The 57523-nt window shown below is 45.0% G+C and carries 61 protein-coding genes (1 of these 61 cut by a window edge); 41 read left to right on the top strand and 20 right to left on the bottom strand.

All coding sequences use genetic code 11. From position 1 onward, the window contains the following. Positions 1 to 55 precede the first annotated feature (55 nt). The 9 genes from A3762_RS11620 (at position 56) to A3762_RS11660 (ending at position 11113) form a co-directional block, all read left to right on the top strand. Complete coding sequence (locus tag A3762_RS11620) at positions 56 to 2029, top strand: flagellar hook protein FlgE (RefSeq protein WP_068476537.1); 1974 nt, start codon at positions 56 to 58, stop codon at positions 2027 to 2029. Positions 2030 to 2177: 148 nt separating this feature from the next. Next, the gene (gene flgF / locus A3762_RS11625) at positions 2178 to 2915 is read left to right on the top strand and encodes a flagellar basal-body rod protein FlgF (RefSeq protein WP_068755656.1); all 738 of its coding nucleotides are present in this window, start codon (positions 2178 to 2180) and stop codon (positions 2913 to 2915) included. Between the two features lie 90 nt (positions 2916 to 3005). Next, complete coding sequence (gene flgG, locus A3762_RS11630) at positions 3006 to 3791, top strand: flagellar basal-body rod protein FlgG (protein ID WP_068755658.1); 786 nt, start codon at positions 3006 to 3008, stop codon at positions 3789 to 3791. A gap of 22 nt (positions 3792 to 3813) precedes the next feature. After that, positions 3814 to 4512 (top strand): flagellar basal body L-ring protein FlgH, encoded by a 699-nt coding sequence (flgH, locus tag A3762_RS11635; RefSeq protein WP_068755659.1) that lies wholly within the window; start codon positions 3814 to 3816, stop codon positions 4510 to 4512. Between the two features lie 15 nt (positions 4513 to 4527). Then, positions 4528 to 5640 (top strand): flagellar basal body P-ring protein FlgI, encoded by a 1113-nt coding sequence (locus A3762_RS11640; RefSeq protein WP_068476649.1) that lies wholly within the window; start codon positions 4528 to 4530, stop codon positions 5638 to 5640. After that, a complete protein-coding gene (gene flgJ / locus A3762_RS11645) occupies positions 5640 to 6662 on the top strand; it encodes a flagellar assembly peptidoglycan hydrolase FlgJ (protein ID WP_068755661.1) in 1023 nt (340 codons plus the stop codon). The genes A3762_RS11640 and flgJ overlap by 1 nt, the downstream gene beginning before the upstream one ends. A 2-nt stretch (positions 6663 to 6664) precedes the next feature. Then, positions 6665 to 9337: a flagellar hook-associated protein FlgK gene (gene flgK / locus A3762_RS11650; protein WP_068755662.1), complete on the top strand. Its 2673-nt coding sequence runs from the start codon at positions 6665 to 6667 to the stop codon at positions 9335 to 9337. Positions 9338 to 9355: 18 nt separating this feature from the next. Beyond that, a complete protein-coding gene (gene flgL / locus A3762_RS11655; RefSeq protein WP_068755664.1) occupies positions 9356 to 10576 on the top strand; it encodes a flagellar hook-associated protein FlgL in 1221 nt (406 codons plus the stop codon). Positions 10577 to 10630: 54 nt separating this feature from the next. After that, entirely contained in the window at positions 10631 to 11113 is a 483-nt protein-coding gene (locus A3762_RS11660; RefSeq protein ID WP_068475668.1) for a glutathione peroxidase, read from the top strand. A 59-nt stretch (positions 11114 to 11172) separates the two neighbouring features. Here the strand turns inward: A3762_RS11660 and A3762_RS11665 are convergent, their stop codons facing one another. Beyond that, entirely contained in the window at positions 11173 to 11958 is a 786-nt protein-coding gene (locus A3762_RS11665) for a hypothetical protein (protein WP_068755666.1), read from the bottom strand. Between the two features lie 268 nt (positions 11959 to 12226). Here A3762_RS11665 and A3762_RS11670 point away from each other — a divergent pair, with 268 nt between their 5' ends. From A3762_RS11670 to A3762_RS11705, 8 genes are all read left to right on the top strand, one after another. Continuing rightward, positions 12227 to 14407 carry a malate synthase G gene (locus tag A3762_RS11670; protein WP_068755668.1) on the top strand — a complete coding sequence of 727 codons (2181 nt, stop codon included), beginning with the start codon at positions 12227 to 12229 and terminating at the stop codon, positions 14405 to 14407. A gap of 707 nt (positions 14408 to 15114) precedes the next feature. Then, positions 15115 to 15468 (top strand): hypothetical protein, encoded by a 354-nt coding sequence (locus A3762_RS11675; protein ID WP_068755670.1) that lies wholly within the window; start codon positions 15115 to 15117, stop codon positions 15466 to 15468. Between the two features lie 123 nt (positions 15469 to 15591). After that, positions 15592 to 15948: an ATP-binding protein gene (locus A3762_RS11680; RefSeq protein WP_231878795.1), complete on the top strand. Its 357-nt coding sequence runs from the start codon at positions 15592 to 15594 to the stop codon at positions 15946 to 15948. A 130-nt stretch (positions 15949 to 16078) separates the two neighbouring features. Next, positions 16079 to 16597 (top strand): hypothetical protein, encoded by a 519-nt coding sequence (locus tag A3762_RS11685; RefSeq protein ID WP_068755672.1) that lies wholly within the window; start codon positions 16079 to 16081, stop codon positions 16595 to 16597. A 79-nt stretch (positions 16598 to 16676) separates the two neighbouring features. Continuing rightward, positions 16677 to 17171 carry a DUF1772 domain-containing protein gene (locus tag A3762_RS11690; RefSeq protein WP_082869096.1) on the top strand — a complete coding sequence of 165 codons (495 nt, stop codon included), beginning with the start codon at positions 16677 to 16679 and terminating at the stop codon, positions 17169 to 17171. 91 nt (positions 17172 to 17262) lie between these two features. Beyond that, positions 17263 to 17571, top strand: coding sequence for a hypothetical protein (locus A3762_RS11695; RefSeq protein ID WP_068755675.1), 309 nt, complete (start codon positions 17263 to 17265; stop codon positions 17569 to 17571). A gap of 64 nt (positions 17572 to 17635) precedes the next feature. Continuing rightward, on the top strand, positions 17636 to 17965 hold the full coding sequence (locus A3762_RS11700) for a multidrug efflux SMR transporter (RefSeq protein WP_068755677.1): 330 nt from the start codon (positions 17636 to 17638) through the stop codon (positions 17963 to 17965). A gap of 53 nt (positions 17966 to 18018) precedes the next feature. Then, a complete protein-coding gene (locus A3762_RS11705) occupies positions 18019 to 18480 on the top strand; it encodes a carboxymuconolactone decarboxylase family protein (protein WP_231878796.1) in 462 nt (153 codons plus the stop codon). Positions 18481 to 18565: 85 nt separating this feature from the next. Here A3762_RS11705 and A3762_RS11710 read toward each other — a convergent pair whose 3' ends face one another. Both A3762_RS11710 and A3762_RS11715 read right to left on the bottom strand, forming a co-directional pair. Next, positions 18566 to 19372: a crotonase/enoyl-CoA hydratase family protein gene (locus tag A3762_RS11710; protein ID WP_068755679.1), complete on the bottom strand. Its 807-nt coding sequence runs from the start codon at positions 19370 to 19372 to the stop codon at positions 18566 to 18568. A gap of 83 nt (positions 19373 to 19455) precedes the next feature. Beyond that, positions 19456 to 21492 (bottom strand): NADPH-dependent 2,4-dienoyl-CoA reductase, encoded by a 2037-nt coding sequence (locus tag A3762_RS11715; protein WP_068755681.1) that lies wholly within the window; start codon positions 21490 to 21492, stop codon positions 19456 to 19458. Between the two features lie 104 nt (positions 21493 to 21596). On the opposite strand from A3762_RS11715, the gene A3762_RS11720 reads away from it, so the two are divergent. Then, positions 21597 to 22238 (top strand): TetR/AcrR family transcriptional regulator, encoded by a 642-nt coding sequence (locus A3762_RS11720; RefSeq protein ID WP_068476508.1) that lies wholly within the window; start codon positions 21597 to 21599, stop codon positions 22236 to 22238. Between the two features lie 5 nt (positions 22239 to 22243). Here A3762_RS11720 and A3762_RS11725 read toward each other — a convergent pair whose 3' ends face one another. The 8 genes from A3762_RS11725 to A3762_RS28690 all read right to left on the bottom strand — a co-directional run bounded on the left by A3762_RS11725 (position 22244) and on the right by A3762_RS28690 (position 29174). Next, entirely contained in the window at positions 22244 to 23209 is a 966-nt protein-coding gene (locus A3762_RS11725) for a hypothetical protein (RefSeq protein ID WP_068755683.1), read from the bottom strand. A 30-nt stretch (positions 23210 to 23239) separates the two neighbouring features. Next, complete coding sequence (locus tag A3762_RS11730; protein ID WP_068755685.1) at positions 23240 to 24415, bottom strand: cupin domain-containing protein; 1176 nt, start codon at positions 24413 to 24415, stop codon at positions 23240 to 23242. Further along, the gene (purB, locus tag A3762_RS11735) at positions 24405 to 25790 is read right to left on the bottom strand and encodes an adenylosuccinate lyase (protein ID WP_068755686.1); all 1386 of its coding nucleotides are present in this window, start codon (positions 25788 to 25790) and stop codon (positions 24405 to 24407) included. Before purB ends, A3762_RS11730 begins: the two co-directional genes overlap by 11 nt. 86 nt (positions 25791 to 25876) lie before the next feature. Continuing rightward, entirely contained in the window at positions 25877 to 26506 is a 630-nt protein-coding gene (gene hflD, locus A3762_RS11740; protein ID WP_068755688.1) for a high frequency lysogenization protein HflD, read from the bottom strand. Then, positions 26493 to 27608 (bottom strand): tRNA 2-thiouridine(34) synthase MnmA, encoded by a 1116-nt coding sequence (gene mnmA / locus A3762_RS11745; protein ID WP_068755689.1) that lies wholly within the window; start codon positions 27606 to 27608, stop codon positions 26493 to 26495. The genes hflD and mnmA overlap by 14 nt, the downstream gene beginning before the upstream one ends. 92 nt (positions 27609 to 27700) lie before the next feature. Next, positions 27701 to 28147 carry an NUDIX hydrolase gene (locus tag A3762_RS11750; RefSeq protein ID WP_068755690.1) on the bottom strand — a complete coding sequence of 149 codons (447 nt, stop codon included), beginning with the start codon at positions 28145 to 28147 and terminating at the stop codon, positions 27701 to 27703. Positions 28148 to 28149: 2 nt separating this feature from the next. Continuing rightward, a complete protein-coding gene (locus tag A3762_RS11755; RefSeq protein ID WP_068755691.1) occupies positions 28150 to 28740 on the bottom strand; it encodes a pseudouridine synthase in 591 nt (196 codons plus the stop codon). 101 nt (positions 28741 to 28841) lie between these two features. Then, a complete protein-coding gene (locus A3762_RS28690; RefSeq protein ID WP_068755692.1) occupies positions 28842 to 29174 on the bottom strand; it encodes a cold shock domain-containing protein in 333 nt (110 codons plus the stop codon). Positions 29175 to 29521: 347 nt separating this feature from the next. On the opposite strand from A3762_RS28690, the gene clpS reads away from it, so the two are divergent. Together clpS and clpA are read left to right on the top strand one after the other, a co-directional pair. Next, positions 29522 to 29890: an ATP-dependent Clp protease adapter ClpS gene (gene clpS, locus A3762_RS11765; RefSeq protein ID WP_068476489.1), complete on the top strand. Its 369-nt coding sequence runs from the start codon at positions 29522 to 29524 to the stop codon at positions 29888 to 29890. Between the two features lie 23 nt (positions 29891 to 29913). After that, complete coding sequence (clpA, locus tag A3762_RS11770; protein ID WP_068755693.1) at positions 29914 to 32187, top strand: ATP-dependent Clp protease ATP-binding subunit ClpA; 2274 nt, start codon at positions 29914 to 29916, stop codon at positions 32185 to 32187. 55 nt (positions 32188 to 32242) lie between these two features. Here the strand turns inward: clpA and infA are convergent, their stop codons facing one another. The 5 genes from infA to A3762_RS11795 form a co-directional block, all read right to left on the bottom strand. Then, the gene (gene infA, locus A3762_RS11775; protein ID WP_068476485.1) at positions 32243 to 32461 is read right to left on the bottom strand and encodes a translation initiation factor IF-1; all 219 of its coding nucleotides are present in this window, start codon (positions 32459 to 32461) and stop codon (positions 32243 to 32245) included. A 138-nt stretch (positions 32462 to 32599) separates the two neighbouring features. Next, positions 32600 to 33337, bottom strand: a complete 738-nt coding sequence (locus A3762_RS11780; protein ID WP_068755695.1) for an arginyltransferase — start codon at positions 33335 to 33337, stop codon at positions 32600 to 32602. Positions 33338 to 33345: 8 nt separating this feature from the next. Continuing rightward, positions 33346 to 34059: a leucyl/phenylalanyl-tRNA--protein transferase gene (gene aat / locus A3762_RS11785; RefSeq protein WP_068755697.1), complete on the bottom strand. Its 714-nt coding sequence runs from the start codon at positions 34057 to 34059 to the stop codon at positions 33346 to 33348. A 78-nt stretch (positions 34060 to 34137) separates the two neighbouring features. Then, entirely contained in the window at positions 34138 to 35091 is a 954-nt protein-coding gene (gene trxB, locus A3762_RS11790) for a thioredoxin-disulfide reductase (RefSeq protein ID WP_068476479.1), read from the bottom strand. Between the two features lie 92 nt (positions 35092 to 35183). Continuing rightward, positions 35184 to 36110, bottom strand: coding sequence for a MoxR family ATPase (locus A3762_RS11795; protein ID WP_068755698.1), 927 nt, complete (start codon positions 36108 to 36110; stop codon positions 35184 to 35186). A 135-nt stretch (positions 36111 to 36245) separates the two neighbouring features. Here A3762_RS11795 and A3762_RS11800 point away from each other — a divergent pair, with 135 nt between their 5' ends. After that, entirely contained in the window at positions 36246 to 37487 is a 1242-nt protein-coding gene (locus A3762_RS11800) for a lipoprotein-releasing ABC transporter permease subunit (RefSeq protein ID WP_068755699.1), read from the top strand. Beyond that, the gene (locus tag A3762_RS11805) at positions 37480 to 38163 is read left to right on the top strand and encodes an ABC transporter ATP-binding protein (protein ID WP_068476473.1); all 684 of its coding nucleotides are present in this window, start codon (positions 37480 to 37482) and stop codon (positions 38161 to 38163) included. Before A3762_RS11800 ends, A3762_RS11805 begins: the two co-directional genes overlap by 8 nt. Here the strand turns inward: A3762_RS11805 and A3762_RS11810 are convergent. Further along, positions 38160 to 38681, bottom strand: coding sequence for a DUF2062 domain-containing protein (locus A3762_RS11810; protein ID WP_068476471.1), 522 nt, complete (start codon positions 38679 to 38681; stop codon positions 38160 to 38162). The genes A3762_RS11805 and A3762_RS11810 overlap by 4 nt on opposite strands. A 97-nt stretch (positions 38682 to 38778) precedes the next feature. On the opposite strand from A3762_RS11810, the gene A3762_RS11815 reads away from it, so the two are divergent. From A3762_RS11815 to A3762_RS28610, 13 genes are all read left to right on the top strand, one after another. Beyond that, complete coding sequence (locus A3762_RS11815; RefSeq protein WP_068755701.1) at positions 38779 to 41085, top strand: DNA internalization-related competence protein ComEC/Rec2; 2307 nt, start codon at positions 38779 to 38781, stop codon at positions 41083 to 41085. A 138-nt stretch (positions 41086 to 41223) separates the two neighbouring features. After that, entirely contained in the window at positions 41224 to 41859 is a 636-nt protein-coding gene (locus tag A3762_RS11820) for a MotA/TolQ/ExbB proton channel family protein (protein WP_068476468.1), read from the top strand. Further along, a complete protein-coding gene (locus A3762_RS11825) occupies positions 41856 to 42278 on the top strand; it encodes a biopolymer transporter ExbD (protein ID WP_068476202.1) in 423 nt (140 codons plus the stop codon). Before A3762_RS11820 ends, A3762_RS11825 begins: the two co-directional genes overlap by 4 nt. A 47-nt stretch (positions 42279 to 42325) precedes the next feature. After that, complete coding sequence (gene msbA, locus A3762_RS11830) at positions 42326 to 44095, top strand: lipid A export permease/ATP-binding protein MsbA (RefSeq protein ID WP_068755703.1); 1770 nt, start codon at positions 42326 to 42328, stop codon at positions 44093 to 44095. A 23-nt stretch (positions 44096 to 44118) separates the two neighbouring features. Continuing rightward, positions 44119 to 45153, top strand: coding sequence for a tetraacyldisaccharide 4'-kinase (gene lpxK / locus A3762_RS11835; protein WP_197469219.1), 1035 nt, complete (start codon positions 44119 to 44121; stop codon positions 45151 to 45153). A 27-nt stretch (positions 45154 to 45180) separates the two neighbouring features. Beyond that, positions 45181 to 45369 (top strand): Trm112 family protein, encoded by a 189-nt coding sequence (locus tag A3762_RS11840; protein ID WP_068476464.1) that lies wholly within the window; start codon positions 45181 to 45183, stop codon positions 45367 to 45369. Positions 45370 to 45381: 12 nt separating this feature from the next. Continuing rightward, entirely contained in the window at positions 45382 to 46146 is a 765-nt protein-coding gene (gene kdsB / locus A3762_RS11845) for a 3-deoxy-manno-octulosonate cytidylyltransferase (protein WP_068755705.1), read from the top strand. A 2-nt stretch (positions 46147 to 46148) separates the two neighbouring features. Next, positions 46149 to 46613 (top strand): low molecular weight protein-tyrosine-phosphatase, encoded by a 465-nt coding sequence (locus A3762_RS11850; RefSeq protein WP_068755707.1) that lies wholly within the window; start codon positions 46149 to 46151, stop codon positions 46611 to 46613. Positions 46614 to 46628: 15 nt separating this feature from the next. Further along, positions 46629 to 47633, top strand: a complete 1005-nt coding sequence (gene murB, locus A3762_RS11855) for a UDP-N-acetylmuramate dehydrogenase (protein WP_068755709.1) — start codon at positions 46629 to 46631, stop codon at positions 47631 to 47633. 281 nt (positions 47634 to 47914) lie between these two features. Then, entirely contained in the window at positions 47915 to 48787 is an 873-nt protein-coding gene (locus A3762_RS11860; protein ID WP_068755710.1) for a hypothetical protein, read from the top strand. Between the two features lie 34 nt (positions 48788 to 48821). After that, entirely contained in the window at positions 48822 to 49001 is a 180-nt protein-coding gene (locus A3762_RS11865; RefSeq protein WP_068755711.1) for a hypothetical protein, read from the top strand. A gap of 35 nt (positions 49002 to 49036) precedes the next feature. Further along, entirely contained in the window at positions 49037 to 50263 is a 1227-nt protein-coding gene (locus A3762_RS28605) for an autotransporter outer membrane beta-barrel domain-containing protein (protein ID WP_068755712.1), read from the top strand. Next, positions 50241 to 50678 carry an autotransporter outer membrane beta-barrel domain-containing protein gene (locus tag A3762_RS28610; RefSeq protein ID WP_068755713.1) on the top strand — a complete coding sequence of 146 codons (438 nt, stop codon included), beginning with the start codon at positions 50241 to 50243 and terminating at the stop codon, positions 50676 to 50678. The genes A3762_RS28605 and A3762_RS28610 overlap by 23 nt, the downstream gene beginning before the upstream one ends. A 130-nt stretch (positions 50679 to 50808) precedes the next feature. Here the strand turns inward: A3762_RS28610 and A3762_RS11880 are convergent, their stop codons facing one another. Together A3762_RS11880 and A3762_RS11885 are read right to left on the bottom strand one after the other, a co-directional pair. After that, positions 50809 to 51423, bottom strand: coding sequence for a TetR/AcrR family transcriptional regulator (locus A3762_RS11880; protein ID WP_068476453.1), 615 nt, complete (start codon positions 51421 to 51423; stop codon positions 50809 to 50811). A 35-nt stretch (positions 51424 to 51458) separates the two neighbouring features. Then, positions 51459 to 52904 carry an HD domain-containing protein gene (locus tag A3762_RS11885; RefSeq protein ID WP_068755714.1) on the bottom strand — a complete coding sequence of 482 codons (1446 nt, stop codon included), beginning with the start codon at positions 52902 to 52904 and terminating at the stop codon, positions 51459 to 51461. Positions 52905 to 53050: 146 nt separating this feature from the next. Between A3762_RS11885 and A3762_RS11890 the strand changes: the two genes are divergently transcribed. Genes A3762_RS11890 through A3762_RS11915 form a run of 6 tightly spaced genes read left to right on the top strand, consistent with a single transcriptional unit; the run spans position 53051 to position 57455 of the window. Then, the gene (locus A3762_RS11890) at positions 53051 to 54229 is read left to right on the top strand and encodes a SpoIIE family protein phosphatase (RefSeq protein ID WP_068755715.1); all 1179 of its coding nucleotides are present in this window, start codon (positions 53051 to 53053) and stop codon (positions 54227 to 54229) included. A gap of 58 nt (positions 54230 to 54287) precedes the next feature. After that, positions 54288 to 54779, top strand: a complete 492-nt coding sequence (locus tag A3762_RS11895; RefSeq protein WP_231878798.1) for an STAS domain-containing protein — start codon at positions 54288 to 54290, stop codon at positions 54777 to 54779. Positions 54780 to 54807: 28 nt separating this feature from the next. Continuing rightward, positions 54808 to 55836: an NAD(P)H-dependent glycerol-3-phosphate dehydrogenase gene (locus A3762_RS11900; protein ID WP_068755552.1), complete on the top strand. Its 1029-nt coding sequence runs from the start codon at positions 54808 to 54810 to the stop codon at positions 55834 to 55836. Further along, positions 55836 to 56093, top strand: coding sequence for a DUF4389 domain-containing protein (locus tag A3762_RS11905; RefSeq protein WP_068476442.1), 258 nt, complete (start codon positions 55836 to 55838; stop codon positions 56091 to 56093). Before A3762_RS11900 ends, A3762_RS11905 begins: the two co-directional genes overlap by 1 nt. Continuing rightward, complete coding sequence (sixA, locus tag A3762_RS11910; RefSeq protein ID WP_082869089.1) at positions 56086 to 56538, top strand: phosphohistidine phosphatase SixA; 453 nt, start codon at positions 56086 to 56088, stop codon at positions 56536 to 56538. The genes A3762_RS11905 and sixA overlap by 8 nt, the downstream gene beginning before the upstream one ends. Before the next feature lie 23 nt (positions 56539 to 56561). Further along, complete coding sequence (locus A3762_RS11915; protein ID WP_068755723.1) at positions 56562 to 57455, top strand: radical SAM protein; 894 nt, start codon at positions 56562 to 56564, stop codon at positions 57453 to 57455. Between the two features lie 13 nt (positions 57456 to 57468). Here the strand turns inward: A3762_RS11915 and A3762_RS11920 are convergent, their stop codons facing one another. Beyond that, on the bottom strand, positions 57469 to 57523 hold the 3' portion of the coding sequence (locus tag A3762_RS11920) for a BLUF domain-containing protein (protein WP_068754219.1). The gene runs 383 nt beyond the window's last position; the window shows 55 of its 438 coding nt (coding positions 384-438); the start codon falls outside the window, past its right edge — the gene reads right to left on this strand; it ends in the stop codon at positions 57469 to 57471.

The raw sequence follows: 57523 nt of genomic DNA on the forward strand, positions 1-57523 counted from the left end.
CCGTTAGCGGTNANAACNTGCGCGAAATTAATTAATTAATCAGTAGAGGTTCAATATGACATTCAATGTAGCACTCAGTGGATTAAAAGTATCCGCAACAGACCTCGAGGTCACTGGTAATAATATTGCGAATGCAAGTACGGTTGGTTTCAAGCGTTCACGTGCTGAATTTGGTGATGCCTATTCAAATAGCTTTTTTGGCGGTGGGGTAACCGACGTTGGTGATGGTGTGCAGGTGCAGGCTATTCGTCAGATCCACAGCCAAGGTAATGTTGAGTTCACTGATAACGGCCTTGATATGGCGATTACCGGTAACGGTTACTTCATCGTCAATGATAACGATGAAGTGAAATATACGCGTGCAGGGCAATTTGGTGTGAACCGAGAAGGCTTCCTTGTTAATAATACTGGAATGCAAGTTCAAGGTTTTCAGGCTGATGACGAAGGCAATGTGTCTGGTGTGCTTGGTGATCTGGAAGTAGAAACGAATGACTTGGCGCCACGTCAAACAACCTCTGTTAATACTTTGTTGAACCTCGATTCTTCTGAATCAGTTTTGGCGGTTTCAGGTACAACTGTAGTTGCTGATGGTACGGAAGTTGGTATTGCGCAAGCTGGTGCCAACAACAACTACTCAGCTCAGACCGTTACAATCACCTATGATGACGGTAACCCTGCTACGCCGACTACAACAGAGAACGTAACCACTGTCGCTAACGAAAGTGCGCGAGCTGTCGCTGATCGTTTCAGTGCGGTTGATGGTGTAAATGCAACGGCAAGAACAACTGTGACGGTACCAGTGGCGAGCTGGGCTAACACTTCTGATTCAATGACGATTACTGTCAATGGCGTGACGTTTCAGCCATCTTCAGCTGCAACCCAAACCAATGCCGAGCAATTGGCGGACATTGGTCAGCAAATTAACTCGTCTGCATTAGTCGGTACTACTGCTGTTATCAATGGCGCAGGTGACCTAGAAATTATTCAAGATCAGGGTGAAGATTTGCGCTTCGGTGTTGCGGGTGCAGCAGGTGACGCATACAACATTGAAGGCTCTTCTCCTGGTGCACTTGCTTTAGCAGTTGGCGGTACTGTCGCGGCAACGGTTGGTGGTGTTGTCGACTTTACCTTGGATGACAACTTCTCCTTTAGTTCTGGTACCGGCACACTCGTTGGTTCAACCGTTGGTCAGCCATTTGTCAATAATGGCTTTGATCCAACAGATGCAGGTACTTATAACCATGCAACGTCAACAGAAATCTTCGATAGTCTTGGTAACTCGCATATCTTGAACTTGTATTTTGTGAAGCAGCCTCAGCCATCTAACGTGGCACAAGAGCAGAGCACTTGGCAGATGCATGTTCAAATTGATGGCTTCGATGTGGGTGACCCTTTAATTGGCGATCAGGCGTCTCGCGCAACATTCAACGTTGTCTTCAATGGCGATGGTTCGCTTAATCAGACTTTGACCGATGATGTGTTGATTTCTAACTGGGTGCCTCGTGATGAAAATGGTGATCCAAATGGCGCGGCATTACCGATCAATTTGGTAGACGGCGGAACCTTGCCGGTAGAATTCCCTCCAACCAGTTCAAACTTTGAAATCGATATCGCTACACTGACGCAATTCGGCAGCCCGTTTGCTGTGAATGACTTAGGGCAAAATGGGTATACAACCGGTCGACTGGTTGGTCTAGATGTAGACAGTTCAGGTGTTATTTTGTCGCGTTTCTCAAATGGTGAGACTCAGGTTCTTGGTCAAGTAGCTTTGGCAAACTTCCGAGACAAAGAGGGTTTGGCGCCGGTTGGTGACAGTGTTTGGGTAGAAACATTTGCTTCTGGTGATGCTGTTGTTGGTGCGCCGGGGACTGCATCATTAGGCTTATTAACTTCTTCTGCGACAGAGTCATCGAATGTTGATTTGTCGCAAGAGCTGGTGAACTTGATCGTTGCTCAGCGTAATTATCAGGCTAACTCAAAGACTATCGAGACCGCTGATACGATTCAGCAGACTATTCTGAATATCTAATTTTCTTTTTTGATATTCGCCGCCTTCTGGTTGAAGGCGATAAAAAAGGGAAGCACTTCTGTGTTTTCCTTTTTTGGGTTTAGTCCTTGGCAGATAAATTGCTTTATACCTCTTAATAGTAAATATCTGACGAAAAAAGGACACTCAAGTGGATAAAGCTTTATATATTGCGATGAGTGGCGCAAAGCAAAATATGTATGCGCAACGCGCACATTCCAACAATTTGGCGAATGTGAATACCACGGGGTTTAAAGAAGATTTCGCGCAGGCGCGCGCGATGTCTGTGTATGGTGAGCATTTTCCAAGTCGTGCATATTCAATGACAGAGCGTCCAGCGACGCGCTTTGAGCAAGGTCCGCTGCAGGAAACAGGCAATGCGCTAGATATCGCTTTAAAGGGTGAGGGCTGGATTGCTGTTCAGTCTCCTGATGGCGAGCAAGCCTTTACGCGCGCGGGTGATTTGCAGATTGATGTAAACGGTTTCTTGCGCACAGGTTCGGGTCTAGAAGTTCTGGGTGAGGGTGGGCCAATTGTTGTTCCTCCATCGGCTGGAGTTGAGATTGGAGTGGATGGAGCTATCTCCGTTATCCCGCTAGGTGGTGAGGCTGCAGTTGTACAGATTGATCGTATTCGCTTGGTGAATCCAGATCCTGCCAATATGGAAAAACGTGGTGACGGTTTAATGTACGTCAAAGATGGTATTGAGCCTCCTTTAGATGAAACCATTCGCGTTGAATCTGGTTTTCTTGAAGGTTCGAATGTGAATGCCGTATCTGCGTTAACCGAAATTCTTACGCTTTCGCGTCAATACGAGCTGCAAGTCAAATTAATGAGTCAAGCTGATCAAAATAGTGAAGCTTCGGCACGCTTGTTGCAATTTTCCTAAATAAGTCAATTTAACGTCGTGGGCGGCATGATTTTGCTGCCCGATTTCAGGTCAACCCCTCGCTTGGGTTGTTCTAGATAGGAGAGAGTCATGCATCCCGCTTTATATGTCAGTCAAACGGGCCTGAGTGCACAAGATACCAAGTTATCGACCATTTCGAATAACTTGGCCAATGTCGGCACCGTTGGTTACAAACGTGATGACGCAGTTTTTCAAGATCTTCTATATCAAATTAAGAGAGATCCAGGTGCGCTTAGCTCACAGGATTCTCAGCTCCCATCAGGCCTGCAGCTTGGTACGGGTGTTCGTGTTGTTGGAACGGTTAAAGAATTTAGTCAAGGCTCAATGCAGGTAACGGAGCGTCCTCTAGATATGGCGATCTCTGGTCGAGGCATGTTTCAGATTGCCTTACCTGACGGGTCTACCGCATACACGCGCGATGGTAGATTTCAGATTAATTCAGATGGGCAAGTTGTGACCGCTAACGGCCACGCCTTAGAGCCAGCCATAACTATTCCAGAAGGAATGAACGAAATTACGATTGGCGAAGATGGCGTGATTACAGGCACTGTTGCGGGTGATCCAGCTTTGCAGAACCTTGGGCAAATTGATCTTGCAGATTTTATTAACCCGCAAGGTTTAAAAGCCATTGGTAATAACTTGTTCCGCGAAACCGAAGCTAGTGGCAACCCAATTGTTGGCACGCCTGGCTTAGATGGAATTGGCGCGGTGAGCCAAGGCATGTTGGAAACCTCAAACGTAGATGTTGTGACTGAGTTGGTGAACATGATTACCACGCAGCGCGCCTACGAAATGAACTCAAAAGTCGTTTCGACTGCAGATCAAATGCTGCAGTTTATCTCGCAGAACGTGTAATGCTGTTGTTGAGTTTTTGTCTATGTTGAACGTAATCAAAGCTGCATTGAAACTTGCTAATACGCTTGCCATTTTGGCGAGCGTTGGTTGTGCTGCGATTACGCGAGAGCACCCTGTTCCGGATGATCCCAGATATGCGCCGATCCCTGCGCAAAGCTTGCGTATGGGTGAACCTGTGACCGGTAGTATTTTTCAATCTCATCGCCAGTTTAGTGTCTATGGCGATCAAGTTGCGATCAATGTCGGTGACATCTTGACCGTGAACCTGCAAGAGTCCACGCGAGCGAGTAAAAGCGCAGACACGACTTATGACAAAAGCGATGAAGTCGACTTTAACGAAGCGAGTATTCTCGGCAATACCATCAGCTTTAAGGGTATGAGCTTAGCAACCGATCCATCGTTTGAACGCGAATTTGAGGGCTCAGCTGAATCTGGGCAAAGCAATAGTCTTGCGGGTGCTATTTCAGTCACTGTTGCCGAGGTGTTTCCTAACGGATTACTTCGCGTGCAAGGTGAGAAATGGTTGAGTTTGAATCAAGGGGATGAGTACATCCGTTTAACTGGTCTGATTCGACCTCAAGATATCGGTATTGATAACACGGTTCCGTCTTCAAAAATTGCGAATGCCCGAATCGCATATGGTGGCACGGGTGAGTTTGATCAAGTGAATCGACAAGGTTGGTTGACGCGATTCTTTAACAGCGAATGGTGGCCTCTGTAGTAGGGAGCGTTAATGATGCTGAGACAATTATCTTTTCTAATAAATTTATTATGTATCGTGCTAGTAAGTGTGTGGTTACTATCGCCTGCGCACGCAGATAGATTGAAAGATATGGCAAGTATTGAAGGTGTCCGAAGCAACCAATTGATCGGTTATGGTCTCGTTGTTGGTTTAGATGGCACGGGTGATAAAACCCCATTTACGAGCCAAACATTCCGTAATTTGATGAATCAATTTGGTATCACGATTCCACCTGGTGTTGATCCAAAAGCGAAGAATATTGCAGCGGTTGCCGTGCATGCGGATTTGCCCGCGTTCGCCAAACCTGGCCAACGCATTGATGTCACGGTATCAAGCCTCGGTGATTCGAAGAGCCTACGTGGCGGGTCTTTGCTAATGACACCGCTTAAAGGTGCCGATGGTCGAATTTATGCCATGTCGCAGGGCAGTTTGGTCGTTGGTGGTTTTGGTGCAGATGGTAGCGATGGTTCATCGATTACGGTGAATGTTCCAAGTGTGGGGCGTATACCAAATGGTGCGACGGTAGAGCGCGGTATTGCGAGTCCGTTTAGCCAAGGCGATACGATCACATTTAATTTGCATCAGCCTGACTTTACAACGGCCATGAACGTCTCGCAGCAAATCAACGATATGCTTGGTCCGGACACAGCCTATGCGCAAGACGGCACATCAATTCGTGTGCGTGCTCCGAGGGACTCAGCGCAGCGCGTGTCGTATCTCGCAATGCTAGAAAATCTGAATGTTGAGCCAGGTGAGGCTGCCGCAAAAGTCATTATTAATTCGCGAACTGGAACCATCGTTGTTGGGCAAAATGTAAAAGTACTTCCTGCCGCTGTAACCCATGGCAGTTTGACGGTGACGATCAACGAGCAAGCTGAAGTCAGCCAACCTAATCCATTTTCGGACGGCCAAACAGTCGTTGTGCCGCGTTCAGATGTCAGTGCTGAACAAGAAAAAGGCCGCATGTTTGAGTTTGGTCCTGCGACCACGCTTAGTGAGATTGTACAAGCTGTTAACCGTGTAGGAGCAGCACCTGGCGATATCATGGCGGTGCTAGAAGCGCTCAAACAAGCTGGCGCACTGAAAGCGGATTTGGTGGTGATCTAATGATCCAAACGCCAGACGTCTCCAACTACAACGATTTATCTGCGCTGCAGGGGCTAAAGTCTGCCTCAACTAAAGATACACGAGAGGGTATCAAAGCAGTTGCCGAGCAGTTTGAGTCCTTGTTTATTTCAATGATGCTCAAATCAATGCGAGAGGCGAATAAGGGCTTGTCAGAAGGCAATATTCTTTCTAGTAATGAGAGCGAATTCTATCAAGAAATGTTCGACTCCCAGATTTCTGTGTCATTGGCGGGGAAAAACGGCGGCGGTATTGGCCTCGCTGAAGTTATCGAGCGCCAGATATTAGAAAGTAAGGGCTTAGTACCGAGCGACCTCAGTATCGCGAACAAGAAGATGTCCTTGAGCGATTATGAGCGTAAAGGCTTCCCTCGATTAGAGCCTGCGAAGCTCGTTGAAGCAATGCAACAAGTTGATCAATTGAGTGCTAAGCAAGCGAATGATGCGAGCAATGAAGAGAATGCTTCATTGTTAACGTCAGGAACTAGCGAGCTTAAAAAGACTGTATTTAATAGTCCAAATGATTTTATTGCATCGCTTGCTCCGATTGCTCAAAAAATCGAAGCCCAAACTGGCATCTCAGCCAAACTCATGTTGGCTCAGTCAGCGCTTGAAACTGGTTGGGGAAACAAACCAATATTGCGTGAAGACGGAGCTCCAAGTTTCAACCTATTTGGCATTAAGGCCAATAATGGTTGGCAAGGTGACAGCACCAATATTCTTACCACTGAGTTTCATCAGGGAGTCGCCTTAAAGCAGCGTGATAGCTTTAGAACCTATCAATCTTATGAAGAAAGCTTTGCTGATTATGCCAAGTTCTTAGAAGGCAATCCGCGTTATGAAGAAGCGCTTTCTATGAAAGAACAGCCGATCGCCTTTGCGCAAGCATTGCAGCAATCTGGTTATGCGACTGATCCAGAGTACGCGAACAAAATTGGAAATATTGTTCAGAATCGTTTGTCAGACATGGATGCCATCTTTCAATCAGTAAAGGGTGGTAACTAGACGTGGCTGATTTAATTAACATAGGTATTAGTGGCTTAAAAACGCATCAGGTTGGCCTGTCTGTCACAGGTAATAACGTTGCGAACATTAATACGCCTGGATATAGCCGCCAAGAAGCGATCTTTGTTGATAAACCAGGGGAGCTAACGGCTGCAGGTTATGTTGGGCAGGGCGCAAGTGTTGATGCGATTCGTCGTATTACATCGGACTTTGTTTTGGCGCAGCAGCGTTTTGATACCAGTATTTATAACGAACGTGAGGCGATTCTTGATCAAGCTTCTGTCATCGATAATCTTTTAGCGAGTGAGGCGACAGGTCTAACGCCATCACTGAGCCGTTTCTTTGAATCTTTGCAAGGCGCGGCTGAAGACCCAACGTCGGTACCTCAGCGTCAATTATTGCTCACGCAAGCGGAAGGCTTAGTATCGCGCTTTCAAACATTGGCGGCGCGTCTTGAAGGTGTTGTTGCAAACATCAATCAGAATCTTGAAGCGGATGTCTCATCGATCAATGCGCTGGCGCAGGGGCTGGCTGAAACGAATGCAGCTATCGCACTCGCTAGTAGTTCTACAGGTGAAGGTCAAAAGCCGAATCAATTGCTTGATGAACGCGACGAACTATTGCGTGAACTATCTGAATACGTTCAACTTTCTGTTGTTGAAAACCCGAACAACGGAACAGTAAATGTGTATCTCGGAAAAGGCGACCCGCTCGTATTAGGCAATTCTGCGTCTCAGCTACAGACCATTCGTAATCCTGCTGATGGACGCTTATTAGATCTCGCCATCGTCAAAGATGGGCTACAGCAAAACATCACCGATAATGTTACTGGTGGCTCCGTCGGTGGCTTATTAGCGTTTCGCGATGGAGAGCTGACCACATCCATTAATGCTATTGGTCGTATTGCCATGACATTAGCGGATTCGATGAACGATCAGCATGCGGTGGGCATGGATCTAGAGAACAACTTAGGCGGTTTGTTTTTTGCCGATATTAACGATCCAGCCGTTGCGGCGGAACGTGTTCTTGCAAACTCATTGAATACACCACCTTATGATCAATCGGTGTCGATTTTCATTCAAGATACATCACAGCTCACCACGGATAACTATGAGTTGAGATTTGAAGGGCCGACCGATGCCGACTTTATTGTGGTGAATCAATCCACAGACGAAACCGTTTATAAATCGACCCTGTCGAATGTTTTCCCTAATCGCGTTTCGATCGATGGTTTTCAGTTATCGTTTAATGGTGGCACGTTCAAAGAAGGGGATCGCTTTACGCTTTATCCCACGCAAGCTGGCGCTATCAATTTTGAGCAAGTGATTGATCGAGTCGATGAGATCGCTTTAGCATCGCCCATTCGTTCGCGCAGTAGCTTAGGTAATATTGGTAACGCTGAAATTACGCTAGGTGAAATGCTCGATGTTAATAACCCTCTGACCAATCAACGTTTGTCAGAATTTGCAGTGCCAGGTGAGCTGAGCCCTCCTTTGTTGATTCGCTTCGTCACAGATAATTATTACGAAGTGCTTGATAACAGCAATCCGGCTAGTCCTGAGCCTTTGTCGCCACCGATCAATAACCAGTTTTATGCGCAAGGCTTAAGCAACATGTTGTTTACGTCCGACCCAGGTGAAACCTTAGTGTCGGCAACAGGGCCAGATACCTTGACGCTACCAGCAGCTGGCGCGGGACCTTTTGTAAACGGTTATGGCGCGCAAACCTTACAAGTTCAGTCTCGAGACACCAATACCGGAATCGTGACATCGCAAACAGTGAATATTGCGGCTAACAGCTCCGCCAGACAAATCGTACAAGATCTCACTGCCGTCGAGGGCATTAAAGCAAATGCCTACACGCAAGTGCGACTCACTAATTTTGTAGATGATGGTGACCCGAACCCTTTAGGTTTAATCATTAATGGTGAGACGATTACCGTTACGCCTCCTGCTACCTATACGCCAGTAGAAATAGCGCGTGCCATTAACGATAACCCTAACCTTGACGTTATTGCTGTCAGTGATGGAACCCAAATAGACCTGCGTTCTGTGACGGGCGAAGACATTGTTATTGAGGTGACGGGTCTTGGTGATAGTGTCGATGTAAGTCGTATTGATCCGTATGCTGCTGGTTCGCCAGTTGTCGCCACGCAAACCGTCAACTCTGCACAAGGTATAGCGGTGGCTGGTGCTGTTGATGTGTCGATGGCGCAAGGTATTTCATTTACGAGCAATACGGCGACAGTGTTTGATTTAGCGCCGCCAGCATTATCAGCTTATCGTGGTTTTACGTTTGAAATTCAAGGCGAAAGTGTAAAAGGGGATGAGTTCACCATTGAATACAATACCGATGGTGTATCTGATAACAGAAATGCCTTAGCGATGGCGGGGCTCGAGTTTGAAGGCTTAGTTGAGGGTTCGGTCTCGTATGGTGAGTCCTATGCGCAAGTGGTCGAGAAAGTCGGCACTGTAACCAATAGAGCGCGTCTTGAGAGTGAGTCTGCCAAGGCTTTGCTAGATCAAACATCCGGTCTAAGAGACTCAATCGCAGCGGTGAACTTAGATGAAGAAGCAGGCAAATTAGTGCAGTTTCAGGCTGCATATAACGCCTCTGCACAGGTGGTCTCGGTGGCACGAGATTTATTCGATACCCTGCTAGGCGCATTTAGATAGAGATAGGAACGAGCACATATGAGAATCTCTACAGTACAGATCTATGACAGAGCGATGTCGTCTATTCAAGATGTCACCGCGCAACAACAGAAAACGCAGCAGCAGCTCGCGTCGGGCAAGCGCGTACTGACGCCAGCCGATGATCCTGTTGCTTCCACGCGTATTCTAGAGCTGAAACAGGAGCTGTCGGTTAATCAGCAGTTTCAACGAAATGTTGAATTGGCTGAAGGGCGTTTATCACTGCAAGATGATCGCTTAGGTGGCATCAACGAAGTGATTGAGCGTTTGAGAACGCTTGCGGTTTCAGCGGGTAATGGTGCGCTTACAAAAGACGATCTAGGTTCGATCGCCGCAGAAGTAGAGTCACGTCTAGACCAGTTAGCAGGGCTACTCAATGCACGCGATGCAAGTGGCGAGTATGTATTCAGCGGATTTCAAGGCGGAACACAGCCCTTTCAACAAGACGATTCTGGTTCGTATCGCTACCATGGTGATGAAGGGGTTCGTTACGTTCAAATCGACGCTTCAGTCACCATTCAATCAACTATCAATGGGCAGGCTATTTTCGAAGATATGCCCACCTATACGAACTCATTCTTTACGCGAGCCAGCGAGGGAAACCAAGCAGAGCCGCCGGCAACAATTACGGTCGGTCAAGTGGTCGATCAAGCTGACTATGATGCGTTTTATCCTGAAGATTTGGTGATTGAATTTACATCGCCAAACACGTTTGATCTCCGTGAGAAATCGACAGGGTTAACACTTCAGTCGAATGTCGCGTATGCACCAAATGGCACGATCAACGCTCAGGGTACTCAGTTCGAAATTCGGGGAGCGCCAGCCACGGGCGACACTTTTACAGTTGAATCTACCGAGAAGCAAGGTTTGCTTACAACGGTAGAGAAGTTCGTCTACGGCTTACGTAACTTCGCGCCGACGACAGATGGGCGCGAAGCGTTTGAATCCTTACTAGAAGGGACGATTGCCAACTTTGATTTTGCGGCAACATCGGTGCTTGAGGCGCGAGGCCAATTGGGAGCGCGTCTCAATACGCTCGACACAGGGCTAGAGCAGTTAAAAGATGCGGAGATTCTTACCCAAGAAGTACTAGGTAACTTGGAATCCATTGATTACGCAGAAACAGTAAGTTTGCTGTCATTACAGCAATTTAGCTTGGATGCCGCGTATTCATCTTTTAATCGTATTACCTCGCTGTCTTTGTTTGATCGGATCAGATAAGGTACACGTACTGAAGGTGCATTGGAACTAAAAACATAATCAGGAAGACAGTGAATGAGTGCGATTTACGATATTGAAGTCACCACAATCAAAGGTGAAACCAAGTCTCTATCAGACTACAAGGGCAAGACATTACTCGTAGTAAATACAGCCAGTAAGTGTGGTTTTACACCGCAGTTCAAAGGTTTGGAATCGTTGTACGAAACCTACAAAGAACAGGGCCTAGAAATCTTGGGCTTTCCTTGCAATCAGTTCTTAAGCCAAGACCCAGGTAGCGACAGTCAAATTAGCGAGTTTTGCGAGCTAAATTATGGTGTCACATTCCCGATGTTCAGTAAGGTCGACGTGAATGGCCCTGACACACACCCTTTATTCTCGTTGTTAAAAACAAATGCTAAAGGGATGCTCGGTTCTGAGAAAATTAAATGGAACTTCACCAAGTTTTTGGTCAATGCTGAGGGAGAGATCTTGAAGCGCTACGCACCTAAGACTGAGCCGAAAGCCATCGAGCAAGATATTAAAGATTTGCTGGCCTAGTGCCTCAGGTATTCAAGTAGTGCCATATAAAGAGCGCGCTTAATTAGCGAGCTCTTTCGTTAATCATCGTAGTAACTATTCTTTTTCTTCCAGTCTTCTTCTGGGCTCAAAAAATCGTCCCATTCACTGCTTTGTTCAAGCTCACCTTGTGCTTTTGCATTGATCTCTTCAGTACGTTGATCTGCTTTCTTATTCAGCTCTGCCATTTTTTGTTTGTATGCCTGAATATTTTGCATCGCAGAAGGGTGCGTTGATACGTCACTTAACACCTCAATGGCACTATGGTAGTTGTGGATAGCAACACGCGGTTTACCTGCAAGCTCGGCTTGCTTTGCTTTCTCTGCAAATAAATCTGCCTTGGATTGTCGCGCTAGAAAACCTACATGAGCCATCTGTTGCTGGGCTAAATCGGGTGAAAGCTGCGATTTTTTACGCCAAAAATGCAGCAACTTATATAAGTTTTGCAGCATGATGCGTACCTCGCGGGCTTTCTCAGTTGAGTCAACCTTAACGGGTGGAAGATTTTGCGGGTTTTCTTGGAGTTCCTTTATAGCTCGCTCGTCTTCTTGAATGTAACCGGCGTGTTTAGACGAGGGTTTGAATTTAGTGAGTTCTTTGATGGTTTCGATGGATTGCTCGTGCAGAATTTTTCTCAAAGTAGGATTGAGGTACTGCGGTGGCATGTTAGATAGGATGTTTTGAATGTTGGTGTGTCGGTCTTGTAGTTTGATGATCAGACGTAATCGCTCAATACGCGCCTTCTCTCTTGCCTGAACGAATACGATCAATGCAATACCTGCGCAAATAAGGCTTCCAATGGCGATTGTAATCGTCACTGCCGACATAAACTAATCTCTAAGCTTGTTGTGATAAATTGTTGTTTTATTTGAGTGTAGCTCAAAATTTGATCGCTGCTGCAAAAAGCCTGACTGCTCAGGCGTCTAGCATGACAACGACTATTAACATGGTGAATAGCTTTGCACGTTGTCAGTGGTTGGGATTTGAACGATTTTCATGTACTATTTGCGCCCCTTTTTTAGACGTTTCTCGACTTTTTACCAAGGTATTGAGAGCGGTTTTCTAAGTAATTAAAGCGTTGAGGCGAATACAAACATGACAGAACGCGTTCAAGCTGCGGGCCTTCAGGTCGCAAAAGAGCTATACGATTTCGTAAACGAAAAAGCAATTCCAGGCACAGGTGTTGATCAAGAAGCATTTTGGTCAAGCTTCAGTGCTATCGCGAACGAACTAGCACCACGTAACCGTGAGTTGCTTGCAAAGCGTGATGATATCCAAGCTAAGATTGACGCTTTCCACACCGAGAGTAAAGGTCAAGACTTCGATTTCGCAGAATACAAAGCATTCCTACAAGAGATTGGTTACCTTGTAGAAGAAGGTGCTGACTTCGATGCAACTACTCAAAACGTAGAGCCAGAAATTGCTGAAATGGCTGGTCCTCAGTTGGTTGTACCTGTAATGAATGCACGTTTCGCATTGAACGCTTCTAACGCTCGTTGGGGTTCACTATACGATGCGCTTTACGGCTCTACTGTTATCTCTGAAGAAGGTGGTGCAGAGAAAGCAAAAGGCGGTTACAACAAAGTGCGTGGCGACAAAGTTATCGCATACGCACGTGGTGTTCTTGATACAGCGGCACCATTGGCTGCTGGGTCACACGTTGGTAGCACTAAGTACGCAATTGAAGGCGGCAAGCTTGTTGTGTCTTTGGCTGACGGTTCAACAACTGGCCTAGCACAAGAAGAGAAGTTCGTTGGTTACACAGGTGATGTTGCTGCGCCGACTTCTATCCTTCTTAAGAACAACGGTCTTCACATTGAAATCTTGATCGATGCAGACAGCCCAATTGGTTCAACTGACGCTGCTGGCGTTAAAGACCTAACTATGGAAGCTGCACTAACTACCATCATGGACTGCGAAGACTCAGTAGCAGCTGTTGATGCAGAAGACAAAGTTACTACATACGGAAACTGGTTAGGCCTTATGAAAGGTGACCTTGCTGAAGAAGTTTCCAAAGGCGGCAAAACCTTCACGCGTGTTATGAACAAAGACCGTGAATTCACGGGCACTGATGGCAATACGTTCTCATTGAAAGGTCGCTCAATGCTATTCGTTCGTAACGTTGGTCACTTGATGACTAACCCAGCGATTCTTCTTGAAGACGGCAACGAAATTCCAGAAGGCATCATGGACGGCGTGATCACAACCTTGATCGCTATTCACGATTTGAAAGGCAACAGCCCATTCCAGAATTCAACAACTGGTTCTGTAAACATCGTTAAGCCTAAGATGCACGGTCCAGAAGAAGTTGCATTCGCAAACGAATTGTTTGGCCGTGTTGAAGATGCACTTGGTCTACCACGCTTCACAATGAAGATGGGTATCATGGACGAAGAGCGTCGTACCACTGTTAACTTGAAAGAGTGTATCCGCTCTGCGAAAGATCGTGTTGTATTCATCAACACTGGCTTCCTAGATCGTACTGGTGACGAGATCCATACTTCAATGCTTGCTGGTGCATTCGTACCAAAAACAACTATGAAGCAACAAACATGGATTGGTGCATACGAAGACTGGAACGTAGATACAGGGCTTGAAACATCACTACAAGGTCGTGCGCAAATCGGTAAAGGCATGTGGCCTATCCCTGATGAGCTTGGCATGATGATGGAACAAAAAGTAGGTCACCCTAAAGCGGGTGCAAACACTGCTTGGGTTCCTTCACCAACAGCTGCAGCACTTCACGCAATTCACTACCATCAAGTAGATGTATTTGCAGTACAAAACGAGCTTAAGTCTCGTGAGCACGCAAACGTAGATGACATTCTTACTATCCCGCTTATGACGGCAGAGCAAAGAGCTGCGCTTACTGAAGGTGAAATCCAGAAAGAACTCGACAACAACTGTCAGGGTATTTTGGGTTACGTTGTACGTTGGGTTGATCAAGGTGTTGGTTGTTCTAAAGTTCCAGATATCAACAACGTTGGTTTGATGGAAGACCGTGCAACATTGCGTATTTCTGCGCAGCACGTTGCGAACTGGTTAGAGCACGGCGTATGTTCAAAAGAGCAAGTTGAAGAAAGCTTGAAGCGCATGGCTGCAACCGTTGATGAGCAAAACGCTGGCGATGCCGCGTACATCAACATGGCACCAAGCTTCGATACGATTGCTTTCCAAGCAGCATCTGATTTGATCTTCAAAGGTAAAAAGCAACCAAGTGGTTACACAGAGCCACTTCTTCACGCTTACCGCTTGAAGTTTAAAGCTGCTAACTAATCTATTAGTGTCATACCGGACTTGATCCGGTACTCACATCGTAGATGAGTTTCGAAAACCGCATTTGGCGAACGCTTAATGCGGTTTTTTTGCGTTTGAGCGATAGCAGGAAGCATAGGTGTGGAGTCACTCTAAGTGACTACATGTCGTCATTCACGTGTAGGCGGTACAAAAGCGCTTCAGCGCGTTAAACGACCAACGGTCGGCCCGAAGAGTAAGCGAGCCGAATCATCGATTGTTTTGATCATATTTGTACTATCGGTATCGTTACCACTGAGAGTTAAGTCTGTCTTGTTACGGCTTCCCTCTGATATTGTTTTATAAAACAGTTAACCTAACTTTTTCTTCTGAGTTTATACGGATCTGTGTAAACCCAAGTATTCTTTTTGCGAAAAGAGAATCTTAGTTTCTAATGATAGGGTGCTATTTAAGTGATTGAATCAATTAAACAAAAATGGAATTTTGATCATCGTGAAGACGCGTTGCCGTCTGCGGTTTATAGGGAATTCCATATAATAAGTTGTTAAGTGTCACTATGACTGAGAGAGAATTCAATCGACTGCTGTATGAAAATGACATAGATCGCAGCATCCATAGCTTGGGAAAGCCTCCAAGTGACTAGCTCGACAGCTTTTCTGCGGCTTCGTCGCTCCAAAACTACCCCTGTTTGAGGCATTATGTGATGGTAATTTATAAACGAGGAATTTATGAACAATATTAGAACACTTCTTTTTGCACTTTTGTTGATTTCGCCATTTGCAAATTCTGCTGCAAAATTCACTGATGCAAAGATCGATTTTGTTTTTGCTGGATATTCTGATGGGAGCATTGCCTTCATACCTATCGGTGGAACCGTTAACCCCGCAAGATGCGATCAGACTGAGTCTTACGCGATGCTTCCTTCTTCTGACACCAGAGGGGCGCTTAGTATTCTGCTAGCTGCTAAAAAGGCAAATAAAAAAGTATACTTTTCTGTTCGAGATGATGTTTGTCATGCTTTTCCACAAACTGACAATCCTGGTTCATTTCCTGTGATTCAACGTATAGGAATTCGTGACTAATCACATAAAAAAACATCCAAGCGACTCCACAACGTCGCCCTTTTTTTGCAAAAAGAACTGCAGAAATTGGCCTCATTGTTCCGAGGCGGAATGCGGCGTTATGTATCAAAATGGAGAGCGAAGATGAAGAAAGGAACATCGATCTTCTTCTGTCGAAAAATGGGGGCAGGAAATTCCACTAAAGCTCGCGAAATTGCGCATAAAAGTAATGCAGTATTGCTTTCAGAAGATGAATGGCTCGCGTCACTTTGCCCAAATAAGATTTCGTCACTGAATGACTATATCGAATATTCAAATCTACTTAAGTCGCAGCTTAAAAAGCTTGTTCAAACTATTTTGTCTACAGGAATTAATGTAGTAATGAACTTTCCAGCAAATACTCTGTCACAAAGAGCCAGGTTTCGGAGTATTTTCGCCGTGATTGATGCTCCACATAATTTGATATACGTAGACCTGTCAAATGCGGAGTGCTTAAAGTAGATTGAAAAACCGCGCAAAGAACAGCTAGAAAGATCGGCAACAGATACATCGGAAATTTTTGAACAGGTTACAAAGTACTTTATGGCTTCTACCCCCGAGGAATGTTTCGATACAATCGCAGTGGCGAAAAATGGATAACAAAGCACTGCTATGGAAAATTTACTCGCTGGTGCTCCTAAATTTGCCGCAAATGCAGGCGTTAAGAGTATTTCGCATGGGTCGAATCGTCGCTCTTACAATTTACACGTTTTGTTCTGCTGCTAATGCGGAGATGCTGTGTTCAGCGGATAAGGAGCATGACTTAGTTATTGGTGAAAATCGGTACACCATGAAAGAGGCACTCAGTGCACTGGAAAGCCTTCAAAAGGAAATTCCGGACCTCATTTCCAAAGCTCATGATTCCCAGATTAATGCGGTTGAAGAAGCACTGGAGATTGAAAGTAAAATCGATATTGTACGACTTAGAATGTCTTCAGTATTACTGCAAGAACAGTTCTACCTTGGTTATCCGAATAAACTCGCAATAGTAGAAGGCGCGCTTTTAAAGCAGAATGTATTAGCTTTGAAGGCTAGTGGTAGTAAAGACGAATATGAGTCTGCACTTGAGCAGTTCTGTGATTATGTCCGGAGAGCGTCATATATTGATTAACAATCCCCTTAACCAGTCAAAGCTGCGGACCGCGGCCTCAGTTTGAGGCGTTAGACTCTAAAGCTGGGAAATATGAATAATGAGTATTTTTGATGTCATGTTAGCTTTATCTACATTACTATGCTCGCTGGTTGCGGGGCTCCTATTCGCTTACGCAATCGTCATAATGCCCGGAATAAAAAACTTAGAAGACAAACAGTTTATTAAGGCTTTTCAAGTCACAGATCGAGTGATTCAAGATAATCATCCCGTATTTTTATTCGTTTGGGTCGGATCAGCTATTTCACTTATTGTTTGTGCTTTTACTGGTTTTTCAAAACTTCAAGGCTTGGACTTTTTCTTGCTTTTATCAGTTACGGCCGCTTACTTAGCTGGCGTACAGATATCAACAATTGCCATTCACTTGCCACTTAACAACAAGCTACAAGCGTGCGATGTTGAAACTATGAGCGTTGAGGAGTTACACAAGGCCCGCATCGGGTTTGAGCCTCGTTGGAATCAATCAAACCAAATCCGAACTATTATTGCTTGCGTTGTAACTTTTCTATTAATAGTTCTGGCTTTGAGGCAATAGTCACATGACGAATAAAGGCCTTATAAATTGCTCAAGCTTTTGCTTAGCTGCGCATTAGCTCACTATGAGATTAATCTTCACTCTAATAATCATGAGCGTAGTAACGAGTGCTCATGCTTTTAAGCCATCTTATTGTGACGATGCTCTGAGTCATTTTGCTATCAAATTGCAAGCAGGCGATAAGCTTGGTAACCCATCCTCGGCTTTGCCAAATGACGACTACAAATATGGTCATTTGCCAAATATTTGCATCTTATTCGGTATGAAAGAGGCGAGAGCTACAAACTGGTTGGCGCACAAGAGCAAAAATGCTTCTCGTGTCATATTGGAAGAGCGCATTATTGAAACGCTGCAATCCAATTATTATGGTCCCTTTGATTTAGTGGATATCAGACAATAAAAGAATCGATTTTTATAGAATGGTTCTAATTCCCCTCAAGAAAAGTAGTCTTAAAGGAAAATAAATGGCTTATCTGTATTTGCTCATCGCAATTGTTTCGGAAGTAATTGGTACGAGTGCTTTGAAAGCATCGGAAGGGTTTACCAAGCTTGGGCCGAGCGTTCTTGTGGTGCTTGGATTTTCTGTGGCGTTTTATTGCTTGTCGTTAGTGCTGAGATCTATTCCGATGGGGGTGGCTTACGCAATCTGGTCGGGTTTAGGGATTTTTTTGATCTCTATCGTTGGCTTTATTATTTTTGATCAAAAGCTCGATGTTGCGGCGATAGTGGGTATTGTTCTCATCATTAGCGGCGTTGTTGTAATGAATGTATTTTCGAATACTGTGGGGCATTGAGAAATAAAACATAAAACGGGGATCATCTAGATTCTCAAGATAGCGTGCATATATTGATTAAAATTCGGCGCGTTATTGGTAAACATGAAATTGGAATTATGGAGTGCACAGAGACTGTGAGTACTGAACAAGATAAATATATAAGCGGGATTACGGTAAGGCGTGAAGTAATGGGTGACGCTTTTGTCGATAAAGCTTTAGATGCCGCGACTGATTTTACGCAACCATTGCAAGATTTGGTGACAAGAAATGCATGGGGCGAAACCTGGGTGCGAAAGGGTATCGATAGAAAAACGCGCAGCTTGGTGACTATCGCTACCTTGGCCGCATTGAAGGCTTCAACAGAATTAAAAGGACATGTGCGCGGCGCGTTGCGCAACGGCTGTACGATCGAGGAAATCCAAGAAGTATTGCTTCACTCTACGGTGTACTGTGGCATGCCGTCTGGTGTTGAGGCATTCCGATCAGCGAAAGAAGCGATCGAGGCGTGGCAAGCGGAGTCGGAGAACAGTTAACTCTGCGGTCTGATGATTTGATCTCATAAAAGCAAGCGGAGCCAATTTGCGGATCGCTTGCTCTTAACTATTTACTTAAGCAGTATTACCACCACCATTGGCGTGTAACGAAAGGCTTGTTTGGATCTTTGCGATTGCGAATATCCATGATGCGCCAGTTTTTGCTGATGAGTTGTGCGATCTGATAAATCGTTTCACGTGCTAATAAGTTCCTTGTTGAACCATTCCAGCTCTTTTGGTTCGTGAACTTGATTGCAGCGGTTGCATCAGGTGAGCGAGCTTTAAGCTTTTCTGCCATTGCCAAGGCTTCGGCCATTGGATCTTCTACGACGCGGGTAACTAGACCGTATTCGAGTGCTTTGTCGGCTTTTACTGGGTCGCCAGTCATAATCAATTCGTTCGCGATGTCTTGAGAGATCGTGCTGCGAATCGTTTGCAGGCCAGCCATGTCTGGAACCATGCCCCATTTCGCTTCCATGATGGCAAGCTCTGTGTCTGGGCGTGCGTATCGCATATCGGCGCCGAGAGCCAAAGTCATTGCCATGCCATAACTAATACCGTGCATGACGCAGATCACTGGTACAGGAAGACGATGCCAGCCAATGCAAAACTGCTGAGCCATGTTGGTGCCCCAAGGATTTAGCTTCCAGCCGATCTTTGCGAACTGAATTGGCTTACCCATGATGCTCTTAATGTCGATGCCAGAACTAAAGTGCTCTCCCTTGCCTGAGATAATAACAACGCGAATGTTGCGATCTTTTTTAATGACCTTTTGCACATTGACGATGTCGCACATCAAGTCAAAGTTAAACGCATTGAATTTTTCGGATCTGTTCAAAATAACGTGCGCGATGCCGTCTTCGACCTTGTAAATAATATGGTTGAACTTCATGGCGTTTTACTGTGTGTTTATTGTTTTATGGATGAAGAAGAGTAAAGCATGAGAGTGTTGGCCCTCATGCTTTGAGGTTGACCTTATAGCGCTGCAGCTAGTTCTGCACCTTGTTTGATCGCGCGCTTAGCATCGAGTTCGCCAGCGAATTCTGCACCACCAATCAAGTGGTAGTTCGCGTTAGCTGAATCCTCAGTGTATAGCTCTTTGCGTGATTCTTGGCCTGCGCAAATGACCACATTATCGACATCTAGAAGGCGTTGCTCGCCATCGACTGTGATGTGTAGGCCCGCGTCGTCGATCTTGTCGTAGCTGACGCCGCCAATCATCTCAACGTCTTTCATTTTCAACACAGCACGGTGAACCCAACCAGATGTTTTGTTCAAGCCTGCGCCCAACTGACTCTTTTTACGTTGAAGCAGGTAAACGTCGCGCTCAGGTGCGTGTGGTTTCTTCCCAACGAGTTGACCTGGGTTGTCGCTGTTCACGTCGATACCCCATTCTTCGCTCCATTCTGCGATGCTTTGTGGGCGTGGTGTGCTATCTGCTTTGGCACCTGGGTGCACAAGAAATTCTGCAACATCAAAACCGATACCACCGGCGCCAATAACCGCTACTTTTTTACCTACTTCTGTGCCGGTTAAAACATCAAGGTAAGACAATACTTTCTTGTGTTCGATACCCTCAATCGGTGGCTTGCGAGGGTTGATGCCGGTGGCAACAATCACTTCATCAAAACCGCCTTTCTCGAGCATCTCAGCATCAACCTTGGTGTTGAGCTGTAGATTTACCCCTGATACTTCTACACGACGACCGTAGTATTTGATCATCTCGTAAAATTCTTCTTTACCTGGAATTTGCTTCGCGTAGTTAAACTGACCGCCAATCTCGCTTGCCATATCAAATAGCGTTACGTCATGGCCGCGCTCCGCAGCAACGGTAGAGGCTGATAAGCCTGCAGGGCCAGCTCCAATCACGGCAACTTTCTTTTTGTTAGTCACTGGAATGTAGACCAATTCTGTTTCGTGACATGCTTGTGGGTTTACTAAGCAAGATGCACGTTTCATTTCGAATGTATGGTCAAGACAAGCTTGGTTACAGGCAATACAAATGTTGATTTCGTCTGCACGATTTTCAGCCGCTTTGTTCACAAAGTGCGGATCGGCCAAGAATGGGCGTGCCATTGATACAAGATCTGCATCACCTGAAGAGATGATGTCTTCTGCAACATCTGGTGTATTGATACGGTTTGATGCGCACACTGGAATCGATAGCTCTTTTTTAACACGAGCTGTCGCTTCACGGAAGGCAGCACGCGGTACAGAAGTAACGATGGTTGGAACACGTGCTTCGTGCCAGCCAATACCTGTGTTCATAATGGTAACGCCAGCGGCTTCTAGGGCTTTTGCTGTTTCGACGATTTCGTTGGCGGTCATACCACCTTCGACCAGTTCCATCATTGATAGACGGAAGATCACGATAAATTCTTCGCCTACCGATTTGCGTACTTCTTTTACGATCTCAACTGGGAAGCGCATGCGGTTTTCGATACTGCCGCCCCATTTGTCTTTGCGCTTGTTGACGTGAGGCGCCATAAACTGATTGATCAAATAGCCTTCGCTACCCATGATTTCAACGCCGTTGTAGTTCGCAAGTTTTGCGAGTTTTGCTGTTTTAGCGAAATCCTTGATGGTCGAGCGGATTTGTCGATCTGACATTTCGCGCGGCTTGAATGGGTTAATAGGCGCTTTTTTGGCCGACGCCGAGTGAGAGAATGGGTGGTAGCTATAACGTCCAGCGTGAAGGATTTGTAGGGCAATTTTGCCGCCTTCTTTGTGCACGGCGCTCGTGACTTTACGATGGTTAGGAATATCTAGATAGCTATTGAATAGTCCGGAAGTAGGGTAGAACCAACCACGTTTGTTTGGGTTGTAGCCGCCAGTGATCACGAGTGCTGCGCCACCTTTTGCACGTTCCGCGAAGTAGGCTGCGAGCTTGTCCATTTGCCAGAATCGGTCTTCTAGGCCGGTATGCATTGATCCCATAATGACGCGATTTTTAAGCGTGGTGAAACCTAGGTCTAATGGTTCCAGCATGTGTGGGTATGGTTGGTTGCTCATAAAGCCTGACCTCTCAGAATATAAATAGCGTAAAACTTAACTTGACGTCGTCAAGATAACATCTATTTTGACAGTGTCAAGATTGATTTGTTATCTTCGCCAACATGAAAAAAAGCACCCGCAGTAATAAAAACGAAAACACCTACCATCATCAGGATTTGCGTAACACCTTGTTGGAAAATGCCGAAGCCTTGATGAGCGAGCGAGGTATTGCGGGTTTGACCTTGCGTGAGTTGGCGGAGCGATCGAATGTGTCGCGCCAAGCGCCATATCACCATTTTTCGTCTAAACATGCATTGCTGTGCGCGGTGGCTGAACGGTCTTTTGATGATTTAAATGCTTTGCTTGATCAGTCGGGTTTGAGTGATGATCCCGCATCGATTCAACAAAGGCTTAAAGACTACGTGATTGCCTATGTGCGTTATGCAGCAGAGAACCCTGAGAAGTATGAATTGATGTTTGGTGCGGTGACATGGCGGAACGAACCTTCACCAGAGTTGACGGAAAAAGGTCATGCAACCTTTCGACGCTATACAAAAATTATTAGTCAGTTAAAAGAGCAGGGTGGGATGCCGTCTTCGTTTGATGCAACGCGTATGTCGCAAACGACATGGGCGACCTTACATGGCTTGTGTCGTTTAAAAACAGATGGCGTGTTTGTGAGCCTTGAGGCGGTGGAAGAAATGTCTTTGTATGCGGCAGAGATGATTTTGTCGGTACTTAAAGGTCCGACAAAATCAGAATAGTGATTTTAGATCGCTAAACGTCTCAGTTCTGAAGACGGTGCAGAATGCAGCCATAAGTTTTCAAATTGATAGCTGAGGCGTTGTAATGTCATTGGGCTTTCAACGAAGGCTTGGCCCTTGTATCCATGCTCGCGACGACGTTCAACGGCATGCAGGTCATCACAGAGATATAGCCACTCTTTTGGTGCGATGCGCTTGTCATGTATTTTTCTGATACTCACAAAGCTTGAAAGTCGTTGTGCTAAATCGAGAATTGCGCTGTGCCCTGAGCTCGGGTGGCGATCATTCTCGAGGAGTAAGCGCACTTCGACGTGTCGGCTGTGTAGCACTAGTTCTTGGATGTGCGAGATAACTTCACGATCATTCAAGATAGGGTCGTCAAGGCTCTCACACAGCATGAATACTTTTTGTTGCGCGTTGCAAATCACCATGCGGCAAAGATCACGATAACTTCCCATTGAGTCGAAGCGGATGCTACGCATATCGTTTTCTTTTTGCTTTTCGCTGGTTTTCTTGATTGGTTTTGGGTTGTCGCCAATCAATTTAAAGCGAGGGCCAAGAGAGTCTAAGTTTGGGTGAACAAGCTCCGTGAGGCTTGTTTTATCATGCATGCCTGGAATCGTAATGTTCTCTTCCATGAATCCGGCATCTAGAAATAACTGAAGTTGCTGCTCGGAAACGGCGGTATTCACTTCGTTTACGCCTGCTTTATGAAGCTGTTTCAAACTATGGTTTAAAACTACTTCTCCGAGGCGTGTCTTGATATGTTCTTGGGCAACACTTAGAAAGTCGAGTCTAGCAAATTGAGCTGCAGGACGTGCGCCGCTTGCGGCGATTACATGGCCATTGAATAAGGCAATGCACAATCGCGAGCCAGATAAGATGCGAGAACCCTTTAGTTGCTCGACTTCTTTTCTTACTTCTACGGGAAGCTCATTTTCACGTAAATAGTTAATGTTGACCGAAGCCATAGACGGCACCGTTATTCCTAGTCGTTATCGTTAGTCACTTTCTAATTGCAAACTGCCTTTGTTTAGCAGAATAGCAATGACTTCTTGAGTTTCTAGCATATTGCAATAAGTTAATAAACTCTGTGCGTCAAATTCATCTTCTACACATAAGTGTTGAACAAATGTGAAATGCGCATTGTTCAGCTTAAACGACTCGCCATCAACGGAGAGATATACGTCCTTGTCGAGCGTGGTGTAGAAGAAACGAGAGCCTTCGTTTTTATATACGACATCTGATTGAGATAGCGCGTCTAATGCGTCTTGTGCACCACATATGTCGTCGTCTGGAATAAGTATTTGGTTGTTTTTTGGTTCTGATAAGAAGCTGCCAAGCCATTGATTGAACATTTCTTTATCAGAAATACTGTCGAGCAATAATTGCTGCAGTGCAGCTTTGTCGTTATCTGAAATCAAGGCGCTTTTAGATTGATGTGCTCGATTAGGATCCGAAAAAAACGGGTTAACCTTTGCTTTTTCGCATAAATAATCGGTAAAGCTACTTAGAGCTTCTAGCGCCTTCGGTGCTCTGAATCCGACAGATAAGGTAATGCAGTCGTTTTCTGCAATGCCGTAATGCGCAAGCTTGGGTGGAACATAAAGAATGTCACCAGGCTTCAATACCCAGTCATCGCTTGTTTCAAATTCTTCTAAGATGCTTAAATTTGTATCTGATCTTGTTGGTGTTGTTGCGTCACACCATTGGCCTAAACGCCAATGGCGTTCACCATAGGCTTGCACCAAAAATACATCATAGAAATCAAAGTGTGGGCCGACGCTGCCGCCTTTGGGTGCGTATGAAGCCATGATGTCGTCAACGCGCCAATCGGGAATAAAGTTAAACAACTTTTTGAGTGCGTTGGCCTCAGGAAGCCAGGCATCTAGCTGTTGGATGAGAAGAGTCCAGTTGAGACCTTCTAACTCAGAAAATCGCTCTTCACTAAAAGGGCCTGTTTCGAGTTTCCAGTGCTGAGTGCCTTCTTGCTCGATAATGATTCGAGACTCAATGTCTTCCTCTAAGCTGAGGCCGGCCATTTCATCAGGCGTAATAGGAGATTCAAATTCAGGGAGGGCTTGGCGAATGAGTAGAGGTTTTTTTTGCCAGTATTCGCGCAGAAAGTGCTCGACGGAAATACCGCCAAGCACGTCTAATGGTTCGTTAGGCGTCAATGGCTTTTGCCTGATCGACAGCGTTACCGATGTAACTGCCCGGAGTAAGATCTAAAAGAATCTGTTTTGCTTCTTCAGGGATCTCTAGTTTGTTCACGAACTCTGTAATCGTCTCTTTGTTGATAGACTGACCACGCGTTAGCTCTTTCAATTTCTCGTAGGCTTGTTCGATGCTGTAACGGCGCATCACGGTTTGGATCGGTTCGGCCATCACTTCCCACGCATTGTCGAGATCTTGCGCGAGTTTGTTTGGATTGATCTCAAGCTTGTTAAGGCCTTTAAGTGTTGATTGGTAAGCAATCAAACCATGCGCTAAGCCTACACCTAGATTACGCAATACCGTTGAGTCGGTTAGGTCGCGTTGCCAGCGAGAGATCGGAAGTTTTTGAGCTAGGTGCGTTAATACCGCGTTCGCTAGGCCAAGGTTACCCTCTGAGTTTTCGAAATCGATAGGATTTACTTTATGCGGCATTGTTGAAGAGCCTACTTCGCCCGCTACCGTTTTTTGCTTGAAGTAACCAAGTGAGATGTAGCTCCAGATGTCACGATCTAAATCAATCAAGATTGTGTTGAAGCGCGCAACAGCATCGAACAATTCAGCGATGTAGTCGTGCGGTTCAATTTGCGTGGTGTAAGGGTTGAACGTAATGCCGAGTGATTCAACAAAGCTTTTTGCGTGAGCTGGCCAATCAGTGTTCGGGTAGGCAGAGTAGTGCGCGTTGTAGTTACCAACGGCACCGTTAATCTTGCCAAGGAATTTTACTTCTTTGATTTGAGTTAGCTGACGATTAAGTCGTTCAACAACATTGGCTAATTCCTTACCCATTGTAGTCGGCGATGCGGTTTGGCCATGCGTGCGAGATAGCATCGGCTGTTCTGCAAGATCTTGCGCTAGCTCGCTGAGCTTAGTCACAACAGCTTGCATCTCTGGCAGCACACTGCTTTCTAGACCTTGTTTAAGCATCAATGCATGCGACAAATTGTTGATGTCTTCAGAGGTACATGCGAAATGCACAAATTCTAGGCTCTTCGCTAAATTTGGTAGCGAATCAGCAACAGCTTCGAATTTTTCTTTAATAAGGTATTCAACTGCTTTCACATCGTGGTTTGTGGTGCGTTCAATCGCTTTCACGCGCAAGGCGTCGTCTTCGCTGAATTCATCAACGATAGCGTTTAAGAAATTGTTTTCTTCATCTGAGAAAGCAGGTAATTCAATGATGTCGGGGTGCTGAGCAAGCGCTTGTAGCCAGCGGATTTCAACGGTAACACGTGCGTAAATAAGGCCGTATTCGCTGAATGCTGCGCGTAAGCTGGAAGTTTTGCTTCCGTAGCGGCCATCGATGGGTGAGATTGCGGTTAGTGCGCTTAGTTCCATAAGACTACTCTACTTGTCGTACCTGCTTTAGAAAGGCCGCGAGTTTACTACAAACAATTAGGTGACGAAACTTAGAAGTAAGAGGTTTATATCAGGATGGAATTTAGCGACTTGGCTGACTTGCGGATCTTTCCTTTACCAAACAGAAATTGCCAACGATGACCGCCGAGTTGTCGCCATAATGTTGCGGATCTAATACCTGCAAGAAGTAATGCGCGAATCTTTGCGGCGTTGTGTTCCACTTGCAGATGACGGGCATGGCCAGATACCTGAATACGCATATTAAATGTGCTAATGCTTTCTTGGTAAGTAGAAGCCAAATTCGCGATGACGTTCTCGTGATCAATGCCAAAGTGAGATACTTGATTAGACGCTAGCTCGAGTTTGTTTCCTATCAAGGAAAGCATATCGCTTTGTTTGCTTAGCTTTTGTTGCAGATGTAAAAGCGCTAGTGCGTAACGGAGTACTTGTGGGTTTGCATCAACCCCTGATTCTCCTAAGCAGCCTAGTAAAGCTTGTTGCCCTTTTTTAAGAGCATGCAAGTCAGAATAGATATCTTGTGCATGATTGGGGTTCGTGTTGAAAAGCGATTCAATCAACACGTTTTGTGCATCGTGATCACAAGAGCCATTGCGCGCAATGCTATCTACCAATACGCAGCACTCGAATAAGCCAGATAGTGCCAGTGCCTTATTCTGATCGTTAGTTAAGCTCATCGTTAGGCTCGCTACTAGTAGATGCAATGATCCCACCGCCGAGGCAACGATCTTCAATATAGAAAACAACCGATTGGCCTGGAGTAATGGCTCGTTGGGGGGTGTAAAACCGCACGCGAAGATCTCCGTTCTCTAGCTTTTCGACATGACAAGACTGATCTGCTTGTCGATAGCGTACTTTAGCTGTACAAGAGAAAGGCATGTTTGGTTCACCATTAATCCAATCTAGATTTTTGCAGATCAACTGATTTGCAAAGAGCAGTGGATTATTCTTTCCTTGAACAACGACCAGAGTGTTGTCGTCTAGATTTTTTTGCGCGACATACCAAGGTGATTCGTCATAGTTTTTTAAGCCGCCAATACCGAGGCCTTGTCGCTGACCGATAGTGTGATACATCAAACCTTGATGCTTGCCGATGGTGTCTCCCGTATCGGTAATGATATCGCCTGGTTGCGCTGGCAAGTACTGTTTCAAGAAGTCTGAGAATTTTCTCTCCCCAATGAAGCAGATGCCGGTGCTATCTTTCTTATCGTGCGTTACTAGGTCATGCTGTTCTGCGAGTTTGCGCACTTCAGGTTTTTCGATCTCTCCCACTGGGAACAGAGTTTTTGCAATCTTGTCGCCACCAACAGCATACAAGAAGTAGCTTTGGTCCTTGTTAGCATCTAAGCCTTTCAATAACCATGCTTCGCTGTCTTTATCCTGCTTGCGTACGTAATGCCCTGTCGCAATGTAGTCTGCACCAAGAGTTAATGCATAATCCAAGAATGCTTTGAACTTAATTTCTTTGTTGCACAAAATGTCTGGGTTGGGTGTGCGACCAGCTTTATATTCCTCTAGGAAATACTCGAATACGCGATCCCAGTATTCAGCTGCGAAATTTGCTTGATGCAGTTTGATCCCAAGTTTGTCGCAGACTGCTTGTGCGTCATTTAGATCTTCAATCGCTGTGCAGTACTCAGTGCCGTCATCTTCATCCCAGTTTTTCATGAATAAGCCTTCAACTTGATAGCCTTGTTGCTGAAGTAAAAGTGCTGATACAGAAGAGTCTACACCGCCTGACATGCCGACGATGACGCGAGTTTCATTGGGAGATTTCATTAAGTACCTATCGTTAAAACGCTGCGATAGTTAGCGTAGTTGAAAAGTGCGGATTGTAACCGCTTATGGTTAAAAAAACAGCAGTTTGTTTGTTAATGCTCGTAGATGAAATCTAATGGGGTAAGCGGCTTATTTCGTGCATCTTCAAGGCATTTTAAAACCAGAGGGCTGCGAAGATTTTCACTTTCGTTTTGAATTTCCTCAAAGCTCAACCAATGGGTCTCAAGAATGTCGGTATCAAGACTTTGACGCGTATTGCTGATAGGTTTGGCCAAAAAACAATAACGATGATAACAGACGCCGTTTTGAGGCGCTGTGTAGACATAAAGTCCAATTAGACCTACTAGCTCGACTTGCCATGCGGTTTCTTCGAGTGTTTCTCGAACAGCGGCAGTCAAAATAGATTCTCCCTCGTCGACATGCCCTGCTGGTTGGTTAAATACGCGTTTCCCGTGGCTAAGTTCTTCAACCATTAGATATTTACCATCTTGCTCTACCACGCAAGCAACGGTGGCATGGGGCGTCCAAATATTTGTCATGACTAAGTTCTTTTCTTTTGATAATTACGAGGTTTGTTACTTTGCTTGGGTAAATGAACTGTTTCTGTTCGCATCTGTCCTGGTTTTAAGTCATCGAGTTTCCAAGGGCCGATGGCATGCCGAATCAGTCTAAGTGTCGGGAACCCTATATGTGCGGTCATTCTGCGAACTTGTCGGTTTCGACCCTCTGTAATGATGATTTTAAGCCAGCTTGTTGGGATGTTTTTTCTGTCGCGTACTGGAGGGTTTCTCTCCCACAAATCCGGAGGGGCGATCAATCGTGCTTTGGCTGGTTTCGTTGGACCATCTTTGAGAGTGACGCCTTTTTGAAGTTTTTCCAAGTCTCTATCATTTGGAATACCTTCGACCTGAACTAAATAAGTTTTGGGTAGCTTGTGTTTTGGATCGGCGATGCGTGACTGCAATTGACCGTCATTGACCAACAGCATTAAACCTTCAGAGTCGTAATCAAGGCGACCAGCTGGATACATGTCTTTGGTTTTGATGAATTGGGCAAGTGTGGACCTGCCTTCACGATCAGTGAATTGAGACAAGACGTTGAAGGGTTTGTTGAATAACAGTAGATCAGCCATAAACTCGCTCGCAGATTACGTGCGAAGTCTACCAGAGCAATTCAAACAAAAGTATCTTTCTGAGGCGCACGAGAACGCCCCAGAATCACTAATAGCAACCCTTAAATTATAGGGGCTTTAGCTTCTTCAATGTTTGTAGAAGTTTCAGAAACAGCCGCGATGCTCGGCGCTGCTTGTTCTTCTACTGAAATCACTTCGTCGTCAAGATTCGCTACTTGATTTTGTGCGACTTCTGCTGACTGTATATTTACAGCGTGCACGCCTTTGTTGCTCGGCTGTTTTTCAAACATCACCGACTGTCCAGCTTTTAAGGTTTTATACCCATCCATTTGAATTGATGAGAAGTGTGCGAATAGGTCTTCAGTGCAGCCGTCTTCAACGATAAATCCATATCCCTTTGCGTTGTTAAACCACTTAACTTTACCTTGGTACATGAGGTGACTCCCGTGTCGTTTGCAGGGTCTAGTTCCAACCACCTAGATAATCCTGCTTCGTTTTATTTTTATTCGTAAGCTATAACGCGTTATTTGTTACAGCGTGTTAATTCTGGTTGGTTTTTAAACAGTGTCAAGTTCTTCTAACGAAAAAATTGACTCATCACACAAATCAGTTTTCAGAATTTCACAAATTTAATCCTGAGAACGGAATTGATGGTGCAAACTATTAGGTGACACTTTGCGATGTAAAATAATGTTGAAATAGGCCGATATGATGGTTTAAACGTATTGAAATATGTGAATGTGAACCCATTTAACATTTGTGTAAAAAAACGTTTCGGGTAATGAGTAAGTTGAAAGATAGTCTACTAGTATTGAATCAGGGCTCAGATGTGGACCCAAGCCAACCGAATCAGGATGATGGACTGCTTTTGGCGCCAGATAAACCGGCACTGAAACGCCCCTCGATGTACCAGGTGGTGATGTTAAATGATGACTTCACACCCATGCACTTTGTTGTTGAAGTGCTGGTTCGATTTTTCGCAATGAACGAAGAGAAGGCCACGCAAGTCATGTTGGCCGTACATACACAAGGAAAAGCAGTGTGTGGGATTTATTCGAAAGACATTGCCGAGACCAAAGTAGCGCAAGTAAATGAATACTCAGCTGAGTGCGATCATCCGCTACTTTGTGAACTGCAGAAGCAAGATTAACCTGGATTGGTCGGGGTATAAATATGCTAAGTAAAGATTTAGAGCTAACGCTAAATGAGGCATTTAAGAATGCTCGAGACAAACGTCACGAGTTCATGACGGTTGAGCATTTGCTACTAGCCTTGCTAGATAACGACGCTGCCTTAAAGGTTTTAGATTCATGCGGTGTTGAGCTCGCAATACTTCGTCAAGAGCTGACAGAGTTTGTTGATTCAACAACGCCTTTAATTCCAAGCGCCGACGACGAGCGCGAAACACAACCTACTTTGGGCTTTCAACGTGTCTTACAGCGCGCTGTTTTCCATGTTCAATCTTCTGGGAAGAAAGAAGTTACTGGTGCAAACGTACTGGTGGCTATTTTTAGTGAGCAAGAAAGCCAAGCGGTATATGTGCTGAAAAAGCAAAATGTGGCGCGTATCGATGTCGTGAATTTCATTTCACACGGTATCTCGAAAGTTCCTGGGCAAGCTGAAGAGCAAAACACTGATTCAGAAATGGCTGAAGAAAGTGCCGAGGGTTCTGGTCAAAGCAATCCGCTTGAAAGCTATGCTGAGAATTTGAATGAAGTTGCGCTACAAGGACGCATCGATCCTTTGATTGGACGCGATCACGAAGTAGATCGTGTTGTTCAAATTCTTTCTAGACGTCGCAAAAATAACCCGCTTTTGGTGGGTGAAGCTGGTGTCGGTAAAACTGCGATTGCAGAGGGCCTAGCTAAGAAGATTGTTGAGAATGAGGTTCCTGAGATCATTGCAAATGCTGAAGTGTATTCTTTGGACTTGGGTGCTCTTTTAGCTGGAACTAAATATCGCGGTGATTTTGAGAAGCGGTTCAAAGCGCTATTAGCAGAGCTTAAGAAACGCGAGCACGCGATTTTATTCATCGATGAGATTCACACGATTATTGGCGCTGGTTCAGCATCCGGTGGTGTCATGGATGCTTCTAACTTACTTAAGCCATTGTTGAGCTCAGGTGGGGTGCGTTGCATCGGTTCGACGACATTCACCGAATTTCGTGGCATTTTCGAGAAGGACAGCGCGCTTGCACGTCGATTCCAGAAAATTGATGTGAATGAGCCAAATGTTGACGATACCTTCCAGATTTTGAAAGGTTTGAAACCTCAATTTGAGGCGCATCATGATCTGAAATATAGCGATAAAGCACTGCGTGCTGCAGCTGAATTGGCGGATCGTTACATTACCGATCGTCACATGCCAGATAAAGCGATTGATGTGATTGATGAGGCTGGTGCGAGTCAGCGTCTTGTGCATGAAAGCAAGCGTAAGAAGCTGATCAATGTGCAGGCGATTGAGGACGTTGTTGCTAAAATTGCACGCATTCCTCCTCGCAACGTTTCTAGCTCTGATAAAGATAAGCTTAAGAATATTGAGCGGGACTTGAAAATGGTCGTGTTTGGGCAGGATTTGGCGATCGAATCTCTTGCAACGGCAATCAAATTGTCACGAGCGGGTTTGAAATCACCAGAGAAACCAGATGGTGCATTCCTGTTTGCTGGTCCAACCGGTGTTGGTAAAACAGAAGTTACTAAGCAGTTGTCGAAGGTAATGGGCGTCGAGCTTGTACGTTTCGATATGTCTGAGTACATGGAGCGTCACACGGTCAGTCGTTTGATTGGTGCACCTCCAGGTTATGTTGGTTACGATCAAGGTGGATTGTTAACGGAAGCTGTTAATAAAAACCCACATTGTATCCTTCTGTTAGATGAGATCGAAAAAGCGCACCCTGAAGTGTTCAACTTGTTACTTCAAGTGATGGATCACGGCACTTTGACTGATAACAACGGACGTAAGACTGACTTCCGTCATGTTGTACTAGTAATGACCACGAACGCAGGTGCGGAGCAGATTAGTCGTCGTTCTATTGGCTTTAGTGAGCAGGACCATACGACAGATGGTATGGAGGCGCTGAATAAGTTGTTTACGCCAGAATTTAGAAACCGTCTGGATAGTATTATTCAATTTGCTCCTTTGGCGCGCGATACTGTTTGCTATGTCGTCGACAAGTTCTTAACGGAACTGCAAGCCCAGCTTGATGAAAAACGCGTTGTTTTGCATGTTGATGATGAAGTGAAAGTGTATCTTGCTGAAAAAGGCTACGACGAAAAAATGGGTGCTCGCCCAATGTCACGTTTGATTCAGGAAGAGTTGAAGAAACCGCTTGCCGAGGAAATCTTGTTTGGTCACCTGTCGTCAGGTGGTGACGTGAATGTCAAATATGACAGCAAGAAAGAGCAGGTCGTTTTTGAATATGAAAAAGAAGAAGCTGCATCAGTATAGATGCAGCGTCTGATCTCGATGTAATAAAAAAGGGAGCTAAACTCCCTTTTTTATTTTAACGCGCACGGTATGTGATGCGGCCTTTTGTCAGGTCATAAGGTGTCATTTCCACCTTAACCTTGTCACCCGTAAGAATACGGATATAGTTCTTGCGCATTTTTCCAGAAATGTGAGCAGTCACAACGTGACCATTTTCTAGTTCTACGCGAAACATTGTGTTCGGCAAGGTATCTACGATTGTACCTTCCATTTCAATGACATCTTCTTTCGCCATTAAAGCGTAACCTCATTTGAGCTATTCATAGCGCCTGAGGCGCTTATTGTGGAGGTCTTTTGGTTGACCCCCGCCTAAAAAAGCGACATTTTGCCTGAAACTCGCGCGATTCGCAAAATCAGTTTCGTGCTTTTACATTTACTTATACTTTTCACTGATAGCTTGCAGTTCTTCAATCGTAAGCCAGCGTTCATCAATACGTGTTTGGAATGGTTTAAAAGCCGTTTTATACGACATTTTTCTGCATTCTTTAATGAAATATCCTAGGTATACATACGGTAGATTACGTTTTTTGGCCTCAAGCAATTGCCACAAGATGGCATAGGTACCAATGCTTAGATGTTCGACATCTGGATCGAAGAATGTATAGATGGCAGATAGCCCATCATCTAATTCGTCCACGACCGCAATGCCAAGCAGTTGGCCTTCTAGTGTAAATTCTACAAAGCGAGTGCAGTCGCGTCCGTCGACTAGAAACGATCGATACTGCTCTCGGCTAGCCGGATACATATCTCCATCTACGTGGCGTGCATTAATATACTTTTCGTACAGTAAATAATGATCTTCATGAAAATCTGCACTCAAGCTCTGGGCTTGAATGCCTTGCGCATTTTTCAAGACGCGTTTTTGGCTGCGACTAGGTTTGAAGTCGTTTGCGAGTACTCTGACAGGAATGCATGCGTTGCACTGTAAGCAGTGGGGACGGTAATAATGACTACCGCTTCGACGAAACCCTAATTCAGAGAGCTGTTTATATACATTGTTACTGATGTTTGCGTTGGGGTCAGCAAACATCGTGGTCGCTTTTGCGCCGGGTAGATAGCTACAGTCATGCTCTGGTGTGGCATAAAAAACCATAGTTTCGAGATGGCTCATTGGGTGCCTCAGCTTGCTAGTATTTGATCAAGAATATCTTCATCAAAGCGCCAAGATAACGCTTCCTTGTGTTTCATTCCGTGTTGTATTTTTTCCATAAATACATCTCGTGGGATGAGTTCTGCACCAAGAGAGAGTAGGTGTTCATTCTCCATTTGGCAATCAATCAAGGGGAAGTTCCAGTTTCTTGCTTGAGTGCACAATGCAGCAAAAGCAATTTTTGACGCATTACTCTTTAACGAAAACATAGACTCACCAAAAAATGTGCGGCCAAAACTTAACCCATAGAGTCCACCAACAAGTAGGTCATTCCACCACACTTCAATAGAGTGAGCGATGCCGCGTTCGGCTAGGTTTAGGTAGGCGTATTTCATTTCTTCGGTAATCCAGCCTCCAGAATGTTCTTCACCTCGAGCGCAATGATCGATCACTTCTTTGAAGCTTTGATCAAAGCTTACGCTGAAGCCGCCTTTTCTAATCGCTTTCTTAAGTGATCTGGATATGTGTACGTGATTAGGAAATATCACACAGCGTGGATCTGGGCTCCACCATAGGAGGGGTTGGTCATCGCTAGACCAAGGGAAAATACCGTTACGGTAAGCTTGTATTAGGCGCTCTTCGCTAAGATCGCCGCCAGCGGCTAGCAATCCATTTGGATCGTCTAAAGCTGAGTCGACGGAAGGGAAGTTATCCTGAGGGTTTAGCCAAGGTAGTAAGCTCATAACTTAGGCCGAATTATTCTTTAGTTCTAAAGTATAGATAAACAATTCGGCCTTTTAATAGTTTTAAACGGACCTAACTTACTCGAGATCGTCCAGATACTTTTCAGCATCAAGTGCTGCCATACAGCCGAAGCCAGCAGACGTAATAGCTTGACGATATACTTGGTCGGTCACATCGCCGGCAGCGAATACGCCAGGAATGCTCGTAGCTGTAACGCCGCCATTAAGGCCAGACTTAATAGTGAGGTAGCCATTGTCCATTTCAAGCTGACCGTCGAATAGATCTGTGTTTGGTTTGTGTCCAATCGCGATGAATACGCCGGTTAGATCGATTTCTTTGGTTTCGCCTGTTTCCGTTGACTTGATACGAACGCCGGTAACGCCAGCATCATCACCAAGAACTTCATCAAGAGTATGGTTCCATTCGAAACGAATATTGCCATTCTCAGCTTTGTCGCGAATCTTGTCTTGCAATATCTTTTCTGAGCGCAAGGTGTCACGACGGTGAATCAAAATTACTTCTTTCGCGATATTAGAAAGATAGAGAGCCTCTTCTACAGCTGTATTACCGCCACCAACAACACATACCGTTTGATTGCGATAGAAGAAACCATCACAGGTTGCACATGCACTGACACCACGGCCAGAAAATGCTTCTTCTGATTCGAGGCCAAGATATTGAGCAGATGCGCCTGTCGCAATAATCAATGCATCACAGGTGTATTCGCCTGAATCACCGCTAAGGCGAAATGGTTTTTGACTCAAATCAGCTTTGTTGATGTGGTCAAACACAATCTCGGTATCAAAACGCTCGGCGTGAGCTTGCATGCGTGCCATTAAGTCCGGACCTTGCAAGCCTTCTACATCACCAGGCCAGTTATCTACTTCAGTCGTTTGGGTTAATTGGCCGCCCGCTTGGATGCCAGTAATTACAACTGGGTTCAAGTTGGCGCGCGCTCCATAAACGGCGGCTGTATAGCCAGCAGGGCCTGATCCTAAGATCAATAATTTTGCATGTTTTGCTTCGCTCATGAGGTACCTCAACACTGAATTCAAATTGGTTCTGGTGCATGAGGAGTAATTTCATGCACTGTTAAAAACGATGCCCTATATATAAGGACGAACTAGAAAATATCTACCGAATTTAAGATTTTATTACTAATTTTTTGCGATTGGCTGTGGGAATGGGGCATCCGGTGATCACAAATATATGGAAATACGTCCTGAATATCGTCTGGGATGACCGTTTCTCGATGATTTAAAAACGCCCAAGCGCGTACTGCAGCAATCAGAGAAAGGTTGGCGCGAGGTGATAACCCGTGCTGGCGTTCTAGTTCTCGACTAAATTTAGCTAAACGGAATACATAGTCGATTACTTTATCTGGGACTTGAATCGACTGACTCATTTCTTGAAGAGCAATAACCTGTTCTTCATTTAATAGTGGGCTTACGGATTCCAATAATGTAGTTCTGCTTTTACCTGTCAGAAGTGCCTTTTCATCCTCCTCACTTGGGTAGCCTAGGCTGATACGCATCATGAACCGGTCCAGTTGTGATTCTGGGAGAGGGTAAGTTCCAGATTGTTCAACAGGATTTTGTGTGGCGATTACGACAAAAGGGCTGGCCAAATCGCGGGTCCGTCCATCGATTGATACGCGCTTTTCTTCCATCGCTTCAAGCATGGCGCTTTGAGTTTTTGGTGGAGCACGATTAATTTCGTCCGCTAGTACGATATTGCTAAAAATCGGACCTCGTTGAAAAAGCAGCTTGCCGGAATTTTTGTCAAAAATATTGCCCCCAATAATGTCAGCAGGGAGCATGTCGCTTGTAAATTGTGCGCGCTTATATTTTAAGCCGAGCGTTCTTGCTAATGCGTGGCTTAAGGTTGTTTTGCCCATGCCAGGAATATCTTCAATGAGAAGATGCCCCTGCGCTAACACACAACAAAGCGCAAGCTTTGTTTCTTTCTCTTTGCCTAATATAATTTGATTAAGTTGCGCGAGGCTTTGGTCGATTAGAGTCTTTGCAATATGAGGATCTATGTTGGGCATGGTACTGCGTGTTTCTTCAAAATTGATGTATTCATTAAAGCAAATACTTGAAGTCTTTGCTCTTTTTTTGATGGAATAAAGTGCATTGCAGGGCAGTAACTATTGCCTGTACCCATCATGTGATTTAATGCTGTCATGAAAAATTGGTATCCCGCACTCATTGGTTATCGTTATACGTCTGTAAAACGAAGCAACCACTTTATATCGTTTATATCTGTCATATCGATGCTTGGTTTGATTATCGGTGTTGCCTTGTTGATTACCGTTCTTTCGGTAATGAATGGCTTCGATCGAGAGCTCAGAACGCGCATATTGGGAATGGTTCCTCACGCTGTTATTAAACCCTATGCCACGATGCAAGATTGGCAGAGCGTTGACGAATTAGTGACTGCGCATCCTAAAGTAGTCTCTGCCGCTCCTTTTATTCAAATCAAAGGTATGTTGAGCGCTTCGGGTCTTGTTCAAGGAGCGCAATTGAATGGCGTGTTGCCAGAAGAGGAGAAAACGGTCTCGATTATTGAGAACCACATGGTGCAAGGTAGTCTGGACGATCTTCAAAGCGGGGAATTTCGAATAGTTCTGGGCGATATGCTTGCACGACAATTGCGTGTGCAAAAAGGGGATCGCGTTACTGTCGTATTACCTGAAGCTTCGTTAACGCCGGCAGGTGTTTTTCCTCGGCTAAAGCGTTTTACGGTTAGTGGTATTTTTCGTGTTGGTGCCGACTTAGATGGGCAGCTTGCTCTGATCCATCTAGAAGATGCTGCGAAAGTCATGCGTATGCAGGGATACGTAAATGGTATTCGGCTCAAGATGGATAACTTATTCGATGCGCCATATGTATCAAGGCAGTTGGCGAGTAGTTTGGATGAGGCGTATTACAGTATCGATTGGACGCTTACTCACGGTAATTTATTCTCAGCCATTAAAATGGAAAAAACCTTGATTGGGCTCTTGTTGATGGTGATCGTAGCGGTTGCTGCGTTCAATATTATTTCGACCTTAGTTATGGTCGTCACAGACAAAACGGCAGACATTGCCATTCTGCGGACAATAGGCGCGAGTCCTCGTGCAATTATGGGAATCTTTATCGTTCAGGGTGCGTATATCGGTGTTGTTGGAACGATAGTTGGAACCATATTAGGTGTCTTGTTGGCTTCAAACGTGTCAGAAATTATTGCCTTTGTTGAAGGCGTGCTGCAAATGCAGTTTTTGAATCCAGACGTCTATTTCATTAGTGATCTTCCCTCCGAATTACGTTGGACTGATGTCAGTGTGATTACAGGTTCTGCATTGAGCTTAAGTTTATTGGCCACACTTTATCCTGCATGGCGCGCGTCAAAAGTGAAACCAGCGGAGGCACTTCGCTATGAGTAATGAGATCGTCATTCAGGCGTCTAGCCTCAGTAAACGTTATAGCGATGGTAAGAGCGAGCTTTGTATTTTTGAGAATCTCGATTTTCAACTTTCTGTCAGTGAAACTGTCGGTATAGTCGGGACTTCCGGGGCAGGAAAAACAACCTTGTTAAATATACTTGGTGGTTTAGATTCGCCAAGTGCTGGTGATGTGGTTCTTTGCGGACAAAATTTATCACAAGCGAAAGAAAAACAAATTACGAAGTTACGAAATCAACAGCTTGGCTTTGTATATCAATTTCATCACCTTTTGGCGGAATTTACGGCGCAAGAAAATGCCGCAATGCCATTAATTATTGCTGGTATGTCTAATCGCGAAGCAATGAGTAAAGCGGCTGATTTACTTGAACGAGTTGGTTTAAAAGAACGCTTGGGACATAAACCTGCTGAACTTTCTGGAGGGGAACGTCAGCGCGTAGCCATTGCACGTGCGCTTGTTAACTCGCCACGAGTAGTCATGATGGACGAGCCTACTGGTAATCTAGATGCCGAGACTGCGGAATCTATTCAAGCTTTGATGCTTACTTTGCGACAAGAGATAGGGACTAGTTTTGTCGTCGTGACGCACGATATGGCGCTCGCCCAAAAAATGGATCGAACACTTGTGTTAGAGCGAGGTGGATTAGTTGAACGTTAAGCCTGTTCTCGACGCGCTTTTCGTTCAGTCCATCTTTTCTTTACGTTTCTCTTCCAAAGCCAGCCAACAATGAAGTAGCTAGCGAAGCCTCCGATAATTCCACAAATCACTGCTCCCAAATATAAAGGCACGCCAACTGTGTAAAGGCGTTCTGAGAGCCACTCCCAAGTCAGTTCATACTCAAAACCAAGCGGTGGCATTTGCAGAACCCAAGCGCCTACAAGGTATTCGAAATAGAAGATCGGAGGCATTGTGATGGGGTTGCTAAACCATACTGTTGCTACGGAGAGCGGTAAGTTTGCATTGAGCCAGACTGCGACAAATGCCGCAGCAACCATCTGAAAGGGCATAGGCATGCAGCCCCAGAAAAAACCGATAGCGATTGCTTTCGTTACGCTGTGACGATTCATGTGCCACAGGTTTGGTTCATGAATGACATCGCCCAAGAAACGAAGAGACTTATTGTCTTTAATGGTATCTGGATTAGGGAGATACTTTTTTAGTAAATCTTTTGGCATGATGTAATTCTTGTCAGCGAGCGTCTAAACCTGATATTCGCATGGCTTGTAAAACCGCACATGGATCGCGCGGGCATCTTATCTCACGGAAGAGACAATGTATCTAATTTTATCCGCCTTTTGTGTTGGCGCGATGCTGGTGCATTTTAGTGTACCTATTTTTAATGCGTTAATATTTTTTACGTTTCTGTTTGTAGCACTCTGTGTCATTCGTCACGCTTGTCATACTCACTCTGATTTAACCAATCGTCGCTTAATTGTGCTGAGTCTCGTTTCGGCCATTGCGTGTTGTGTTGCTTATACCTATGCGCAGTACGAAGTGGCTCAACATTCGGCTCAACGTGTATCCGTGAACGAAACTGGGAATGAGGTGCTGTTGCAGGGATATCTCTGCGGCCTGCCTCGCTATAGCCAATATGGTTTCTCTATTCCCTACTGTTCTGATACCGGCAAATTCTATGTCTCAGCGAGCTATGACTTTTCTAATCTATTAAATACGCAGTGCTCTTCGATTCAAGTAACGCTGAAATCCCCAAAGTTTAGCTATAACCCTTGGGTTGGGAGTTATGAAAGGCATTTGTTTTATGAGCGCGTTGTTGGCTTTGCAAAGGTAAATCGCGTTGTCGAGCGCGATTGTCATTCGACCGAGTGGAAGTCAGGCCGCTTGACTCAGTTAAGGTTGCGGATCTATGAGCATTTGGCGCAACTTTTAGATGGTTATGAACATAAAGGTTTGGTTATTGCGCTTGTTCTAGGGCATCGTGCCGACATATCAATCGACGAAAATCAGGCACTGCAAGACAGCGGGACGCAGCATCTTATGGCGATCTCCGGTCTACATGTCGGCTTAGTATGCTTTGGTTTGCTCGCCATAATGTTGCGACTTAATTTGGCTCGGTTTGCTTTACCTATCGTGGCCATAATGGGGTTATTTTACATCGCTTTAGTTGGTTTGTCGCCGTCTGCACAGCGCGCTTACGTGATGGTCTTAATAGGTATGCTAGTCATTCTTGGTCGCATTCCAGCGAATACCTTTCAAGCATGGATGCTTGCTTTGTTCGTGGTGTTAGCGCTTGACCCATTATCTCCACTCAGTGCGGGGTTTTGGTTTTCATTTGGTGCCGTGGCGGCGTTGTTGTTCATCTATTCATTCATTCCGCGACTGGTTACGCTGCCTAGCTTGCTTCAGCTTTGTGTTGTTCAAATTATCTTGTTCTTATTTGTCTGGCTTGCGCAGATGAATTTTGGGTTGTCGAACTCCTTATTTAGCTTAGCGGGGAATTTAATAGCGATCCCATGGGTGTCCTTAGTTGTGCTTCCTTCGGTCTTAATTTTAAGTCTGCTAAGTGTGTTTTTTTACGACTTGGCAAATCATGGCTTCTTTATTGTGGATGTGATTTTGGACTTTCTGCTCGCTTTTCTTGCTTCAGGAGAACAGCTTTCGCAAAGCTCAGGACTAAAACTGCAGCATCCAATAATGCAATGTTTGTTTATTTTGTTGCTGATAATGTCGGTTGTGTTGATCGGAGTATCTAAGTGGCTGGGCGGCAGTCTTTTGCTGTTTTTATATCTGTTTTTATTCTCGGAGAACGAGCCCGAAAAATCTAAATTGTTGGAACGATATCGTCTCTCGGTGCTTGATGTTGGTCAGGGACTTTCCATTGTCATGCAATCACCTAGCCTCACAATAGTGTATGACACGGGGCCTAGTTATGAACGTTACTCGTCGGCTCGGCATGTGCTTCGACCGTATTTCATCAAGTATGGTTTAAACGAACTCGATTTATTAGTGATAAGTCATGGAGATGCAGATCATGCCGGCGATAGCGACTGGGGTGTGAAGACCTTAAGGCCGCGAGAAATCGTAAGTGGTGAGCCTGATAGACTCAAAACTAAGACAAACACAGAGAGTTGTCTTGTCGGGCAAACGTGGGGCGCTTCTAATATTAGTGTCGAAGTGCTTTGGCCCCTCGATGTATCTGGTTTGTCAAAAAATAGCAACGCGCGCTCTTGTGTTCTCAAGGTGACTTTCTACGATACGTCGTTTTTGTTAATGGGGGATATAGAAGGTGAAGAAGAGTTTGATTTTGTTCGTCACTACTACGAAAACAATAAAATAGATCTTCTAGATGCAGACGTTCTTATTGCGGGGCATCACGGTGCATTTAAGGCGAGCAATCATGCTTTCTTGAAGCATGTTCAACCTGGATATGTCGTTTTTTCTGCTGGCTATGCAAACCGATTTAATCATCCGCATGCGAGCGTATTGGAAAGGATAAATTCTCACGCAGCAAATCCCTTGATTACTTATGAAAGCGGAGCCATTTTTTTCGATGTCACTGATCGAGGACTTAGTGTTACAAGGACAAGAAGTGATGCAAATAACTATTGGCTCCTACCTTAATTCACAGATTTCTGAAACGTAACCAATTGAATAGGGGGGCAGACTTCTCAAACACTGGGTTTATGATAAAGTACCGACATTCGGCACTGTTGCTGTTATAAAAAAATTAAAGCGGCCTCGCTTCTTAGGAGAACCTCTGTGTTAGATCTATTAAAGCCCGGTGGGATTATTATGTTCCCGCTATTGCTTTGTTCTGTTTTAGCCTTAGCAATTATTATTGAACGATTCTGGACTTTACGTGCTAATCGCCTCGCTCCGAAAGCGCTTGTTAATGATTTGTGGGGCTGGATTAAACGCAAAGAATTAGACTCTAAAAAGCTTCGTGAATTGAAAGAAGCTGCGCCGATCGGCCGAATTTTAGCTGCGGGTCTAGTGAATGCGAAACATGGCCGCGAAGTCATGAAAGAAAGCATTCAAGAAGAAGCGAGCCATGTCGTGCATGAAATGGAACGTTTCTTAACGGGTCTTGGTACTGTAGCTGTGATCACGCCCCTACTTGGTTTGTTAGGAACCGTTATCGGTATGATCAAGGTTTTTGCTCAATTACAATTAGAGGGTGCTGGTAACGCTGCAGCGCTTGCAGGTGGTATTTCGGAAGCACTGATTACGACGGCAGCCGGTTTGACTGTCGCTATTCCAGCATTGATCTTCCACCGTTATTTCCTACGACGTGTTGACGAAATTGTGATAGACATGGAACAAGACGCATTGCGCCTTGTAGAGATTGTTCACGGTGAGCGTGAGCCGACGCGTGCAGAGGAAAAACAACCTTGAATTTCAAGCGCCAAGCTTCTGAAGAAGTATCAGTCAACTTAACACCGCTGATTGACGTGGTGTTTTTGTTGTTGATTTTTTTCATGGTATCGACCACTTTTACCAAAGAAAGCCACTTGGAGATTGATTTGCCGCAGTCGAGCGCAGATCCTGCTAAACCATTGGCTGAAGAAATAGAAGTGATCATCAATGCTGAAGGTGAGTTCTCGGTTAATGAGCGCGCACTCATCAACAATCAGGAAGATACCTTGAAGAAAGCCGTCGAGAAAATCTCGAATGGAAACACCAAGATTCCTTTCATTATTACAGCAGATTCCAAAACTGATCACGAGTTTGTGGTTCGTGTGATGGATGTTGCAGGTCAACTTGGATTTGTTCAGCTTAGTATCACGACACAACGAGCACAGTCGAAAAACTAAAAAAGCTCTAGCCTAAGCTAGAGCTTTGTTTACGCGAGCAAATTGTAATGACAAAAGACGCGAAAGCGTTACCGCAAAATGAAGATTCCAACTGGCAGCTTTATCGCCGTTTATTGGTATATCTCAAACCTCTCAAATTTTTCTTTGCACTGAGTGTGATCGGCAACTTTGTTTATGCCGGTGCCAGTGCCGCAATGGTTAAAGCGCTAGAATTTGTGATTGAGACTATTGAGTCTCCGACTCCTGAAGGGAGACTTCTACTGCCAGCAGTTATATTGCTTCTCTTTGCCATGCGTGGCGTAGGTGGCTTTTTAGGAGGATATTATATCGCCTATGTTGGCCGTAATATCGTTCATAAAATGCGCCTTGAGATCTTCGATAGTTACTTGAAGTTGCCAACTTCATTTTTTGATAGCAATTCTTCTGGCCATCTGATTTCGCGTATCACCTTTAATGTAGAGCAGGTCTCCTCGGCCGCGACGGATGCTATTACAGTGACTGTTCGAGAGGGCTTAACTGTTCTATTCCTCCTTGGTGTGATGCTTACCTCGAACTGGAAATTGACCTTAATCTTCCTCAGCCTTGGTCCAATTATTGGGTTTGTGATTAGTTACGTCAGCAAGCGTTTTCGAAAACTGAGTAAGCGCATTATGGGCTCAGTTGGCGATGTTACACATGTAACTTCTGAGATTGTTACGGGCTATAAGGTTGTTCGAATATTTGGTGGCGAGAAGTATGAGCAAGAGCGCTTTCAAGGCTCGAGTGAGTACAACCTAATACAGAGCCTAAAGCTTGAATTTACCAAGATGATCAGCACACCGGTTATCCAGCTTTTAGTCGCTTTATCTATTGCGATTTTAATTTGGTTGGCACTTGCTCCCGATGTCATTGGTGATATGACTGCTGCGCAATTTGTCGTGATCATCACAGCGGCATCCACTATGGCTAAGCCGATTCGTCAGTTGACTCAAGTGAATGAGAAAATTCAGCGTGGTCTCGCTGCGTCGCGTGACTTGTTTACTATCATGGATTCCGAGCCTGAGAAAGATGAAGGTGAGCGCACTCTTGAGAAAGTTCAAGGCGAGCTAGTTTTTAAGGATGTCCGTTTTCGTTATCCGACAAGCGATAATGATGTACTCAAAGGCTTTAATCTGCGCGTAGCACCGGGTCAGACAGTTGCCTTGGTCGGTCGCTCAGGTAGTGGTAAGTCTACCGTCGCAAACTTGTTACCACGCTTTTATGAACCAAGCTCTGGTTCCATCGAGCTCGATGGTGTTCCTCTTACGGATTTCACGTTGCGTTCTTTGCGTGACCAAATCTCGCTCGTGACGCAACATGTGACATTATTTAATGACACGATCGCCAATAATATCGCCTACGGCACTCTAAATGGCGCCGATGCTGAGACACTGGCTTCAGTCGCGGAGAAAGCTAACGCGCTTGAATTTATCAACGATAAAGAAAACGGTTTTGATACTGAGATTGGCGACAATGGCGTCTCTCTCTCTGGCGGCCAACGTCAACGTTTGGCGATCGCTCGCGCCCTTTTAAAAGATGCGCCTTTATTGATTCTCGATGAAGCGACGTCTGCACTCGATAACGAATCAGAAAAAGTGATTCAGCGTGAGTTGGATGAGCTTATGAAAGGGCGCACTACTTTAGTTATCGCACATCGTCTCTCAACGATTGAAAATGCAGATATTATCGTCGTGATGGACGAAGGGCATATTGTTGAGCAAGGTGCGCATGCTGAGTTGTTAGAGAAAGATGGGGAATACGCAAAACTCTATAACATGGCACTTTCTGACGATCACTAAGCTCAAGGGATTAGGCGATAAGCGTGAACGACCACTCTAATATTGAGCAAGTGATTACCAAAGCTTGGTACTCAAACAAGCTTTGGATTTATCTGCTTGCGCCTTTTTCGATTCTTTATTGGCTTGTCATTCGAATATCTGGACTGCTTTCAAGTTCACCTCCTAAATCTAAGGTTCCAGTGATTGTTGTAGGTAATTTAACGGCGGGTGGCACGGGTAAGTCTCCGCTGGTGAGTTTGTTGGTGCGCGACTTTGAGCAACGCGGGTATCGTGTTGGCGTTGTGAGCCGCGGCTATGGTGTCTCTATTCCAAAAAATGAAGTGCGTCTTGTGCATGCTGATAGTTCAGCAAATGAAGTAGGTGATGAGCCACTTATGCTCAAACGATTATTGGCGTGTGATATTGCCTTATCTCCGCAACGCGCATTGGCAGTTAAAGCATTAGAAGATTTAGGTGTGGATTTAGTGATTGCAGATGATGGTCTGCAACATCATGCCATGTATCGAGATCTTGAACTCTGCGTTATCGATGGACAGCGTGGCTTTGGCAATGGCTGGGTGTTACCCGTTGGCCCTTTGCGTGAGCCTGTTAACCGTTTGGCTGATATGGATGCGGTTGTCATCAATGGTGAGTTAGATTCATCTATAAAATTACCTCGTTCGGTTTCGACAAGTGCAATGACTTTATTGCCGAAAGAGTTCGTGCGTTTGGACGGTTCTGAATGTTTGGAGGTCGCAGCATTTGTTGAAAAATATTCATCGCAGCCTATCAGTGCCGTAGCAGCAATTGGCAATCCTCAGCGTTTTTTCTTTTTGCTAGCCTCTCTTGGTCTGACAACAAAGAACACTGCAAAGCCAGATCACTATGCCTACAGTAATGAAGACTTTTCTTCGATCAATGGGGTGGTAGTGATGACTGAAAAAGACGCAGCGAAATGTAGAGATTTAGGTATTCAAGATGCGTGGTTTCTGCGTGTAAGTCCGGAGCTCCAAGACAAACTCACTGATAAGCTTTACAATCAGCTCAAACTTTCTGGCCGCTTGCGCACCATACATTAATTTAGATATTCGATTAGGAACTTAGTTTTGGATAAAAAACTTCTGGCGATCCTCGCATGCCCAATTTGTAAAGGCGAACTAAAATATGACCGTGATGCGTCAGAGCTCATCTGCAAAGCGGATGGCTTAGCTTTTCCTATTCGCGATGGCATTCCTGTGATGCTTGAGAACGAAGCCCGCACTCTCACGACAGATGAAAAACTAAGCAAAGACTAATCTGGAAATCCGATGCAACCTTATTCCGTGATTATCCCCGCGCGCTTTGCTTCGCAACGACTTCCTGGAAAGCCTCTTATAGATATCGCGGGCAAACCAATGATTCGACACGTTTACGAGCAAGTGAAAGATCTAGGTGCGCAGCGCATTATCGTTGCAACTGATAATACGGATATCGAAGGAGCCTGCTTAGACTTCGGCGCAGATGTGGTGATGACATCTCCTGATCATCCATCTGGTACGGACCGCTTGGAAGAAGTTGTTCGTGAACTTGATATGGATGATGATGAAATAATCGTCAATGTTCAGGGCGATGAACCGTTGATTCCTGCAGCACTCATTGAGCAAGTTGCTCAGAATTTGAGTGCACATCCTGAGGCTGGTATTGCAACGCTTTGCGAGAGAATTCTAGATTTAGATACGGTATTGAATCCGAATGCAGTAAAGGTTGTATTTGATGAACATGGTTTCGCGTCTTATTTTAGTCGCGCACCGATTCCTTATGCGCGCGATGCATTGAGCGAAAAACCGCCGCGCTTATCTTCGACAGCTGAGTATTTTCGTCATATTGGAATGTATGCTTACCGAGCTGGCTTCTTGAAGCAATATGTTCAATGGGTACCGAGTATGACTGAGAAAGTGGAAAAACTTGAGCAGCTTAGGGCCTTGAGTAATGGCGTCAAAATTCATATCGAGCTTGCCAAGCAAACTCCCCCAGCAGGTGTCGATACGCAAGAAGACTTAGACCGAGTTCGTGCGCATTTCGAGAACCGATAACGATGAAAGTCTTATTCGTTTGCTTAGGTAATATTTGTCGCTCTCCCACTGCACATGGTGTGTTTGAAGAAAAGGTTCGCGAAAGAGGTTTGGCTTCTCAGGTGTATACCGATTCATGTGGCACTGGAGCGTGGCATGTTGGAGAAAGCCCCGATCCTCGTGCTTCGCAACATGCTGCAAAGCGCGGTTATGAGTTGTCGCATCTAAGAGCACGGCAGGTTAGTCCTGATGATTTTGATACCTTTGACTATGTTCTTGCGATGGATAACGCAAATCTGAAAGACCTTCAAAGTATCATACCTGCTGGAGCACGAACGCAGCCGGTTTTGTTTTTGAGTTATGGGGCTTTCTCCGAGCAAGAAGTGCCCGATCCATACTACGGCGGCGAACAAGGTTTCGAGCATGTATTGGATCTTGTTGAATCTGCCTGCGATGGATTGCTCGATGAAATACAAAGTCGCCTATAGCTAGTCTTATTTCTTATGTCTCTTGAGCCACTTAGAAAAGATCTGTCCTCCTCGAATACGATGGCGTTGCCTTGTGTCGCTGAGCAATTTTTTGAGTTAAGTTCAGAACAAGTGATCAGTGACTTTTTTTACGCGCATCCAGAGGATGTATTGATTCTCGGTGGTGGAAGTAATGTGGTGCTTCCTCCTGTTATTCAACGTCCTGTCGTTCAAGTTGTTAATCACACTCTAGAATGTATCGCACGAGACCTTGATCATGTAGTGGTAAAAGTTGGCGCATCGGTTGTTTGGGATGAGCTTGTCGCATGGGCTGTTGAAAACAGTTACTACGGTTTAGAAAACCTTTCTTTGATTCCTGGTAGTGTTGGTGCTGCACCCGTGCAAAACATTGGGGCATATGGCGTAGAGCTTAAAGATGTTCTAAAGAGTGTACGAGCCTTTGATCGAGTGCAAAGAGTGTTCGTTGATCTATCTAATGAACGTTGTTGCTTCGGCTATCGCGATAGCATTTTCAAACGTGAGTGCGGACGTTATGTGATTAGCGAAGTAGTTTTAAGATTGGCGCGCAAAGCGCAGTTTGTACTGGAGTATGGTGAGCTTAAAACTCTCTCGCATGAGGCAAACCTAAGTTTATCCAAAGTGCGAGACACCGTTATTGGGGTCAGATCTGCGAAACTTCCGGATCCTAAAGTTATTCCGAATACCGGTAGTTTTTTCAAGAATCCAGTGATTTCGAGATCTACGTGTGAGGCGCTAAAGCAACGCTTTCCAAGCTTAGTTTGTTACCCTACTGGCGAAGGTTCTATGAAGCTGGCAGCAGGCTGGCTGATAGAAAATGCTGGCTTAAAAGGATATGTGCAAGGCAATGCCTCCGTGCATGATAAACAAGCGCTGGTCTTGACCAATCAGGGTGGTGCGCAGCAACAAGATATCATTCGACTAGCCTCCTATGTGGAGGATAAGATCAAAGACCTATATGGTATTGAGCTCGAGCAAGAGCCAATTTTAATAAGAGATTAATTACTAATCATTCCTCTTTTCTTGGGCTATATTAAAGCGAATAACAGGAGGTGTTTTGATGTCTAAGAATAATGTCCGTCACTTTAAACGCTCTGCGCTTTTTCTTGCTATTGCTCAGATTGTTTTCATCAATCAAGTGTAGTCCGCGCCTTGCGAGGTGACTAATAGAAGTCTGATTACCTAAGTTTCAGGGGAATGCATCGTTTATCCTACGCGAGCTGATCCTAACCCAGTGCAGCCAGATTCTGTGATCCTTAAATATACTCGAAATCACAATATGTGTGGAAGGGGATGTTCGTCCTCCAGGGCTCGATCAATTTTGGAACGACCTCACGATTAAAGGTGAGGGGACCGGCCAGAGAGTACTAGAAATTTTCTCTGTTGGTGGTATTGGCAGTGCCAAGCCTTATCAGGAAGACAATCTCCGAAAAACAATTACGACGAGTAAGCTCACATTAGACAATGTTGATTTGGAGGCGAATGTAATTTTCAAATTCGATCAACTCAGCAATACGCTCACTTTCAAGGATAGTAAGGTTTACTGGCATACCCGAGAACCAATCTTTCAAAATGGTACGAAGCTTACCGTGACGAGCGAAACTGGTTCAAATCAGTTGAAAGGAATGGCTGGGACGACTATCCCTGCGGACATTGATTGGAATATCAAAAACGGAACCGCGTTTGAGTTTTTTGGTGCTGGTGCGGCAAGACGTGCATTAAGTTTCACTGGGCAAAATCGTCTGAATGTTGAAGCGGGCGCGACCTTACAGTTCCATGAATCGGTTTTGGACTTTGGCTCGCACTCTGTCTTGACCTTGGATCCTGGCTCAACACTTGGCTTCAGAACTTCTGAGACGATCGTTACTGTCGATACCTTGAACGCAGATGGAGCGACGCTTGCATATGAGGGTGGCGCGATCTCTTTTTTACCCACCACCGCAAATCTGAACGACACGACTGTAAATTTAGTGAGCGATAACCTGGAAACGAGGCGTTTGGTTTTGTCGGGAAGACACAACACGGTAACGTGTGATCGCTCTGTTGGTTATCTAAGAGCGGAAGTGATTCAGACCAAAGATACAAGTAGCCCCACTATTTTAAACGCGACACACCTCAATCAAATTCGCGCAGAGACGCTTTTATTGACCCCCTAATTTGACGATTAACTAGGATAGAGCCTCTTTGCGTATGCTGACTGGCTCAGACTTAAGACTTCAAGGTGGTTCGATCAATGTTGATAATCGCGGAGTGATTGGGGCATTTGGTCAAATTACGGGGAACGACGCGACTATCAATATTGATAATGGTGATTTTGTTGTCGGCGAGACCGCCGAGTTAGTTTTAGGGCCGTCATTAATATTTCTTTGAACAGCGTAGATACTGCCGTAACTGTCTAAGGGCGCTTGTCTGGTTCAGGCACGATTGGTGGTACTGGAGATAGAATAGATATCCAAGGTGACTCTAACTTAACTCCAACACTTGGTGTACTAGATTTGGGCACTGCGTCTGATCCGTATGGAACGCTTACAACCGACAACCAAGTTCGTTTTGTGAATGGTTTAGTTACAAACTCTCAAGCTGCTATTGATTCAGGTTTGTTTGATGGTGGCTACTACGATGTTGATACTGGTCCAACCGGAGGAACAACACCTGTAAACGATAAAATAATTTATGGTGCTGGCGGCGTTGATCTTACGCTCATGAAATCTATCCGTGTTGATGTGGCTGACAACTCAACCGCTGCGCAACTTCACCGAAAGTCGTTCCGTGTGATAGAGGCAAAAAGCGGTGCGACAGGCAATATCGTCATGCAGGGTCAAACCATTGAGAATGATGTGGTCTTGGAGGAAGGACCAAATGTTCCGGTATTGATAGACTTCTTTATTGCTGACGACAACACCAATGGCAAATCCGATCTAACCATCTACGCCGAAGAGCAGCTGCCGGTTAGTTTGAAAAAGCACCCTGGTGCTAGAGCGCATAGGAATCGACAATCGGTGACGAATTTATTACCAACAGTCGCGACGCAACCAACACCTCCACCTAGCACGCCGGGTAACCCTCAACCGCCCGTGCAAACGCCTGCCCAGCAGCAAGCTCAGCAAAATGTCTTTAACGCGGTTCAAACAACGACAAACTCTCAAGCTGCTCCAAGTTTCTCTAGTATTCACCCTGAGCCAATTTCATCGCAGATGACGGTGCAAATTGAGCAAGCCGACAATATGCTGAATACGGTATTGGGCGTGAATACGCTTGCGCGCGACACCGAGGTAGATCTTCAGAGCTATGGTTCATTTTTCTTCGGAAGCAGTTACTCACACCCTAGTGGTGTTTGGGCCAATATTAATTACATCGATGGCAAGGTTGATGGGCAGGGCGACTTAGGTAATTTTGATTACTACCTAACAAGCTATACCTTTGGGAATAGTTTTATCCATCATGATGATTATGAACTTGGATTATTCTTTGGATTATCCAACGAGAGCATGACGGAACATGACCAAGCTAACGTGAGCTTTGATTCGGACGCCTACCACTTAGGCTTGTATGGTGGATACCGTTTGAATGATCGTTGGGATCTGATCTGGGGGTTTGGGTCATGCTTGGTTGACCACCGAATCATCACGTAGCACCACCCTTGGCTCGATCAGTGAAACGGCTGAAGCCGAGTACGATTCTCAGTTAAATTACCTTGGTTTGCGTGCCCGTTACGATACAAGTTGGCTTGAGCAAGTCGATAGCAGCGCATACATTGGCTTGGCGTATTTGCGCGCTGATCAGGACGAATTCTCCGAAACGAATGCACCAAACCTTGGAATGACCATTGATCGAGCGATTGTTAGTTCAGGGGTTATTAGTCTTGGTATGGAGGCATCTCGAGCACTGAATGAGTTTGACTCAACCCATATGCGTACGGAACTTCGTTACGACTATGATGTGCAAGCTGATAGCAATAGCGTAGCGCTTCGTTTAATTTTGATCCCAGCAATACCCAGAGTTTTGTGGGACAAAATCGGGGCCCGCACTCGCTCACTTTTGCGCTAGGTGTTGATCATGAGTTTCAAGAAGATTGGTTATTAAGCCTTGCTGGCGCATACACTCGATCAAGTCATGGCTATGAAGTCGGCGGTGATATCGTGATGAACTGGTATTGGTAGGCATTTCTGTCGATAACTTATAGATAAGCGTCTTTCAGTCCGTTGATCATTGCTCTTCGCTCTGGCTCGAGGAAAGGCGCGACAACTGACATGACTTGGTAAACGCCTCTCGCAAGGGCATCATCTGCGACTTGGCCTTCTCTTACTGAGGAATAGCTTAACCAGAATGTAGTTGTGAGAATGATTTGCTCAGTGAGTGCTTCTATTTCATCTGTTGACGCATGTAATCGCTCATTCTTCCGTGCGTTTTCAAGTACAGAAATACTGGCTTTACGTTTTGTGTTTAAGATCTTCTGAAAGCGCTTTTCGAATTGTGGATATTTCGCCATGATGGTGACGAGGTCTTTGTACAGGAACTGAAACTTCGCGATATTTTCGAAGATCAGATGGAGGTAAAACCAGAGATCTTCAATATCCATTTCTGATTCTGGAACAATGAGAATGCTATACATGCATTCTTCAAATTGTTGAAACAGCTCTTCTAAAATGTCTGTTTTACTTTTGAAGTGGTAGTACAAGTTGCCCGGGCTAATATCGAGCTCGTCAGCGATCAATAAGGTAGTGACGCTCGGTTCGCCCATCTCGTTAAATAACCGAAGGCTTGTGTGAAGAATTCTATCGCGCGTTTTCATAGGTGTTTAAGCAGACTCAACCTTTCCACATATAGTCACGCTTTGACCCGTGTAGGGTCAATATAAAAGTGCGTAATTTGATCATCTTTAAATTGATCAAAGAATTGCGTGGTTTTGCTGATGCGCTTGAACATTAGCTCATGGGCTTCACTATCCTCGAGTACTTTCATCGCGGTATAGCTGTCGTCGATCTTGGTAAAGCGGGCAGTAAGTTTCGCTGTGATTACATCATCTTCGCCAATCGCATGCTCTTGTGCGATGAGTTTGATGTAAGAAGGCAGTTCCGCATCTGATAAGTTCGACTTGGTCGATAAATGCGGCATTTTGATTCGGTTGAGAATGCAATAGCTATATGAGTTTTTGTTTCTAAAACTATAGCGTCGAAATGCTTCCCAGAAATAACTATCACTCAGGTGCTGAAAGTATTCTAAATCCGATAGGCACTGTTGAATGAAGGTACTGACTTCAGAGTTTTTCATCACTTCTTCGATTGCTGCGCGAAGCAGAAGATCAAAGCCTTGCGCCGTTTTATGTGCGTACACTTGTCGATACATTTGATGTCGACTGTACACGAAGTCTTCTAAAGAACTTAAACCTTTGGCGGCTATGCCGATGCCAACCCACCCGGTTTGGCTGCATCGTCCAAATTTTAGATTGCTCAATAGGTGATCAAGGTTAAAGCTGCCAATCGTGACGGATGAGTGAAAACCGTCGCGCAGCATATAATCGGCGCGGTCAGCATCAAGTTCCCCAGAGACGATATTTGAAAGCAATGAGCGGAAAAGTTCAGGAAAGTCTTCTGGTGGCTGTGATTGTTGGTTACCTATGACTAAAGGCCACATAGCCTTCGCGTGATGCGAGAATTTCTCAGTTGCGTGTGTGGCGCTTGTTTCCATTAGCGCAATGATATCTTGGGGGGCAATATCTTCAGTGGCATCTTGCCCTTGTTGCAAAATATGATGCGCTACGCGAACAGAATAATGTTCATGCTCTAAAGCGCTAGGCTGTTCAGCATAGAACTGTGTGCTGTCTTCTCCAGACCATAATTGCTCGAAAATACCAGGTGTGCTTAAGATATTTTGAATAGTCGGTGTTCGACTGAATTGATGAGAAAAGCTGCTATGTCCACTATCGTGTAGTAAACATGCACAGCGTACTATTCTATGGAAATAACTAATCGCTTCTAATGTCTCGGCGGAAACACTAGCATTGCTGCCAAATGTTTTTAGTCCATTTTCGACCATTGCCATAAACATACGTCCGCCGACATGCATGGCTCCTACGCTATGGAGAAAGCGTGAATGGGTCGCTCCGGGAAACACAAGAGACAAAATATCGTTTTGACAAATAAAACGCAGGCGCTGAAACAAAGGGTGATCAATGATGGCAACCTCAAGCCGTGAAACAGGAATACCGCCATGGACAGGGTCCATAATTAATTTATGGTAGTTGCCCAATAAATCGTTAATACGCAGCTGCAAAGTGTTTCCTTATCGATAGTTTTCTTTTTGATCCTAAAGTTAGTATAGCGAGAAATCTTGATGAAAACGGGCAATATTTGCATAAGGCTTTACCAACGCGTTTGCTCGCCTATACTGCATAAAAGAACAATGAATATTGCGCAGTTATGAGTCCAAGCTCAGATCAAATTTTAGTGATCGATTCCAACCCTGTTGATCGTGAGAATCTAGTGAGTTATCTCACTGGAAAAGGGTATTTTGTCCAAGCGGCTTCTAATGTCGAAACGGCGCATCTACTAGCTCTTCCTGAAGCGCCCGACCTGATTTTTGCAGATGTTCCCTCCGAACAAATCCCGCTATTGCCATTCTTCGAAAGTGATAAGAAAGAAATATCGTTGATCATTGTGTCTGAAGTTGAGTCGGCGGGTGATGTTGTAGCTTGTCTCAGAGGTGGGGCAGGGGATTTCATACTTAAGCCAGTGAAAGACTTTGAGCGTTTAGACTCAGTGATTCATAAAACACTGGATCAAATCCGTCTCAGTAAGTTGAATAAACGACTGCGATCAGAGCTCGAGGAACGAAATCGCAAGCTTCGCGAAGGTATTCACGAGTTACGAACAGATCAAAAAGCCGGCTTGCAGGTTCAGCTCAAGATGCTTCCTCAGCCAGATAAAATCATTAACGATTTCCATTTTGATCATATTGTTCGTCCGTCTTTGTACTTAAGTGGTGATTTTCTAGATTACTTTCGTATCGACGATACAAAGTCCTTGTTCTATTTTGCAGATGTATCTGGGCACGGAGCCTCGTCTGCGTTCGTCACGGTTCTCTTAAAAAATCTATCAGCACGATTACTGAGAAATTTACGCCGAAACTCAAGTGATGAGCTAAGCTGTCCAGTGAAGTTTTTGAAAAGACTCAATCAGGAATTGATTGTGTCGGATCTAGGAAAGCACTTAACCGTATTTGTAGGTATTGTTGATCATAGTGATCGCAGCCTAACCTATGCCATTGGCGGGCATTTCCCCCTGCCGATACTGAGTAGTCCGTCTGGTGCGGAGTACTTAAATGCAAAAGGTGTCGCGGTTGGTTTATTTCCTGATCCAGAGTTTGAGCGGGTTGTATGCCCTTTGCCACAAGACTTTAAAATCACTGTTTTTTCAGATGGGATATTAGAAGTTTTGCCGAGTGATACACTAAAAGAGAAAGAAAAGTTACTTTTAGATGTTGTTTCTCGTGAGCGAGGAGGGATAGAATCATTACTGACATCGGTTGGATTGGATGATATCGATGATCTACCGGACGATATTGCCGTGTTAACGGTCTGCGATAAGGATGCGTCGTAGCGGATGGTAGGGTGTTGCTTGCATTATCAAGAGTTAGTTAGCGATGTCCGAATGTAGAGTGTTACAAGCCGATTGTAGCGGTGTATATGTATTAAAGTTGGTGGGTGAAGTCCGCTTAAATGCGTGCTCGACCATTGATGTGGCGATTGATACGATTTCTGAAAATCTCAATTTTCGGAGTCTCATTGTCGATCTCACTGAAACCATACATCTTGATAGCACTACACTAGGCATGCTGGCCAAGCTTGCTGTAAAAGCAAAAGAAAAGTCCCACTTTTTACCCTCTATTGTTTCTACCAATCCAGACGTCACCCGAGTTATCGAGTCAATGGGTTTTGACAGCGTTTTCTTGATTACGCGTGAACCGATTGAAAATGAGTCAGAACTGTTAGAAATGCCACAAAGCCCTCTTCAAGAAGAAGAAATGCGCCAGACGGTTTTAAAAGCGCATAAAGTCTTGATGGACATTAACGAGAGCAATTGTACGAAGTTTCGTGACCTTGTTGATGCACTAGAAGGCAACGACGTTGTGACCTTTAAAGCAGGCTAGCCCTGTAAGTTATTCAAGAGATTTTTAAATGAGCGATTGCAAACGCATTGCCGTTCTTGGTGGTGGGAGCTTCGGCACCGTCATTGCAAATATTGCTGCTGAGAATGGATATGACGTTGCTCTTTGGATGCGCAATGAAGACGCCGTTCAAGAGATTCAACAAACGGGTATCAACCAACGATACTTGCCAGATTTAGTACTTCACGAAAACTTATCCGTCAGTAGCGATCTTCAGACTGCGGTCGATGGCGCGAATGTTATCTTTTTTGCTATCCCTAGTAAGTCATTTCGTATGGTTGTGGAGCAAGTTTCAGGCTTCATTTCTGAAGGACAGATGGTTGTTAGTACGACTAAAGGCATTGAACCTGGCACACTAAATCTGATGAGCGATATTCTTCGCTCTGAATTGCCAAACAATCGTGTTGGTGTCATGGGTGGGCCTAATCTCGCAAAAGAAATTGCGAAACATGAAATTACCGCTACTGTAATTGCGAGTGAAGATTCTGATTTGCGCCGTATTGTGCAAGAAGCGCTTAGCTGCGAATACTTTCGAGTGTATGCGAGTGCCGATGTGTACGGGGTAGAGCTTGGCGGTGCTCTCAAAAATATCTACGCGATTATTGCTGGCATTGCTGCGGCTAAGAAATTAGGTGAGAACACGATTGCTATGCTGCTAACACGTTCCATTGCTGAGATGGGACGTTTTGCTGAGCGTCAGGGCGCGAATCCGATGACTTTTCTAGGTTTATCTGGCGTGGGTGACTTAATCGCAACGTGTTGTTCTCCATTGAGCCGAAATTACCGAGTGGGCTTTGCCTTTGGCGAAGGGAAAAACCTCGAGCAAGCAATCGAAAGCTTGGGTGAGGTCGCTGAGGGTGTGAACACGCTTAAGCAGGTAAAACGCTATGCGGATGAACATGATATTTACATGCCGCTCGTGCAGGGCTTATATAAGGTTATGTATGAGCAGCAGCCGATCTCAATGGTTGTAAAAGGATTGATGCTCGCTGAGCGTAATACAGATGTTGAATATACTTTACCGAAGGATGAAATTTAATGCGTATCGCGTATGTTTTATTGTTTTGTGTTGTTTTCAGCTTTTCTGAGATCGTCATTGCGGTGATCGCTTTAATTCAGAGTATTTTGAGTGTGACAGTCGGCGAACCAAGTGAAACGCTTAAGGATTTTGGTGCGCGACTGGGTGTGTATTTAAAGCAAATCTCTGAATTTATCAGTTTCTCCTCAGACGAAAAGCCGTTCCCTTTCGCTGACTGGCCAGAACCCGAGAGCAAGCGAGATAGTACGAATGATTGATTTGTTTTTGTGCCGTCACGGTGAAGCATCTTTTGATGCGCCAAGTGATCGACAACGTCCATTGACCGATGCCGGCATTGCAAAGACAAAAGAAACTATTCTTCGCCTATCTAAGATGAATATGTCTGTAAGCGACATCTGGTGTAGTGACTTGATGCGAGCACAACAGACAGCGCAATTATTTTCATCAGAATATAGTCTTATCGTCGAAGAGCAGACGTTTCTTCGTCCTGATTCTGACCCTGAGCGTGCGACAAGAAAGCTAAATTTATTACGCGATGATCAAACCTTGCTGATTGTGGCGCATATGCCATTGCTTGGAGAGCTAGTCAGCCTCTTAACAGAAGGGCACCCCTACACTAGCTATCCTTTTCAAACAAGCGAGTTAGTGCACTTACGTGGTGAAGTGATCGCCTCTGGCATGTGTGATATCGTCCCCGTTTAACGAACAAACTTTTTACTAGAGTTATGAATTTCTACCCGATTGACTATATCGAGCCGGTGTTTCGTCCACCAAGCGAGGCTTATTCATTTATTTTGCCACTTACTAATGGCTGTTCTTGGAATAAATGCACCTTCTGCGAAATGTATACCCAAGAGCAAAAGAAGTTTCGCGCACGCAAAGATGAAGAAGTTCAAGCTGACATTGCTAAAGTCGCCGCACAAGTTCCTCAGACTAAGCGCGTCTTCTTAGCGGATGGTGATGCGATGATTTTGCCAACGCGGCGTTTGAAGTCGGTGCTTGAAAACTTGAAAGACTCTTTCCTAAATTTAGAGCGCGTGAGCTCCTATTGTTTACCGCGTAATTTGGCTAAGAAGAGTGTTGAAGAGTTAATAGAATTGCGCGAACTTGGGCTTGAAATGCTTTACGTTGGTTTAGAGTCTGGTGATGAATTTGTGCTCGATATGGTGAATAAAGGCGAGAGTTTTGAAAGTTCTGTATCCGCTTTGCAAAAGATTAAGCAGGCAGGTATCAAGTCTTCGGTAATGGTGTTGAATGGCTTGGGCGGGCAACGTTATTCGCAACAACATGCTGTGAATTCCGCTAAGGCGATCAATGCCGCACAACCTGATTATGTTTCAACGCTTGTGGTGAGTTTTCCTATGGGAGAAGAGCGTTATCGAGAGCGTTTTGTTGATTGGGAGCCCTTAACCCAAACACAATTATTTAGAGAGCTGCACACGTTTATCTCACACCTTGAACTTGAAGATTCTACATTCCGTTCGGATCATGCATCGAATTACTTGCCTTTAAAGGGGCAGTTAGGACGAGATAAAACCAAGTTGTTAATGCAACTTGATACAGCAATTAATACACCTGAGAAAATTCAACTACGTGAAGAGTGGCAGCGCGGCTTATAGCAGTGCGTGTGCGCTAGCTTAGCTGTATCTGGTGCTTAGATAAGGTATCGACTATTTGAAATGCTGAA

This window comes from Oleiphilus sp. HI0125 (assembly GCF_001635355.1).

Excerpts from the sequence above, each read along its gene's own strand:
- A3762_RS11640 (WP_068476649.1), top strand. The coding sequence starts at position 4,528 with ATGCTGAGACAATTATCTTTTCTAATAAATTTATTATGTATCGTGCTA.
- A3762_RS11660 (WP_068475668.1), top strand. The coding sequence starts at position 10,631 with ATGAGTGCGATTTACGATATTGAAGTCACCACAATCAAAGGTGAAACC.
- A3762_RS11750 (WP_068755690.1), bottom strand. The coding sequence starts at position 28,147 with ATGACAAATATTTGGACGCCCCATGCCACCGTTGCTTGCGTGGTAGAG.
- sixA (WP_082869089.1), top strand. The coding sequence starts at position 56,086 with ATGATTGATTTGTTTTTGTGCCGTCACGGTGAAGCATCTTTTGATGCG.
- hflD (WP_068755688.1), bottom strand. The coding sequence starts at position 26,506 with ATGAGCTTAACTAACGATCAGAATAAGGCACTGGCACTATCTGGCTTA.
- A3762_RS11805 (WP_068476473.1), top strand. The coding sequence starts at position 37,480 with ATGAGTAATGAGATCGTCATTCAGGCGTCTAGCCTCAGTAAACGTTAT.
- A3762_RS11725 (WP_068755683.1), bottom strand. The coding sequence starts at position 23,209 with ATGGCTTCGGTCAACATTAACTATTTACGTGAAAATGAGCTTCCCGTA.
- A3762_RS11720 (WP_068476508.1), top strand. The coding sequence starts at position 21,597 with ATGAAAAAAAGCACCCGCAGTAATAAAAACGAAAACACCTACCATCAT.
- A3762_RS11710 (WP_068755679.1), bottom strand. The coding sequence starts at position 19,372 with ATGAAGTTCAACCATATTATTTACAAGGTCGAAGACGGCATCGCGCAC.
- msbA (WP_068755703.1), top strand. The coding sequence starts at position 42,326 with ATGACAAAAGACGCGAAAGCGTTACCGCAAAATGAAGATTCCAACTGG.
- A3762_RS11915 (WP_068755723.1), top strand. The coding sequence starts at position 56,562 with ATGAATTTCTACCCGATTGACTATATCGAGCCGGTGTTTCGTCCACCA.
- A3762_RS11810 (WP_068476471.1), bottom strand. The coding sequence starts at position 38,681 with ATGCCAAAAGATTTACTAAAAAAGTATCTCCCTAATCCAGATACCATT.
- A3762_RS11905 (WP_068476442.1), top strand. The coding sequence starts at position 55,836 with ATGCGTATCGCGTATGTTTTATTGTTTTGTGTTGTTTTCAGCTTTTCT.
- A3762_RS11700 (WP_068755677.1), top strand. The coding sequence starts at position 17,636 with ATGGCTTATCTGTATTTGCTCATCGCAATTGTTTCGGAAGTAATTGGT.
- kdsB (WP_068755705.1), top strand. The coding sequence starts at position 45,382 with ATGCAACCTTATTCCGTGATTATCCCCGCGCGCTTTGCTTCGCAACGA.
- clpA (WP_068755693.1), top strand. The coding sequence starts at position 29,914 with ATGCTAAGTAAAGATTTAGAGCTAACGCTAAATGAGGCATTTAAGAAT.
- A3762_RS11675 (WP_068755670.1), top strand. The coding sequence starts at position 15,115 with ATGAACAATATTAGAACACTTCTTTTTGCACTTTTGTTGATTTCGCCA.
- A3762_RS11865 (WP_068755711.1), top strand. The coding sequence starts at position 48,822 with ATGCTGACTGGCTCAGACTTAAGACTTCAAGGTGGTTCGATCAATGTT.
- mnmA (WP_068755689.1), bottom strand. The coding sequence starts at position 27,608 with ATGAAATCTCCCAATGAAACTCGCGTCATCGTCGGCATGTCAGGCGGT.
- A3762_RS11755 (WP_068755691.1), bottom strand. The coding sequence starts at position 28,740 with ATGGCTGATCTACTGTTATTCAACAAACCCTTCAACGTCTTGTCTCAA.
- flgL (WP_068755664.1), top strand. The coding sequence starts at position 9,356 with ATGAGAATCTCTACAGTACAGATCTATGACAGAGCGATGTCGTCTATT.
- infA (WP_068476485.1), bottom strand. The coding sequence starts at position 32,461 with ATGGCGAAAGAAGATGTCATTGAAATGGAAGGTACAATCGTAGATACC.
- A3762_RS11620 (WP_068476537.1), top strand. The coding sequence starts at position 56 with ATGACATTCAATGTAGCACTCAGTGGATTAAAAGTATCCGCAACAGAC.
- A3762_RS11665 (WP_068755666.1), bottom strand. The coding sequence starts at position 11,958 with ATGTCGGCAGTGACGATTACAATCGCCATTGGAAGCCTTATTTGCGCA.
- flgJ (WP_068755661.1), top strand. The coding sequence starts at position 5,640 with ATGATCCAAACGCCAGACGTCTCCAACTACAACGATTTATCTGCGCTG.
- A3762_RS11695 (WP_068755675.1), top strand. The coding sequence starts at position 17,263 with ATGAGCGTAGTAACGAGTGCTCATGCTTTTAAGCCATCTTATTGTGAC.
- A3762_RS11670 (WP_068755668.1), top strand. The coding sequence starts at position 12,227 with ATGACAGAACGCGTTCAAGCTGCGGGCCTTCAGGTCGCAAAAGAGCTA.
- A3762_RS11685 (WP_068755672.1), top strand. The coding sequence starts at position 16,079 with ATGGATAACAAAGCACTGCTATGGAAAATTTACTCGCTGGTGCTCCTA.
- A3762_RS11900 (WP_068755552.1), top strand. The coding sequence starts at position 54,808 with ATGAGCGATTGCAAACGCATTGCCGTTCTTGGTGGTGGGAGCTTCGGC.
- murB (WP_068755709.1), top strand. The coding sequence starts at position 46,629 with ATGTCTCTTGAGCCACTTAGAAAAGATCTGTCCTCCTCGAATACGATG.
- aat (WP_068755697.1), bottom strand. The coding sequence starts at position 34,059 with ATGAGCTTACTACCTTGGCTAAACCCTCAGGATAACTTCCCTTCCGTC.
- A3762_RS11815 (WP_068755701.1), top strand. The coding sequence starts at position 38,779 with ATGTATCTAATTTTATCCGCCTTTTGTGTTGGCGCGATGCTGGTGCAT.
- trxB (WP_068476479.1), bottom strand. The coding sequence starts at position 35,091 with ATGAGCGAAGCAAAACATGCAAAATTATTGATCTTAGGATCAGGCCCT.
- flgG (WP_068755658.1), top strand. The coding sequence starts at position 3,006 with ATGCATCCCGCTTTATATGTCAGTCAAACGGGCCTGAGTGCACAAGAT.
- A3762_RS11800 (WP_068755699.1), top strand. The coding sequence starts at position 36,246 with ATGAAAAATTGGTATCCCGCACTCATTGGTTATCGTTATACGTCTGTA.
- A3762_RS11780 (WP_068755695.1), bottom strand. The coding sequence starts at position 33,337 with ATGAGCCATCTCGAAACTATGGTTTTTTATGCCACACCAGAGCATGAC.
- purB (WP_068755686.1), bottom strand. The coding sequence starts at position 25,790 with ATGGAACTAAGCGCACTAACCGCAATCTCACCCATCGATGGCCGCTAC.
- A3762_RS11850 (WP_068755707.1), top strand. The coding sequence starts at position 46,149 with ATGAAAGTCTTATTCGTTTGCTTAGGTAATATTTGTCGCTCTCCCACT.
- A3762_RS28690 (WP_068755692.1), bottom strand. The coding sequence starts at position 29,174 with ATGTACCAAGGTAAAGTTAAGTGGTTTAACAACGCAAAGGGATATGGA.
- flgH (WP_068755659.1), top strand. The coding sequence starts at position 3,814 with ATGTTGAACGTAATCAAAGCTGCATTGAAACTTGCTAATACGCTTGCC.
- A3762_RS11890 (WP_068755715.1), top strand. The coding sequence starts at position 53,051 with ATGAGTCCAAGCTCAGATCAAATTTTAGTGATCGATTCCAACCCTGTT.
- A3762_RS11880 (WP_068476453.1), bottom strand. The coding sequence starts at position 51,423 with ATGAAAACGCGCGATAGAATTCTTCACACAAGCCTTCGGTTATTTAAC.
- A3762_RS11715 (WP_068755681.1), bottom strand. The coding sequence starts at position 21,492 with ATGAGCAACCAACCATACCCACACATGCTGGAACCATTAGACCTAGGT.
- A3762_RS11680 (WP_231878795.1), top strand. The coding sequence starts at position 15,592 with ATGAAGAAAGGAACATCGATCTTCTTCTGTCGAAAAATGGGGGCAGGA.
- clpS (WP_068476489.1), top strand. The coding sequence starts at position 29,522 with ATGAGTAAGTTGAAAGATAGTCTACTAGTATTGAATCAGGGCTCAGAT.
- A3762_RS11690 (WP_082869096.1), top strand. The coding sequence starts at position 16,677 with ATGAGTATTTTTGATGTCATGTTAGCTTTATCTACATTACTATGCTCG.
- A3762_RS11795 (WP_068755698.1), bottom strand. The coding sequence starts at position 36,110 with ATGCCCAACATAGATCCTCATATTGCAAAGACTCTAATCGACCAAAGC.